This window comes from uncultured Parasphingorhabdus sp., from assembly GCF_963975735.1.
Classification (GTDB): Bacteria; Pseudomonadota; Alphaproteobacteria; order Sphingomonadales; family Sphingomonadaceae; genus Parasphingorhabdus.
The window spans coordinates 56456-113296 of the sequence record NZ_CAXBIA010000006.1; the positions used below are offsets into that span (position 1 = coordinate 56456).

Here is a 56841-nt window from a genome sequence, read left to right on the forward strand (position 1 = left end):
AACTGTTGAAATCGAAGGTTTCAATGCTCCGCAAAAGGGATGTCCGGCAAGCAGATTCTTCTAGTAACTTATTGTATAATATAAATAATTATAAAAAGCGAGGAACGCTACGATGATTGGTAAACTCATGTCCGAAGCTGCCCACTCCATAATTGGCATGTTTTCTGCAAGGTCTGCAGGTATGGAAAGCAACCCTTCAAATACTGATTTCGGATCACTTTTGCTGTCACCAGAGGAACAGCCTCAATCTGGTGCTGACAAAACGGAAATTGACATCTCCGATATCGAGAGTGTCGATGTTGGGGATCTCGATGCCGTTCCTGCCCAACATTGGGAGGCGACGAATGTACTGCCATTTGCCAATCAGAGCATGGGTGGCACGATCTTTGATCAGAATCGGACGTCCTCAAAAAGCGGACAAGATCCAACCATTAGTGATCCAGTCGATTCCGATACTGCAGAAGAAAAATTGCCGCTCACATTCAATAGAGATGCGCTGCAGAACATTCGATCAACCGCCTTTTCTGTTGATGGGGAGCCCCGGCATACCCCAGCGAAACCCGCGGCAGACATGCTGGCGTCGCAGGTAAAACTCATTCCGGGTGGTGGCTCGCCGATTGATAGCGCGCAAAGCGCAGGAGACGCAGATCTTACCGATAGTCAACCGTTCAACAATCCGACAAGCCAGTTGGAGCTGAACAAGCAGGCAGCAGCATCAGTTCATTTTGTTACGAAGGCTGGAGAACAAAAGGATGCGCGCTCAGAACTAGGCAAGTTGGAATTCCGGTCAACGGCAAGCGATAATGTGCAAGTCACCACCAGTTTGCAGAAACCGGCTGTCACCGACGGCGAGTTTTTTGATCCGGCCAAACCGGATGTGTCGTCGGCAGTGAAGAGCTTTGAAACATCGATGGAGCAACTGCCGCTCGCCAATTCTTCCGCTCAACTGGCGGCTCGCGAAACCACTCAGAAGTCCGCTTCGTTCGATATATCCTCACCCCGGGTTGCCGAAAGACTTGGTGCGGAAATCGCAGAAATGTCAGCAAACGGCGGAACGAAAAAGTTTGAGATTAATCCTCGTAATCTTGGCCGGATGGAAATTATCTTCACCACCCGCGGATCGAGGGAGATCATTGAAATTCAGACCGAGCATCAAGCTGCCAAGGATATTATTGCTCAGCATAGTCCTGTGCTCCAGGACATTTTGAAGTCCCAGGGGCGTGACGATCTGACACTCCGCATCGACGTGAAGGATAATATATTCTCGTCATCAAAGCCGGATGGCGGAAATCTTTCGCAACAGGAAAACGGCGATGGTCGTGAACAATCCGCGAGGCCGTCACAGAGTCGCCAGATCGCACAATCGTTTGAAAGCGCTCCCGAAAATGACTCCGTGTCAGACAATAGCCGATACGCCTGAAAACCATTCCCGGATTCATAAATTCAATTAACCCAGAGGTCGAAATGTCAAAGACGAAACCAGACGATGAAAATCCCAAAAGCAAGAAAAAGGGCAAGCTTAAAACGGTTCTTTTTGCCACGGGCTTGATTGCTTTGCTCGGCGGTGGAGGAGCTGCCGGAGGTTTCTATGCGGCAGGAATGATCGGTGGAGATCACGAGGAACCTGAAGATCCGAACAAGCCGAAGATTATCATGAAGGACGGAACCGCCGTCAGCGAAAAAGAAGCCAGCGCCACGGCACCGAAAGAAGCGTCCAGTGCGTTCAAGGTGACCTATCACCAGATCGAACAGCCATTCACCTCCAACCTGTCGAATTCAGACAGCTTCGCCCAGTTGTCGTTGGCGGTTTCGACATATTATGACGAACGGGTTTTCGAAAATGTCATCAACCATGAAATTGCCATTCGATCCGCTGTTCTGATGGAATTGGGGCAGCAAGATGCGATTGAATTGGAGGCACCGGAAGGCAAGCTCAAGCTGAAGAGAAAATTGCGCGACATTATCAATGAAACGCTGAAAGAGAAAACAGGATTTGGCGGAATTGAGGACGTCTATTTCACCAACATGGTTGTTCAATAAGCGCTTTTGAAAGTAGCAAGATCATGACGAATTCCAAACCATCAACAACCAGCCCGGAATCATCGGGAGAAGAGAATGTCGCTGCCCCGGTAAGTCACAGTCTGATTAAAAAAGGTGGTCCGGACGGTATTTTGTTGTCCGCCTATAAAAAGGTTGAGAAAAAACTGGACGGCGTTTTGAAACTGCACCTTTCAAATGTCATCGATTGTGCAATGAAAGTGGAAGTTGACGACAGTGCCAAGCTGTTGTTCAAAGATTGGCTTGCCGCTCTGGCCGCAGAATCTGTTTACCTGGAATTTCAACTGGGTGCCTCGGAGAAGCCGATATTGGTTCGCGTTTCCCGGACATTTTTAAGTGCATCGGTCGACTGTTTCTTTGGCGGACAATTTGATGGTGAAGCGCATAGTAGCGGTGATCTGAAACAATCTGAAATTACGATGATCAACCGGTTGGCTGGCGCGATCGCGGCCGGATTGTCGGACGCCTGGTCAATGCTCTTTGACTCGCCGGTTCGCTATAGTCGCTATTTCCAAGACAAAGATGACATTGAGCTGGATCTGGATGACGAGAATGTTCTGGTTTCCGCTACATCCGTCCATCTCTCGGGACACAAGATCGCGGCGATGGATGTCATTCAGACACTCGACGGATTGATTGCAATCGAACCACAATTAAACCGTCCCCATCACCGGGAGACGAACGAGGTCGACCCGGTCTGGAAGGCCAATCTGAAAGATTCTGTCGAACAGATTTATATGCCCGTCCGTTCGGTTCTTGCCCGTCCGACCATGCAGTTGTCCGAGCTTTCCCGACTTGCTGTCGGAGATATTCTACCCGTTGCGCCAACCGACAATGTTCCGCTTATTGTCGGAGATCGTGTGTTTGCCCATGGCAGCATCGGTGAACAAAATGGCGGTGTAGCCTTTAAAATCAAACAATTTTTGTAGGACGAGAAGATGAATGATATGACTCATGATAGCGAAATGCTGGATACTGCAGCGCGTGTTGATATCGAGGGGGCTCCTGCCCAGGACCATTATCGTTTCTTGTCCGATATCAAAGTCAGGCTCTCTGTCGAGGTCGGCAATGTATCGATGACCATATCCGAAATAATGGATTTGCAAGAAGGCTCTGTGGTCGAGCTCGACCGGCAGGTTGACCAATTGATCGACATCAATGTCAACGGAACGCTAGTGGCCCGGGGAGAGGTTGTTCCGGTCAAGAATAAATTCGGTGTGCGTATTGCCGAGATCGTATCCAACGGCATGACGCGTGCGCGTGTGGAAAGGCGCAACTGATGACCTTCTACATCGTCAAACTGTTTATCATGGTGCCAATGATCGGCTTGCTGATCTACGGCTCGCTCTGGCTCTATCGCAAATATCAACCTCAAATGATGATGCGGCAGAATTCAAATCTTTTGAACGTCGTGGAGACGGTTCCAATGGGTGTGCAGAGCAAACTCGCCGTGGTCGATTTTGGTGGCCGTCAGATTCTGCTGGCTGTGACCCGTAACGGTATCCAGAAGATCGATGTTCACCATGCGGACTAGTTTGAAAATATTCCTTGGTGTCGTGCTGTTTTTCGCATCTGCCTATGCCGCTGATCCGGCATTTGCTCAGGATGCTGCTCCGGGAGCATCGGCTGCACTCGAACGTGCACTGGATGACGTCTCTGGCGACGGCCAGCCACTGAGCACAACATTGCAGATCCTGATTGTGATGGGTCTGATGACGGTGTTGCCGTCGCTGATATTGATGATGACGAGCTTCACCCGGATCATAATTGTCTTGTCGATCTTGCGCCATGCACTTGGTTTGCAGCAGACGCCTCCCAACCAGGTATTGCTCGGCCTTGCTCTATTCCTGTCGATGTTCGTCATGGCACCGCAAATCGAGCAGATAAACGAGCAGGCGATCGCACCTTATTCTGCGGATGAAATCGATTTGACAGACGCGATCGAGAAATCCGGAACGATTATGCATGGTTTCATGGCCAAGCAGACCCGGCAAAGTGATCTCAAATTGTTCATGGAACTGTCCAACAAGGACGGCTTCGCCTCGGCTGAAGAAATCCCATTTTCGATAATGTTGCCGGCTTTCATCACCAGTGAATTGAAAACGGCCTTCCAGATCGGATTTCTGATTTTCCTGCCATTTCTGATCATTGATCTCGTGGTAGCTGCGGTCTTGATGGCGCTGGGCATGATGATGCTGTCACCGGTGATTATCTCAATGCCATTTAAATTGCTATTGTTCGTGATGATCGATGGCTGGGCGTTGACCATGGGATCTCTTGCCGGCTCGTTTGCGGTCTAGCTCATGACCGATAGTCCAGATTTCTTTATTGGCATTGCACAACAAGCGCTTTGGATCACTGCGCTGGCCGCTGCTCCGTTGCTTATTCCCGCGCTTTTGGTCGGGCTATTGCTGGGCATGGTGCAGGCTGCAACATCGATCAATGAACAGACCTTGAGCTTCGTTCCCAAGCTGGTTGTCGTGGCCGCGGTTGTCGCTATTTTCGGCGGTTCCATTTTGCTGCTGATTGCAGACTTTACCCGCGAAATCTATGCTCGAATTCCGGACCTCCTGCTATGATCGCTCCAGGTTTTGCAGAGTTTGAAGGCCAGATGTGGATGTGGCTGATGGCGATGATCCGGCCGAGCGCGGCGATGGTTGTCGCTCCGATTTTCGGTGCTGCGAACATTCCCATTCAGGTCCGCATCGTGCTTGCGTTCATGATCGGAATGGTCGCGACCAACAGTATGAGCTTTGAACTGCCTACCGAAACTGCAATCTCCTTGGGTAACAGCTTGTTTGTCATGGGTGAAGTTATCACTGGTCTGGCGATCGGGTTCGCGCTCCAGCTTGGCTACTCCAGCGTGCTGATTGCCGGAGAAACGATCAGCAACGCGATGGGCCTTGGCTTTGCCAGCATGTCAGACCCGCAAACCGGCCAATCGACCCCGGTAATCGGTCAGTTTCTAACGATTTTCGCGACCTTGCTTCTGCTCGCTATTGATGGACATCTGCTGTTGGTTGCGACCATTGTCAAAAGCTATGCTGCGCTGCCTCCCGGCTTTGCGATGATGGGTCCTGATATGCTTTACAGCATGGTGCAATTTGGCGGGACCTTGTTTTCAATGGGATTGCTCATCGCGCTACCAGTGGGCGGCGCCCTCATTCTGGTCCAATTAATGATGGGGTTTCTCGCCCGGACCGCTCCTGCGCTTAACCTGTTTGCGGTCGGCATACCGGTAACGATCACCGTCGGCCTTGTAGCTCTGGCAGTGACCGCGCCGATCATCGCCGACGCTGTTATTCAGGCACTGGGCATGGGTCTTGACCAGGCAGCGCTCGTCGCTGGAGGTGCATAGTGGCAGAAGAATCCCAGAGCGGCGGAGAAAAAACCGAAGCACCAACCCCAAAGAAACTACAAGACAGTTCCAAAAAAGGCGACGTCCTGCAATCGCGCGATTTGGGTGGTGCAATGATCATCTTTGTCGGCACGGTTGCGTTCCTGATGTTTGGCGGCCTGCTTTATGGGGCGCTGGCCGATATGGTTGCTAGTGCGCTTATCATTCACCCTGAAGATATTGAGGCGTTCGATGTTGGCGGTCGGAGCGGCGCTTTGGTTTCCAGCATAGTACCGGAATTCATGAGCCTGTTTGCATTGTTGCTGGTCGCTGCCGTTGCCACGCCGGCGATGCTGGGTTCATTGGGCTTTCGATGGTCTGCGATGAAACCCAAACCGTCAAAGCTTGATCCGATAAAGGGCCTGAAGCGTATTTTTGGTGCGAATGGCGTGATGGAACTCGGTAAATCGCTGATGAAAATTATTTTGATCGGAGCCGTGGGCGGATCAATATTATATCTGCATTTTGACCAGATGGCACAGCTCGCCGCGCAAGATCTGAACAATGCAATCGACAGTTTTGCATCCTTATTCCTGAAGCTCCTCATCGGTATCTGCGTCAGCATGGTGTTGATCGCGATGATTGATGTTCCCATCCAGCTATTCCAGCGCAGCAAACGTCTGAAAATGACGAAACAGGAAATCAAGGATGAATATAAGGAAAGCGAGGGGTCTCCCGACGTTCGTGCACTTCAGCGTCAGCGGCGTAGCGAAATGCTCAACGATTCAACCCGCAAGGCTGTTTCCGACGCGACGGTCATCTTGGTCAACCCAACTCATTTCGCTGTAGCCCTGCGATATGACCGGGACCGGGACATGGCACCAGTTGTGCTTGGCAAGGGATGTGATGCAGTCGCGCTCGCTATGAGAGAAATGGCCAGTGAAATCGGCAAGCCAGTGATGGAATATCCGGATCTCACGAGATCGATATATTATACGTCTAACGTCGGCGATGTAATTGATGATCGTCTCTATGCCGCTGTCGCGATGGTCCTTAGTTTCCTGATCCAGCTTGATGCCAAATTGGTCAGTCCAATCCACAAACCAAAAATCTCACTACCGGATGACGTCAGATATAGCGTTGACGGCGCGCGGATGGCGTAATTTCAACTTGCACCCACCCATTAATTTGCGTTCCGAAGCGCCGTAAAATACCCAAAGGAAGATTATCATGGTCACAGACATTATAAACAGCCTGGGGGTGGGTTCAGGAATCAACACGTCGCAACTTGTAACCGACCTGTTGGCAGCTTCCCAGAATGCGAAACTATCTCAACTCAATTCGCGCTCCCAACTGAATTCTTCGCGAATTTCGGCGATGGCTGCAACCAAGTCCGCTTTGACGACTTTCGCTGCCGCCGTGAAAGAAACATTGAACGGACAGGGTTTTGTTGGCGACCTGATATCGGGGCGAACCGACCTGGCAACAGCATCTGTATTGGATGGTAGTCGGCCTGAAGGACTGCCTGCTTCGGTTGAAGTGGTGCAAGTCGCCGTCGCCCAGCGCGAGATATCGGATGTTTTCGCCAGCGCATCCACCGCAGTTGGCGAGAGAACGCTCACCATCAACAATAGCGGCGGGAGTTTTGACGTCGTCATCGACAGCACCAACAATAGCCTCGCCGGAATGCGAGATGCGATAAATGCCAGCAACAGTGGCGTAACTGCAATGATATTGACAGATAACACTGGCGCCAGACTGGTTATGGAAGCGCAAGAAGGCGTTGATGCCGCGTTCACTTTAACTCAAAGCGGCCCGTCTGCTGCTATGAACCTGACCAATATTGCAACCGCTTTGGACAGTATCATCAAGGTCGACGGTATCGAACTCACCAACAGCAGCAATACGGTTTCCGGCGCCATACCGGGTGTGCAAATTTCGCTATTGGCCGCTCAGGCTGGAACACAATTCACGATTAACGGCGATTCCGAACCATTAGACGTCGCCAGTTTGGTGACAGAGTTTGTGACCGCCTATAATGAACTGCGCAGTTCTTTGAACGCTGCAACCAAACCCGGGTTGGCTGGCGGCACTGGCGGGCCTTTGGCGGGTGACCGTGGCGCCCGCGAAGTTATTCGCAAGCTCAGTCAGTTGACATCAACGCGGCTTACCGACGTCGGCGATTTCAAGACTCTCGCGGACATTGGCGTGCGTACGGAAAATGACGGCACCTTGACGATCGACAAGACGCGGCTTGACGCAGCGATCGCATTGGACAGCGGAGCAATTAAGCTAATGCTCGAGCCAGCTGTGGTTACCGGTACTAATATTGGTCTGTCCGGTGCGCTTGATGCTGTTTCGACCTCTCTACAAGATGATGGTGGTGCTCTGACCGTGGCGACGCAGCGCCTTGAAACCATTCGCGATTCAATCGCTGCCTCGCGTGAAAAAATTGCTGCTGACGGTGAAAAATTGCGCGAACAATTGGAGAAGAACTTTGCAGGGCTCGAACGCCAGCTAGCACTATTGCGTTCGACGCAATCCTATCTTGAACAGCAATTCGCTTCATATACCGACAATTGATCCGAGAAAGTAATAGAACATGACAGTTCAGTCACGAATTCAACGAGCCTCAAGCTACCAATCCATCGCAAAAGAAAGCCGTGTTTTGGCTGCCGACCCATACGAACTGGTCGCGGTGCTTTTCGAAGAGCTGCGCGAAACGCTCGACCAGATGATCGGAAGTGCACGGCGCGGCGACGACGCCCGAATGTATCAGCATAGAGGGAAAGCTTTGGCCATTATCAATGGACTGGATGAATCGCTGAACTTTGACGTGGCGGGAGATCTGGCGCAGACTTTGCACATCATCTATTCGGAAGCTGCAAAGCGCATTCAGATGGACGGCAGGGAAACATGTGTCGAGCGGGTGGAGTCTGCGCGCGAGATGATCCATGAAATTGAAAAAGCCTGGACCGCGATCGCACCATTTCACTAGTTATGGTTTTGCGCGTTTAAACGGCAATGCGGTAATCCATGCGGTCTTCTACATGCCAGTCGATATTATGCTTGCGCATCTTGTCGATCATCGTGGTCCGTTTGATATTGATCAAGCGTGCAGCGCGGGAGACAACACCGTGCGACTTATCGAGCGCGTTCATGATTATACGGCGCTCTTCAAATTGAAGATGTTCGTTCAGATCGAGAACATTGCTTCCCCGACCCACGAAATCTGGAGCATATGGTGCAGCGGAAGACGGGCCAGTACGTGCAGCCTGCGGTAATTCGGTCGGCATGGATACTGGTGCAGCAGCACGCTGGGTCACTGGCGCGATATCGGATTGCACCAGCATGGCAACGTCGCTGGCTAAAATTTGTTTGCCGGAAAAGAAAACCGAAGCGCGTTCGACAACATTGCGCAATTCACGAACATTGCCTGGCCAATCGTAGCTCTGCATGGCGGCGAAGGCCTCTGCCGTAAAAATGGGGAGGGGGTTCCGTCCATCCTGGTTGTTCAGGAAGTGGGCAACCAACGCTGGAATGTCTTCCGCTCTTTCATTGAGCGCCGGCACTTCGATCGGTACGACACAAAGGCGGTAATAGAGATCTTCGCGGAAAACTTTGCTTTTGATACACTCGCCAAGATGTTTGTGCGTGGCCGCGATAACTCTCACATCCACGCCGATATTGCGATTGCCGCCTACCCGGTTGACGATACGGGTTTCCAATACTCGCAACAGCTTGACCTGCATATTGATCGGCATATCGCCAATCTCGTCGAGAAATATTGTGCCGCCATCGGCTTGCTCGAACAAACCGACATGCTGGTTCACGGCACCGGTGAAGCTACCTTTCTCATGACCGAACAGTTCGGACTCAATCAATTGATCCGGCAATGCACCACAATTGACAGCGATGTTGGCTGCGTTTTTGCGATCGGAAATAGCATGGATGGCCTCGGCAACGACTTCCTTACCGCTGCCGGAAGGGCCAGTAATCATAATCGAACTGTTACAACGACCAGCAAATTTTATGATTGTGCGCAATTGTTGCATTTTCGGACTATCGCCGATCAGCTTCTCAGCAAGCAACGTCTCTAAATTTACATCGGTCATTAAGCTACCCAGATCACAAATACACACGCAACCCCGAATTGCCGGGGAAGGGTGGTTCGAAGATCCCGCAATCTTCGAACCGTCACCTGGTAACGTCTGAAATGGACAAAGATGGTTAAAGATGAGTTAATGAAGTGACGTCATTTCTGCGAAAGCTGTAATCGTTGGAACGTCTCGGACCAGAAAATCACCAGCGGGCTGGAGCAACAGGTTCGGATATCGCGGAAACAATACAGGCTAATGCTGGAGTTAAGATGTGGCGAATTTCTCGTTGGCTACGGGAGACAAATGATTGCTGACCGCGTCCATCTTCATCCGGCCTAACGCCATAGGATCCGGAGTGTCATGGTTTCGTGTCAATTTGTCTGGCAGATTGCGGCTCGATAATTGTCGCTATTGTAATTATCTGTGAACTGGGTTGGTGCGCGGGTTTCAGAGCGGAGAGCTGGTGAGAAGTCTTTTTATTTTTTCCATGCAGTCAGGGGAGGCCGAAACAAAGATCATTCGATTGTCGGCAGGGTTTGGAGTTTTCTGAATTAGGCCTTGCTGGACCATGACGTTAATATATCTCATCGCAGTTGTCATCGGTATGCCGGAACTGTGCGCGATGGCTGACACTGTCACCCGTTCGTCTTTTAGGCCGCAGATGTAGATATCGAGGCACATGTTCCAACATGAGTCCGAGAATAAACCATTTCCGGCATCCATGGTCTGGGATTTTAGTCGTCCCCAATGGAGATAGTCTTTGGCGCGACTAATTAGATCAAGATCGCTCAGCTCGTCATTGACGACAATCTTGTCTTCGTTGTTTCGCCCTGGCGAATCCGCCAATCTTTTATCCAGTATTTCAAATCGTTCGTTTGCCCGCTGAAGGGTCGATCGAAGTTCCGCTAGCTCAGCTTCAACACTATCCATTACCTTCACACTGCAATTTTAGAGTCCCCCCAAGTTCTGCTACCTCTTGCAAAAATGCCCAGTCTCGTTCCCGAGCGCCTTCAATAATGGCCCGTATTTGTTCGATTGTAACTGAAATAACTCGGGCAGTGACAGATTGATACCCTTTATCCGCATAGAGGACAATCGGATATCCTGGCTGCAATGAGAAAGGGAGTTTTCCTGCGCGGATTGATATCAGTAGGTTAATATTGAAACCTATAATATGGGCGACCAAGATGGACCACTTCCTTCCATCGGATAGCAAAAAATTACGGCAAACAGATTTGAAAAACGTCAAAAGATCAGTCCAATAGGCGCTCCTCACTCGTGATCGCCTGAAACTGACCTTGCTCATTCGTTGATGAGAGAGATTTGGGACTTTAAGCGATTTAGAGGAGAGGGAATTACATCATTCCTACTGTGCGCTCGAGCCAGTTTTCACATAAAAATTTTGTGTTATCAGCGGCGTAGCACCAGATATGGCCAGAGTTTGGAATTTCAAAAATTTCGCAGAACGGATACAATATGTCCGAGAACTGCAGGATGTAGCGGGGTGGTGAACTCGCAACCAAAATCATGATATCGCACCCACCTTATATGGGCTCCGAGCGTTTGCAATCCGGGCAAAGTCACGAAAACCAACTTTTCTGAATCAAGATTTGTGCAACTCAGCATTTTGAAACCGGTGACGGACAGATCCGACAAAGTAGCGCGAAACAACTGGGTATTGGATTGCCGGACAAATATTTCTGCGGTTACCACCTCGCGGTCACTTGAGCGCCTGCTATCTGACGAAAGAATATCGCTCCGATCAGGTCTCACATCAACACGCGGTGTCATCATTCCATCCTCAGTTAGGTTACCACATGGATATGAACGGCAAAAATATCGACAGACTAAGTGCGTCGACCAGATGCGACGGTCCACAGCGACGGACTCTTGGTGAAATGAGACCTCATATCGAGATAAAAAACATCGAGACCTGTCCGAGCGTCCATTTGCACGAACATCAGGCCGGTCTGATGACACAAGTATCGCCTTACCGAGACACCGTCATTTTCTTCGGTTACCGATTAACTGCCTTAGCTTTTTGACGCGATAACCGTCTCTCATTTTGATGTTGGTCAAATTGGACGATAGAATGAAGATGGATCGAGTCTTCCAATTCGAGGTGGAAGCTGCCCGGCAATTTGCCCTGGAACGATATGATATTCTGGATACCGCTGAGGAATATCGCTTCGACCATATTACCACGGTGGCGAAATTGGCTCTTGATGTTCCGATGGTCGCGATTTCATTACTTGATGGAAATAGGCAATGGTTCAAGTCGAAAATAGGTTTTGAAGCGCTGGAGGTGCCGCGAGATAGTACATTTTGCAATCACGCTATCGATCAAAATTGTTCTTTGATAATTGAGGATGCCACTCTCGATCCACAATTCAAGGACAATCCTTCTGTTACAGGTATCCCCTTTCTGAGAAGCTATATCGGCGTACCACTGACCACGCCGGACGGACATAATATTGGCACGCTTTCTGCGTTGGATATCGTTCCGAGACAGTTCGGGCACTCGAAAGTAGAATTGATGGAGCAGCTCGCCGAACTGGTAATGCATGAGCTTGAATTACGTCAACAAACCGCCAAAGACCGGTTGACTGGCACATTTACGCGGAGTGGCTTTTCTGTAGCGGTGCAGAAGGTGATTTCCCTTTATGGTCGGCAGAAGGTCAAAAGCACGCTCGTTCTCTTTGACGTAAACTTATACAAAATGGTCGCACATCACTCCGGCCGCCTGTCCGGAAACGCGCTGTTGCAGAGAATTGCCCAGTATCTGACCGCACGTCTCCCGCCGCCAAACTGTGTCGGACGTATGGGCGGGACGCAATTTGCTGTTCTGCTCACAGCTACCACTCAAGCGGAAGCAAAGGTTGTGGCGGAAGATTTGATGAAAAGAATGGAATTCAAGAATGCCGAGCTTTTTCTCGATGTAGGCTTCTCCGAAATATCACCGGAGATCGGAATTTGTGATGACTGGCTCAAACAGGCGAATGCTGATTTGAATATTGCAAAAGAATCTGACCGCCGCGGATTTCGTCTGAAATCCGGCAAGCGCTCTGTCGGGCCGGATTGATAATGGAATAATGAACCAGTTCCAATCGCCTCCAATAAAATCGCGGTTCTCATCGGGTGGCGTCTATTTGTCCTTCGGTCAGGCATATCACGTGCGGCGATACTTGACACCAAGGTACATTAGATAGTTTAGTTGCGGTTGTGGACAATGCATGCCTAATTGCATTGACGATGAAATTTCAAGCGAAGGAAGCGATCATGGCAACTGCGATCCAAACAGCCGATTCTGCAATGGGGGTCGGTCCCGGGTTCTCCATCCCCGATCCTCACGAGATACCAACGCTCCAAGGCAAGGTCTCTGAAGTGGAGTGGCAGCTGCGCTGCGATCTGGCGGCGACCTATCGGCTTTGTGCCATGCACGCGTGGACTGATCTTGTGTTCACGCATATTTCCGCTCGGTTGCCGGACGAAGATGGTGAGGAGCGTTTCCTGATCAACCCTTATGGTGTGCTGTTTGACGAGATGACGGCGTCCGCGCTGGTCAAGATCGATCTGAATGGCAATATTCAGCAGGATACACCATATTTCATCAACCCCGCAGGTTTCACAATCCATAGCGCGGTCCACAGCGCTCGTGAGGACGCTGGATGCGTCATCCACGTCCACACGCCTTATGGCATCGCGGTATCTGTTCAAAAGGCAGGGTTAAGGCGCTACACCCAGTTTTCGATGCAGGTTCATGACGACGTCGCCTACCATGGTTATGAGGGCATCGCACTCGATCTGGATGAGCGGGAGCGGCTGATCAACGATCTGGGTGAGAAAAGCCTTATGATATTGCGCAACCACGGTACGTTAACCGTCGGTCAAAATTGTGCTATTGCCTTTATGCGCATGTATCTCCTCGAGAATGCCTGCAAGACCCAGATATTGGCGCAGTCCGTTGGTGGTGAAGAGCATCTCCATGAAGAGAGCGCAGAGATGGGGCATCGGGTCTATCAACAGGGTGCCGCCGTGTTTCAGAAAGGGTTGGGCGACAATCTCGTTTGGCCGGGCCTGATGCGGAAATTGAAGCGTACCAATCCGGGATATGATCACTAGAGATCAAATGGCTGGCGGGACAGGATTTCGACTTTCTTGTCGGTGAAGGCAGCGGAACCCAGTTCCTGTCTCCTGTCCTTTAGAACTCTGTCCCTCTCGTGAAGAATCTCGACGATGGGATCGTGGAAATGCTGGACTGCGGCTGTTAGCCAGTCGCTGACCAGCGGGTCGCCCGGTGCGCCGGTCATATCGAAATTGCGCAGACGCGAAGCGATGGCCTCAGCCGGCATCATATATTCATAGGTAACCCAATAGTTGGTGGTGAACCAGCTGATTGGCATACCGTCCAGGCCGAAGCTCAGCGCGCCAAAATGGACGACGCCCTGGGTGTTCTTGCCATTGGGCAATTTTGCGGGGGGCTGATAATAAGGTTCGACATCTTCAAACATGTCGAGTGGCAGGAACATGTGAAAATGGCCATGTTCGCCTTCTTCGCGCTCTTCCGGCTTGTGCGCATGGTAGAACCAGCGCGACTTGTTGCCCGGCGCGATGCAATCCCCTTTGGGATAATGCTGATATTGAACGAAAGGGGCGTCTGCCGGTACCACTCTGGGTACTAGCGAGACGCCCTCTTTAGCTATTTGGCCCGTAAGCTCAAACAGCCTTTCCAGTGCATTTTTCAATGCGAAATAAGCTAAGCTTACTCGGTGACTGCTTCAGCAGCTTCGTCAGTTGCTTCAGCAGCTGCATCAGCGGCTTCGCCAGTTGCTTCTTCAGCTGCACAAACAGCTTCGCCAGCAGCACATGTTGCTTCTTCAGCAGCACATGTTGCTTCTTCAGCAGCACATTCAGCTACCGCAGCAGCGTCGTCAGCTTGTTCTGCACATGCAGAAAGAGCTGGAACAGCAAGTGCAAGGCCGCCGGCTACAGCCAGCATTTTACGAAAGTTGGTTTCGGTAGTCATTTAATATATCCCCTTTGGATGAACTAGACTTTTCCCTTTATCTGGAAAGATATGGGCATGGCAAGCCTATTTCGTAAATATTGCATTAATCTGAGCGATATCGGGTCGGCGATCCGGTTTTGGGACACTGGTTCGGACCGCGACAATATAGCTGACTCCTATTGCTCGACACCGCGGATTTTCCCCCATTGCCGGGTCACGGTATAGCCGAGGTATCCGGTGCCGAAGAGCGCATAAAGCGGCTCTGGTATTCCTGCGAGATAGGCGTTCATGCCGGCGGCGATATCGCGGGCAGCCTCTGGACGGAAGGCGGCGATCAGCCCCATCGGGACCGACCAGAGCAGCAGGAAATACATGACATAGAGAAAACTGGGCCGCGCGCGACTCGTCCAGGGATCGACCGATTGCGCCTCTGCCAATATGGCGGACATCTGGATGCGGGCTTCTTCCAGTTCCTGGCTGCTTTCCAGTTTGAGCAGTTCCAGTTTGGCTCTGTCACGTGCTTCCTTGTCGGGAATGATCTTGTCTATGATATTTGAAACAGGTCCGATCAGGGTCGAGAGAATGGACATTTTGGAAGTTTCCTTTCTGTGTGTCAGATTGCGAAATTCTGCATAGCTTGTTCTAGAAACGGCTTCTTCGACGGAGAGGAAGTTAAGAAAGAGTCTGAAGACGCTTGGTGGACTTGACAAACTTTACACGGTTATAGAAAAAATAAATTTTGGCGGAATTCAGCCGATCCGGTTAGCCAGCCAGCCATAAAGGAAGGCCTGGTTAGCCGGACGTGTTTCCGCAAGTTTGATATAGTGGGCGCCCTGGAGCGCCTCGATCGCCTTGAGCAGTACGGTCTTGCCTTGTGGGCCTCGTTTGCGCAAAAACGCTTCAAGAGCAGCCAGCGTCTTTCTGCCAATTTCACAGTCGACAGAGATATCCCCATAGTCGCGTCCGTTGCGGTTGAGCGCATTGAGTGCGCGCTGCAGAAAGCCCGTGGCCGTCCTTGTTCCCATATTGATCCCGGTATCAAATAGTTCGGCCGCGATATCCGTTGCATGTCGGGCGATCTGGTCAAAACCCGGCCGCAGCCAATATTTGTCTTTGTAAATTGCAGCGGCATTCTCGCGCGGGAAATGCCGCATATCGCCAGCATAGCCATGAGCCCGAGCGACGGTTTCGGTGACGCCCCATCGGGTCGGGCCACCCCGGTCCGCGGGATGATTTGAGTAATCGCCTTCAAGCTTTATGACGTCGTCAATCAACATATCGATATCGTTGGAATTGGGCATAGGAGGAATCGCCTTTCTTTGTGGAAGGGCGTGAATATAACCTATTTGGTTAGTTGTAGGAAAGGGCGTGGCGACCGACGAGCGAACCTCCACAAATATGCGTTCTGCCGACATCCATCGAGATCTCAACATTCTCGACTTTTATTCGCGAAATTATCATTCCCACTACGCAACATTGCGTATCGCGCGTACGAGTGCATTCGCCCAAACACATTGCATGACCTGGAAAACAATCCGCCTTGAACTGGCCCGAACCGCTGACCATCCCAATGGCTCGTCAGCCCATGCATATGTCTTTCGCGTTCCGTTGAACGATGATGGCTTCATTGAACCGGAGGCGCTGAAGCAGGCCGAAAAACGGCCTGTTGTACGGCGGTTCTGGCCAGGGGAAGCCGATCAGAGCGGGGTGGTCATTGCATCGCCCAAGGGATGGGTCTTTTCCTACAAAGTCGGCGATGACGATGATGAAAGCATTTTCAGGCTCAAGGATCATCCGCTCAAGGTCGGCGAATATCTGACGATCACGGAAACCGATGGCAGCGAACTGCCGTTTCGCGTCATCAGCTGTCACGAATGAAGACCGATTGAGATATTAGGGGGAAGATTTATGTCCAAGAGAATGAACATTGCAGGCTTCCTGTCGGTCGCAGCACTGGCGCTGACACTGGCGAGCAGTCCCGCCGCAGCGCAATGCGCGATTGGCTCTGATCCGTTGTCTGACCCGTTCGCGCCCTATGAAGAGCCGGGCGCAATCGTTCACAAGGAAAGCGGTTTCGTATTTCCTGCGACAGTCGCGGGATTTCGCCGTCAGTGTGAAATGACGACCGATTTTTCCGGCAATAATTTCGAGATCGGCTATCTGCGCGATTTCGAAGATCATGAAATAGAAATCAAGATCGCGATTATCCATCTCGAGCAATTGAATGCCGAGGATCATTACAAGATCGTAAAACCCGACATGCTGTCACAATATTCAAGCGCTGCCGTTGTTTCGGAGGGAGAGTATTTTGTGTCGGGACGTCCCGATATCGCCGCCTATCAGGGCATTTTTGACGGCGACAGCGATGGAGTGCCCTGGCATTTCAGCGTGACCGCGCTGGACTATGGTTATTGGGATGCGCGGTTGACGGCTGCCTACCCGCAGGAAGTCGATACCGCAGCACAAGAGGCGATCATGGAATTGATCACGGCCTTCCAGTGGCAGACACCGACCGTTGGAAATACAGAAAAAACGACACCGTGAACGGAGCGGCGAATCTCTATCCGTATTATTCCTTATATAGGCCATGAATTTGCCTAGCTAGTCTTCACCCAATGTCCGGGCCTGAGCGGGACATGCAATTTCGGGAGACTATATATGAAATCCGTGCTGCTATATATTGCCGATGATGAAGGCTTTGAGGCCCGTTTTCAGGCGGCACTCGACTTGACCCGTTCGCTGGGTGGGCATCTTCATTGCCTGCGCGCCAATCCCTACAACTCGCAAATGGCTTTTGATGGCGTCACCGGCATATCGGTGATGTACGATATCAGCCAGATGTCGCGTGAACTGGACGAAAAGCTGCGGGCGGAGATCGAAAGGCGTCTCGCCGATGAAGACGTGTCCTGGGATTATCAGGAAGTAAACGCCGATCCCGCGCGCGGGCTCTCCAAAAATTCCGCCTTGGTCGATATCATTGTTCTGAGCTCTGCCAGTCAGGATAAAGATAACGCCTTGCCGCTCGGAATTTTGGGCGACGTCCTGTTTAATGCGACCGCTCCGGTCATTGTTCAACCTGACGATGTGAAAAAGTTCGACGCCTGTGGTACTGCTCTGGTTGCCTGGAACGGTAGTCTGGAAGCGGGCAATGCGTTACGCGCTGCGGTGCCCTTGCTGAAAATGGCCAGCGACGTCCATATCCTGACGGTCGAGGAGGACAAGGATCACGACCTTCCGCAGCTCGCCGCATCCGAATATCTTGCCTATCATGGTATCAAGTCCGAAATTCACAGCCCCCCGGCGGGTAAAATTTCGGTGGATGTCACGCTGCTCGCAGAAGCGAAAAATGTGAAGGCCGAATATATTGTCATGGGCGCTTATGGTCACAGCCGGGCGAGAGAGTTTCTATTTGGCGGCGTAACGCGCAACCTCTTCAAAAACTGCCACATCCCGCTTGTTGTTTCCCACTGAGTGGCCACGAGTTTCAGCATAGACAGATCAGATTTTCTTATGGCAATGCGCTCATTTTGTGTAGGATATGCATATTCGCTAGTGGCGATGGGTCGGCCAAGGGATAGACATAGCAAGTGCGCGAAACGATGGCCTTTGACACAAAGCAGCTTCCTTATCTGGAATCTATCCTGTCCGGGCTGCCGAACTGCGTCATGATTGTGGATCGTGACCTGCAGCCGATCAACTGCAGTATCGCAGGGCTGAATATTCTGGGTGTGTCCAGTTTCGCGGAGCTACCCCAAGGTGCGCCGGGGTCTTGCGTAGCCGAGGGCCATCGAACTTTTTTCAACGACGCCATGTTGAGCGCCTTTGATGCGCGCCCGAGCAGGAATATCGAACCGTTCGAAGTGAAGCTGGAGTTTCCGGACGGACGTTCGATGCTTGCACTATGTAATCTGGCTTCGTTGGCTAATCCGAAGGGTGATATCGATGCTGTGATGATATCCTTTCAGGATTTGACCGCACTCCGAACGACCGAAAGCAAACTGGACAGCGCCAATTCCATATTGAAATCGATCCTGACGACGATACCCGACGCCATGATCGTGATTGATGAATATGGTCTGGTCAGCTCTTTCAGCGCCACGGCAGAAAAGATGTTCGGCTATGATCAGGAAGAGATAATTGGTAAAAATGTCAAAGTCTTGATGCCCGAACCTTATAGAGCGGCGCATGACGGCTATATCGAGCGCTATATCGAAACCAATGAAAAGCGGATTATCGGTATCGGGCGAACCGTCGTCGGCTGCCGCAAGGATGGCACGACCTTTCCGCTGCAACTGGAAGTCGGGGAAGCAAAAATTGGTGAAGAGCGCTATTTTACCGGCTTCATCATCGACCTGACCGAGAAAAAGCAGACTGAAGCGGAACTGCAGTCGCTCCAGGCGGATCTGGCTCATGCCTCGCGCCTGAGCGCCGTCGGAACTTTGGCCTCCGCGCTCGCCCATGAGATCAACCAGCCGCTAACCGCGATCGCCAATTATCTGTCTGCAGCGCGCGACATGATGGATGGTGATTTGGCGGAGAACCGGGAGTTTTTCCGCGAAGCGCTGCAGGAAAGCGTGTCCGAGAGCTTGCGGGCAGGGACCATTGTCCGCCGGCTGAGGGAATTTGTATCGCGGGGGGAGATCAACCGGCGGGTTTTGTCCATTGCCCAGGTGGTGGAAGACGCGACCGTTCTCGGCATGATCGGAGCGCAGGAAAAAGGCGTGCAATTCTCGATCGATATCGCGCCCGATACCAATCATGTTTTTGTCGATCGCGTGCAAATACAGCAAGTGATGGTTAATCTGATGCGCAATGCCATCGAAGCGATGGCCGATAGCGTTACCAAAAAACTGCATATTGGCGTTACGTCGATTGATGATGACCGGGTGGAAATAGCTGTAACGGACAGCGGATCCGGCATTGATCAGGAGTTGGGACACAGGCTATTCGACCCTTTTGCCAGCACCAAGGGAGACGGCATGGGCCTGGGCCTTTCGATCTGCCGGACGATTATCGAGGCGCATGGCGGGTCAATCGGGGTCGAACCCAATCCCGAAGGCGGGACGATATTCAGGATAACGCTGGAAAAAGCAGGACAGGAGCAAGATGATGAGCAATGAAAGGCTGGTCTATGTCGTCGACGACGATGATTCCGTCCGGCGATCCGCTGCATTCATGTTGCGGCACGCGGGATTCAAGGTTGAACCGGTCGAGTCCGGGGTGGCCTTTCTGAAGCTGGCGAAAGGCGCGGAACGGGGCTGTGTGCTGCTGGATGTACGCATGCCGGAAATGGACGGCCTGCAGGTGCAGCAGCAGATGATCAAGGATGGGATAGATATGCCCGTGGTCATTCTGACCGGCCATGGCGATGTCGAAATCGCGGTCCAGGCGATGCGGGCCGGGGCGATCAATTTCCTCGAAAAACCCTATGAGAAAGAAGCGCTGATCGCGGCGATGGAAGAAGCGTTCTCGCGACTGGAAAATAGCGAACTCAAGGAAATGGCGGCATCCGAAGCGAAAGTCCGGCTCGCCTGCCTGACCGGACGGGAGCAGGATGTGCTGGAGGGTCTGATGACCGGCTATCCGAACAAGACTATCGCCTATGATCTCGGTATCTCGCCACGCACTGTGGAAATCTATCGCGCCAATATGATGGAGAAACTGCGCGTTCGCAGTCTGGCCGAGGCTTTGCGTATCGGTTTTGCGGCGGAAAGTGGTAATGATCAGAGCGGCGAGGCGAAATAGCGGGCTGTCTAAGCTCAGCTTTTCGGACTTTTCTTGCGTGACAGGCAGGCGTGGCACGGTTTCGCGCAATCATTCTCGCCATCATCCTGTTCGACAGGAATAGAAACGCTTCGTACCTCGCCATCGGCGGTACAAAGCTCGATATTCATCATCTCGGATTTTGCCGACAGCGGCATAGCGGCAAGCGGAAGCGCGATTGCCGCGATTGCCCATTGACTGAGTCGGGACCTTCTTATGACGCCGATCATGATGGTTCGTCTTCCTCCTCGTCGATCAACACCCGCTGGGCGGCGCCGTCGAGATCTTCGAACTGGTCGTGGCGCATCGCCCAGAAAAAGAAGGTCAGTCCACATATTCCCATAAACAGCGCTACCGGGATCAGGATCGCCAGGCCGCTCATTTTGCCGCTCCGTTCAGCCGCAGCGCATTGCCAACGACGATCAGCGACGACAAAGACATCGCAATAGCGGCGATCAGCGGCGTGACCATGCCGGTGAGCGCCAGCGGGACGGCGAAGATATTATAGCCGATGGCGAGAGCGAAATTCTGGTGGACGATCTGCATCGTGCGCCGCGCGACCCTGACCGAAAGCGCTATGGGCATCAGAGAATCGCTGGTGAATACCGCGTCGGCAGCTTGCTGGCCAACATCGCTGGCGGTGCCGGGAGCGATCGAGACATGAGCAGCGGCAAGGGCAGGGCCGTCGTTCAGGCCATCGCCCACCATCAGCACCTTGTAGCCACTATCGGTCAGGCGGGTGATGGCTTCGACCTTGTCCTGCGGTGAAGCGCCTGCTTGAGCGCTCAGGCCAAGAGCATCCGCAACAAGGGAAACGGAGCGATTATTGTCACCGGAGATTATCGAGGAAGGCAAGCCCTGCGTCTGCAAACTGGCTATGGCCGCCAATGCGTCGGGCCGGATTTCATCGCGCAACTGGATCACGACACTTTTGCCGCCGACGGTCAGCTGGCTGGATAGGTGATCCTCCGACTTTTCCGGCTTGCCAAGCATCGCCCCGATATCGCCCCAACGCGCCGCCATGCCTTCGCCGGGCAATTCCTGAATGTCTTCAAGCTCCGCCGGTTCGATATTCTGCGCGAGCAACCCGGTGCGAATGCCCTTGCTGACCGGATGGCGACTGGCTTGTGCGAGGGCGAGAGTGATTTGCTTCTGACCGAGGTCGAGATCATCGAGATTGACTGGTACCGGACGGCCCAAGGTCAGGGTGCCGGTCTTGTCAAAAAGCGCATAGTCGACCTCTGCCAGCCGCTCCAGAGCGCTGCCGTCCTTGACCATCACGCCCTTGCGGAGCAGCGCGCCGGAGGCGACGACCTGCGCAGCGGGCACCGCGAGGCCAAGAGCGCAGGGGCAGGTGATGATCAGCACCGCGACCGCGATCAGCAAGGACTGGTGCCAGCCCGCGCCGACGATCATCCAGAAGGCAAAGGCCAGGAGAGCGAGACTATGGACGGCCGGCGCATAATAGCGGGCGGCCCGGTCGGCGATGCGCACGTAGAAGGAACGACGCTGACCCGCTTCGTCCATCAACCGCGCGATGTCCGAAACACTCGTGTCTTCGCCGGTTGCCGTGACCCGCACCACGACGGGCGATGTCAGGTTAAGCGTCCCTGCGAGGACCATATCGTCTTTCGATCTGGGCTGCGGCACGCTTTCGCCGGTCATCAGAGAGCAGTCGAAACTGCTGGAGCCCGAGACGATAATCCCGTCGGCAGCGAGGCTTTCCCCGGCTGCAACCATCATCTGCATCTCGGGAAGTAAATCCTTGGAAGCGACCCAGCGGGTGTTTCCGTCATCTTCCAGCACCATTGCGCCCGGGGCGGTCTGTTTGAGCAATGCGCCAATGCCCTCACGAGCGCGGTCGCGCATCATGCCATCGAGCACACGACCGGCGAGCAGGAAGAACAGCAACATCACCGCACCGTCAAAATAGGCATGTTCGCCGCCGGTAGCGGTTTCGTAGATGCTCAGGCCGGTAGCCAGCAATATGCCGATCGAGATCGGTACGTCCATGTTGGTCCGGCCGTAACGCAAGGCCATGGCGGCGGACGCAAAAAATGGACGTCCCGCGTAAGAGATTACGGGGATGGCAATCAGCGCTGACAACCAGTGGAACAGATCGCGGGTGACCCCGGCCGCGCCCGACCAGACGCTGACCGACAGCAGCATGATATTCATCATCCCGAAACCGGCGACCGCGAGCGCGCGGATCAGCTTGTCGGTGCTGCCTTTCTCTTCGGACAGCGGATTATCGGCAAGTATCTGGGCTTCAAAACCGAGCGTCTCGATTTCGCGCCTGAGCTGGTCGTCGGGCAATTCCGGCAGATGCGATATCGCAACTTGCTTGGTCGAGAAATTCACCCGCGAGGAAACGATGCCCGGCACCGCGTTCAGGCCGTTCTCGATTTTCGAAATGCAACCAGCGCAGCGGATCGCAGGGACGGCAAACCGCGACACGATCAGACGGGACTGGCCGTCGTTTATGGGCGCAATCGCATTCACCAGATATCCCGAACCACGCGCATATCCTTGCCGTCCTGGGTGATGATGATCTTCAGTTTCCAGCGGCCTGCGGGCAATTTTTCGACGCTGTGGAATTCGCCTGAGCTGGCTTGGGTAAAGCTGATCTCGAAAGGGTCTGCCTGTCCGATGGGATGTTCCGCGATGCCGGTCATGGTCGCTTGTTGCAATGGAGTGCTGGCAGCCGTCGTGATTGTGATGGTGGCCTTGTCCGCCTTGCGGAGGGCAGGCGACACGGTCCAGCCATGGGCCTGCTGGGTGCGGGCCTCAGCCAGCCAGTCATTATATTTCTGGCTTGCGACATAGCTGTTGTCGACCACGGTGCCGCTGAATGTTGACAGGGCGAACCGCGCCATGACCATGTTGACGCAGACAACCACCGCGAAAAAGGCGACGATTATCGCTGCTGCATGATAGCCGGTGAATTTTTTCACCTCGGTTGGTCGTCCCGTCATTCGCCTGTCTCCGGCCGTTCGAAAAATACCTCGTCAATATCCTTAGCCTCGGGATCGTCGGCGGCGGTTACCGTAAGGGCGAATTCCTCTCGCGTGGGGCCTGTGCCCGGAGCGGCGACGTAGATCCGCAGTCTGGCTATGCTATCGGCGGCCACCTCGGTGGTCAGGGCCTGCCCCGCCGTTTCCCGCGAACCGGCGTTGGACCACATGGCCCCGCCCTCGATCGCCGTCATGCCGATAATCATCTGGCGCGGACGGTTTTCCATATTGCGCAGATTGATCGTATAGCTGTTGCGCACATGACCGTCGGCAAGCTGGACATAGACCGGGTTGCGGTCATGATTGGCGCTGATGTCGATACGGGTACGATTGCCGACCGCGAACAGCATTGCCAGGCCGATTGCACCCCAGATCGAGGAATATAGAATCGTGCGTGGCCGCAACAAGGTTTTCAGGATCGGATTGTGCGGCTTGCCCGCTTTTTCCAGCTCGGCATCTTCCAGTGTCGCATAGTCGATCAGGCCGCGCGGGCGTCCGACCTGATCCATCACCTTGTCACAGGCGTCGATGCACAGCGCGCAGGTGATGCAGCCGATTTGTGGTCCTTCACGGATATCAATACCGGTCGGGCAGACAGCGACGCATTGATTGCAGTCGATGCAGTCGCCAAAGCTGCCGGGCTGAGCCTCGGCCTTTTTCACGCTGCCGCGGGGCTCGCCGCGCCAGTCCTTGTAGGTGACGGTCAGCGACTTTTCGTCCATCATCGCGGTCTGGATACGCGGCCACGGGCACATGTAGATGCACACCTGCTCGCGCATGAAACCGCCGAAGATGAAGGTCGTCAGGGTGAGAACACCAACCGTGGCATAAGCGACAAAGGCGGCCTGACCGGTCCAGAAATCCACAACCAGGGTCGGGGCGTCGGCGAAATACATGATCCAAGCGCCGCCGGTCCAGAAACCGATAAACAGCCATACGGACCATTTCAGCATCCGCTTGCCGATTTTCTTCGGACCCCATGGTGCTTCCTGCAAACGGAACTGGGCGTTGCGGTCGCCGTCGATGGCGCGTTCGACGTGCTGGAACAGGTCGGTCCAGACGGTTTGCGGACAGGAATAGCCGCACCACGCGCGGCCGACGGCCGATGTGACCAGGAATAGCCCGATACCCGCCATCACCAGCATGCCGGCGACGTAGTAAAATTCATGCGGCCAGATTTCGATGCCGAACATGTAGAAGCGCCGGTTGGCCAGATCGACCAGTACCGCCTGATTGGGCGCATAAGGCCCGCGGTCCCAGCGAATCCACGGAGTGATATAATAGATGCCGAGCGTGATCGCCATGATCACCCATTTCAGCCGCCGGAACGTGCCGTTTACCGCCTTGGGAAAGACATTCTTGCGCGCTTCGTAGAGTTTTAGCTCGGGATCGTTGATTTCTTTAGGATTGCTCATCATTCCCGCTCTCAGCCTTGGCTTCTACCGCGGGTGCCGCGACCAGAGGCTTTTCGCCACCGCCGAGAGAATGGACATAGGCCGCCAGCATACGGATCGTAGCCGGATCGAGCCTCTGTCCCCAGCGCGGCATGACGCCGTAACGGGCATTGGTGATGGTGTCGGTCAGTGAAGCGCGGTCGAGGCCATAGAGACTGATCGCATCGGCGAGGTTGGGCGCACCCTGGACGCGGTCACCGGTACCATCCGCTCCGTGACAGACCGCGCAATTGGCTTCAAATAGAGCCGCACCGCGCTTCGACGCCGAACTTTGTTGTTCACGGCCCGACAATAGCCGGACATATGAGACTAGATCCTGAATCTGGTTCGACTGCAATATGCCATCCCTGCCGAAGGCCGGCATTTGCGAGAAGCGGGTCTCGTCGTGATCCGGATTACGGATTCCATGGATCAGCGTATATTCAATCGTTTCCAGATCACCGCCCCACAGCCAGTCATCGTCGTTGAGATTGGGATAGCCGATCGATCCCGCTGCGCCCGAGCCGTGGCATTGTACGCAATGAACCTTGAACGCCGAACGACCGCCTTCAATCGCCTGTTGCAGCAATTGCGGGTTGTTGCTCATCTCATTGATATCCTGGGATACCAGAGCTGCGCGGATCGGTTCGAGCTCTTTCTCCCGCTCTGCGACGGCACTCTCATATTCTCCGCGGCTGCTCCATCCGAGCAGCCCTTCGCTGGCAGAATTGAGCATCGGGATCGCCGGATAAAGAATGACATAGCCGATCGCCCAGACGATTGTGGCGTAAAGGGTCCAGAGCCACCAGCGCGGCATCGGGGTATCAAGTTCCTCGATGCCATCCCATTCATGGCCAACGGTTTCGGTGCCGGTTGGTTCGTCGACGCGTCTTTTGTCAGACATCTGTTTTGTCCTCGTCAAAAATCATATGGGCGGCTTCTTTATGATTGCGTCCGGCGCCCGGACGGAATGTCCAGCCGATCAGCGTCAGGAACACCGCCGTCATGAACAACAGGCCCCAGCTGTCGGCAAAATGGCGGAGCGCATCATAGTTCATCGTGGCTGCTCCAGCGCTTCGCCTGCCTCGAAATCAACCAATGTACCGATCATTTGCAAATAGGCGATCAGCGCGTCCATTTCGCTGAGACGGTCAGGATTGCCATCAAAATCGCGGATCTGCACCTTGGGGTAGCGCTTTTCCAGGTCGGCCGAACTGGCGAACGGGTCAACCTGGGTCAGTAAATCCTCATTGGCCTTGGCAATCGATTCCTTGGAATAGGGAACACCGACCCGCGAAAGAGCGCGCAGATGGTCGCCCATGTCGCCGGCTTTCAGTTCCTTTTCGGCAAGAAAGGCATAAGGCGGCATATTTGATTCCGGAACGACGGCGCGGGGATCGGTCAGATGCTGGACGTGCCATTCATCCGAATAACGGCCTCCGACGCGGGCCAGATCCGGCCCGGTGCGCTTGGAGCCCCACTGGAAAGGGTGATCGTACATCGATTCCGCGGCCAGCGAATAATGACCGTAGCGCTCAACTTCGTCGCGGAACGGCCGGATCATCTGGCTGTGGCAGGAATAGCATCCTTCGCGGACATAAATATTGCGGCCAGCCAGTTCGAGCGGAGTATAGGGGCGGACGCCCTCGACTTCCTCGACCGTATTGTCGATCCAGAAGAGCGGCGCGATTTCGACGATCCCCCCGATCATCACCGTGACCAGTGCGAGTACAGCGAGCAAGGTGACGTTGCGCTCGATCTTCTTGTGCTTTTGCGTGAGTGTGGTCATTTTCCTGTCTCCCTCACTCTGCCGGAACCGCGACCAGCGGCTTGTCGGCCTCCGGATCATGGGGTGTCTCGGTCATTGATTTTTCGTCGCGGACTTTGCCGGCTACCGTCATCCAGACATTGTAAACCATGACGGCTGCACCAGCGAGATAGAGCAGGCCACCGGCCGATCTGATGACATACATCGGGAACATCGCCGAGACGACTTCGCTGAAGGCGTAGACGAGATAGCCGTCGTCACCATATTCGCGCCACATCAGGCCCTGCATGATCCCGGCGACCCACATCGAAGCGATGTAGAGAACGATGCCGAGCGTCGCGAGCCAGAAATGCCAGTTGACCATGCGCAGGCTGTACAGGCGTTGGCGGCCCCAAAGGCGCGGCACCATATAGTAGAGCGCGGCAAAGGTGATCATGCCGTTCCAGCCGAGTGCGCCGCTATGGACGTGACCGACGGTCCAGTCGGTATAATGCGACAGGCTGTTGACCGACTTGATCGACATCATCGGACCTTCAAAGGTGCTCATGCCGTAAAAGGCGAGCGCCAGGACCATCATCCGGATGATCGGATCGGTGCGGATCTTGTCCCATGCGCCGTTCAGCGTCATCAGACCGTTGATCATCCCGCCCCAGCTTGGCATCCACAGTACGATCGAGAAAACCATGCCGAGCGTCTGCGCCCAGTCGGGGAGCGCGGTATAATGGAGATGGTGCGGACCGGCCCAGATATAGAGGAAGATCAGCGACCAGAAGTGGATGATCGACAGACGATAGCTGTACACCGGCCGCTCTGCCTGTTTCGGCACGAAATAATACATCATGCCGAGGAAGCCCGCAGTCAGGAAAAATCCGACAGCGTTATGGCCGTACCACCATTGCGTCAGCGCATCCTGGACGCCGGCAAAGGCACTATAGCTTTTTGCGCCGAGCAGACTGACCGGCATGGCCAGGCCATTGACCAGATGCAGCAGCGCCACGGTCAGGATGAAGCTGAGGAAAAACCAGTTGGCAACGTAAATATGGGGTTCGGACCGTTTGACGATGGTGCCGATGAACACGGCTGCATAGCTCACCCAGACGATGGTCAGCCAGATATCGATATACCATTCCGGTTCGGCATATTCCTTGGACTGGGTTACGCCCATAAGATAGCCGGTGGCGGCCAGCACGATGAACAGCTGGTAACCCCAGAAAACAAAGCGGGCGAGACGGGGGAAGGCCAGCCTCGCCCTGCAAGTGCGCTGGACGATATAGAAACTCGTCGCGATTAGCGCATTGCCTCCGAAAGCAAAAATGACGGCAGAAGTGTGGAGCGGGCGGAGCCGCCCGAATGTGGTATATTCCAGACCGAGATTGAGGGCCGGAAAAGCGAGTTGCAGGGCGATATACAATCCGACGAAGAATCCTGCCATGCCCCAGAAAAGCGTGGCGATCACACCCCAGCGGATCGGATCGTCGTCATATTTTCCGGGATCAGCCGGAGCATTCAATATTCCGCGACCGATCGCCGCATAATCAGCCTTGCTGATCGTCACCCATAGCGCGATCAGGCACGCGATCATGATAATCGCCATATGCACGGCGAAACCACCGTCCACCGCCATTACCATTGCAATGAATGCCAGAAACACGAGCGCCAGCCATCCGCCAGCCTTTACCAGTAAATTGTCCATAACGTCCTTCCACGTTGTGTGGAACTGGCGCTACCAGTGTGCTGTTCGGGGCAATATAGGTAGAGTTACGTAGTGCTGTCAGGTGACAGCCGAAGGGACTTTAGCCGAATGCGATTGTCGCCCATACCGGCAGATGATCGGATGCCTTGCGCGCAGCCGGGCTATCGTGGACTCCCGCGGCTGAAGACTGGATATCATCGGAGTGCATGATCCGGTCGAGCGTGGCGATCGGGCTGCGGGAATGAAAGCTCCGGCCGCATTCCACCATCTCGAAAGCCTTGCCAAAATCCTTCAGGCAGCCGCTGGCGGCGCTCCATTCATTGAGATCGCCCATCAGCACGACCGGGACCTCGCGTTGCTTTTCCTGGGCGAGCTTGATGATTGCCGCGGCCTGCCTTCTGCGCCACAGGCCCGACAGATCGAGGTGCATGCCGAAAATCGCCAGCTCTTTGCCCTCCCACTCGCAATGGGCCATGATCGCGCCGCGCGGTTCGAGACAGGGTATATGCATGATATCATGAGCCACCACCGTCGCGGATTTACGGACCAGTATCGCGTTACCGTGCCAGCCCATTGAATCGATCTGCACATCCAGCGGTATAGCGCGATAGTCGCTGTGCATCTCGAGCAGTTTCTGCGGAATAGCCGCAGCCCTCGCGCCAAAGCGGCGGTCAGCCTCCTGCAGTGCGATAATATCTGCATCGATCTCGTTGAGCACATCGATGATCCGACCCGGGTTGCGGCGCCTGTCGGTGCCGACCCCCTTGTGAATATTGTAACTAGCGACCTTCAGCATGGATAATGGTTCACCGGATCAGAACGGGTTGATCGTGAAATCCTGCTGTTGCAGCAGGGCGTGGGCCGTCATCGCGGAGAGCGACATTTGTACGCCCGGCAGCAGGTCAGCGTTGCTGATGCCGTTGGCCGCCGCGCTCTGGCCGCACAGGTAAAATTTCACCCCATATTCCTGCAATTGCGCGATGGCTGCTGCGTTGGCATTTTCAGCACCGTCCCTGCGCGCCGCGAAAAATTCCTGATTTGTCAGATCCAACGATGCGCCGCCATGAACGACTATAGCAAGCTGGATATTCTTCTCCGGAACTCCGGCGGCGACATGCATGTTGATGAAACGCGCAGCGCTTTCGATCGTGCGATTGATCTTGTCCGGTTCAGCCCCCTTGGCCACATCAAAGCTGATCTTGAACATTGCGTCTTTCGTCAGTGGCTCGCTTTGCTGGACCGGAGCCGTCGGGCCGAAATCTGTGAAAACCGGGCCGGGCTTGAAATTTTCCATCTGGGCCGATGCGGGTTGGGCGAGGGCCAGTAGCGGCAACAGGGCGACGAGAAGGGGTTTTTGCATTTTCATTCCAGTTCTTTTTGATTTTTGAGGCAAAGGCGATGCTTGTTCAGTAGCCAATCGCCTGACCGTCTTTGCGCATTTCGGTGGCGCCGGTGTAGACGCCCGTCTCCGCGTCGCGGGTGATCGCCTGATAACCGCCGAACATTGCGCCATTGTCAACGACCTCTACAACATGTCCCATCGCTTTCAGCCTTTCGATCGTTTCCGCCGATATGCCCGGTTCGACATTGAGTATACCCAGCAGATCGGCACCGGTTCCAGCCAGATCATCGGTCGGCTGGCGACCGCCGTCATGGTTGAGACGCGCGGCGTCGCCGGCTTCCTGCAGATTCATGCCATAATCGACCATGTTGATCATCACCTGGACATGGCCCTGCGGCTGCATGCCGCCGCCCATCAGGCCGAACGACATGAACGGTTTGCCGTCCTTCTTCATGAAGGCGGGGATGATCGTCTGGAACGGACGCTTGCCGGGCGCATAGGCATTGGGATGCTTGGCATCGAGCGAGTACAACTCTCCGCGATCCTGAAACATGAAGCCGAGGCCATCGGCGACCAGCCCGCTGCCCATGCCGCGATAATTGGACTGGATCAGCGACACCATCATGCCATCCTTGTCGGCGACGGTGAGATAGGTCGTGTCGCCTTCGCCTTCGAGCTTCGGCTCGCCCGGACCGAAGCCGGGTGTGGCTTTAGCCGGATCGATCAAAGCGAAACGTTCTTTGCCATAATCGTCGGACAGCAGCCATTGCAGCGGGGCAGGGGATGCCTCCGGATCGGCGTAAAAGCGCGCGACATCTTCAAAGGCCAGCCGTTTGGCTTCGGTAATATAATGCAAAACCTCGGCGCTGCCGCGCGGCCATTGGGTCAGATCGACATTTTTGAGGATATTGGCCATTTGCAGCGCCGCGAAGCCTTGCGAGTTAGGTGGCAGCTCGCACAGCTCATAGCCCTTGCGATAGTCGACGCAGCCCGGTTCTACCCAAAGACTGCTGTGGGCGGCGAAATCTTCATAGCGCAGATTGCCGCCAATCCGTTTGAAATAGCCGTCGATCGTCTTGGCAATCTCGCCTTTGTAAAAGGCATCGCGGCCGCCAGTGGCGATTTTTCCGAGCGTGTTGGCGAGATCAGGATTTTTGAACATCTCGCCCGCCTTGGGCGCGCCGTTTTTGAAATAGGTATTCCGCGCATTGTCGAAATCACCGATCATATCCAGGCTTTGCTCGAACCGCTTGAGATTGCTGTCGAGATAATAGCCGATCACCGGCGCGACCGGATGGCCGTCCTTGGCATAAGCGATCGTCGGCGCGAGGATATCGGCCATGCTCAGCTTGCCGAACTTTCCGTGCATTTCGAACCAGGCGTCGACCGTTCCGGGCACCGTGACCGGCATCGGGCCGAAAGGCGGGATGGTCTTGCTGCCCTTCAGCTGCTTGATGAACTGCTTGTAGCTGGTCCCCATCGGGCTTTTGCCCGAACCGTTGAGGCCGTATAATTTCTGCGTCTCGGGATCCCAGATGATCCCGAACATATCGCCGCCGATACCGTTGCCGGTCGGCTCCATCAGCCCCAGCGCCGCGTTTGCCGCAATCGCCGCGTCGACGGCAGAACCTCCCTTTTTCAATATGTCGATGGCGATCTGGCTGGCCAGCGGATGGGCGGTCGCCGCCATGCCATGCTGGGCATAGACCGGGCTGCGCGACCAGGCCTCGCCAACCGGTCGTCCGCCTGCGCCGATATCCAGCGCCGGTTTCTCCGGAGAAGCTGTTTCCTGAGCGGCGGCGGGGCTGACCGTGAAAGCGGCGAGAGCGATGGCGGAAAGGAGCAGGTTGCGCATGTTATCATCCGTCTTGAAGGGCGTGTGCCTCGCGTGGTGCGAGAAGTTTCCACTTTAACCAGTCTGCCTCATGCATCAAGTAGGAACGATAGCGAGTGTCTTGATTAGAAAGGCCGCTTTTGGGCCTTGGCGTTCAAGTTGGACCCATCTCTTCATACGGCCTCAATGGTTGAAAGGGGGACAATTGAAATATGTGCCAAAATGGGAATGATAGTGAAATCTGGGGAATTCTATTGATTATGGCCGTGGTAGCGGTTAACTTTTTGTTAAGAGCTGCGTAATTTGGAGTCGCTTCGATTGATGTGTTCTTTCCCGAAAGGGAGCTACAGGGAGTTTATAATTATGAAAATTTCAGTCTTTGCAGTCGTCGCGACTGGCGCGCTTTTCTCAAGTTCAGCTGCATTTGGTGCAACCACCATTTTCAATGACAGGACATCGTTCGACAGTGCCACTGGCGTTAATACTATCATCGATTTTGAAGGTTGTCCGGGTGGTACTGGTTTATCAAACAACCAGTCGGTGTCGAGCGGCAGCGGTCCATGTTCAGGCGTTGCCGCCGGTATAACCTTTACGCCAGAAAATGGCGGGAATTTTTATATCGCCGCTGCCGGCCAGTCCAGTAATCCAACAATAGCGTTAGGCACAGATTTTCCTCTCGGTGGTGTCATGAGTATTTCTCTCGACAACCCCACTGACGTTTTCGGAGCCGACTTTTTCCAGAATTTTGGTGGCGGTTCTCAAAGTGGAGCCAATGCACCATTCATATTTTACCTGTTCAATGGCGCAACGCTTCTCGACACAATCAACTTTGACGTCGCGTCCGGCGGGGGTTCATTTTTCGGTGTGACTTCAACCAATTCTTTCGATCGAGTAGAACTAGGCCAGACAAATGGCTTTGCAGTCATTGATAATGTTGCATTTGGTTCACTTACCGGAGCAGTTCCAGAGCCAGCGACATGGGCGTTCATGATCTTTGGCTTTGGAGCCATAGGCGGGGCATTGCGCCGTCAACGCAAGGCAAATGTGAAAGTCAGCTACGCTTAATTGCCACACAACAAATGTGTTTCAAAGCCCTGTCGGAGCAATCTGGCGGGGCTTTTTGTTTGTGCGCTAATATGTCCGCGCTGGAAGGGGATCGCGACCGCCGAGATGGATTGCGGCGTTTGTTGGCCAAAATGTCCTGAATTTTATGGTGTAATCTTATTCCAAGCGGATCAATCCCGTTTCGCGCATCAGCGTTTCCAGCTTGATCCCGCTAAAACCATAGGCCATTTTATAGGCTTCATATTGCTCGAGATATTTTGGAGAGGTCTTGTTCTTCCTGATCGCTGTGATCAGCGTGTTTTTTTGCGTCTGCCTCGCGTGGTGCGCGGCCGGTGAACTATCCACTCTAACCAGTCTGCTTCCCGCTTCAAGTGGGAACGGTGGCCAGTGCCTCGATTTTAATTGCCGCTTTCTGTTCGTGGCAGTTGCCTGTCCCGATTAAGCTCAATCCTCAATAGGGGCGCACAACCTGGGATTGGAAAAAAATCGAAGCTGCCAGTCAGTTCACGCCCCCCACTTCCGGATATCCACACTGGTCGTATTGAGCGCTCGCATGTGGACGTAAAAGCGGGCCTTACAATGAACGCAACATCGGCTATGCATGCTGGATAACAGGGCGCTTTCTTCGGTGCGGAAAAGGGGATTACAATGACCACACGCCTTTCGAAAAGTGCTTCCGATATAATGCGTTTGCTGACCGCCTGTGCCTTGGCGGCTTTGACGGTGGGGTGCAGCAGCCCTCAAAACGACGGGATCAACTCTGTCAGGGCGTCCGAACACGCGCCAGATATTTCATGGCCGCAAGAAGAATGGGAATATTCGACGCTCGAGGCGGAAGGATTTGATCCCGAACCCGTCAATCGTTTCATCGAGGACCTGGTAGCTGAAAAATACGGCCGCGTTGATCATTTTCTGCTCATTCGACACGGTCGCATCGTCGCCGAAAAGAACATCAAGCGGGACTATGCAGCGCTGGCCGCGACGCTGGCCAAGGATGACCGGTTAACGCCGAACTTCAGCAATCCAATATATAATTACGACAATGCTGCTTTGCATCCTTATTATCAGGGAACGGATCTGCATACAGTGCAGTCCGTCACGAAAAGCATCAATTCCGCTGCCCTGGGTATCGCGATTGACGAGGGGCTTATCGAGGGAATCGACGTGCCGATACTGCCCTTTTTTGACGCATATGAAGTCGATAGATCGGACCCGCGCAAGGGGCGTATAACGATCAGCGATCTCCTGACCATGCGAACCGGCATCGCGTGGGATGACGCGGGTGGTTTCGGGTCTGAAACCGACAGTACTTACTTGCTTGAAAACTCCGAGACGTGGATTCAGTTCATCCTTGACCAGCCGATGTATGCGGAGCCTGGCACAGTCTTCAAATATAATGACGGCGCGAGCGTGCTTCTCGGTAAAATCCTGCACGAAGCGACCGGCAAGCGCGTCGATGCGTGGGCGCGAGAAAAGCTGTTCAGCCCAATCGGTATTGATGAGTTCTACTGGAAAATCACGCCCGATGGCGAAGCGGATACAGAAGGCGGGCTATACCTTTCAGCCCATGATCTGGCGCGGATCGGGTATCTGTTCCTGCGAGACGGGCTATGGGACGGCAAGCGCGTTATTTCAAAAAACTGGGTGCGCCGGTCTGTGGCTTCTATTGTTCCGCCTGGCGCAACCGGGGACAATTCCTCCCCTTATGGCTACGGCTATCAATGGTGGGTGCCTGAGGACGGGAATGGGTCCGCACTCGGTTTCGGGGGGTTTGGACTGGGGGGACAGCGGATCATGGTGTTCCCGGACGATGATGTCGTTGTCGTGTTCCAGGGTTGGGACCCTGTCGGCGAGTATTGGAAAGCCAGCAATGCCCTCCAGAAGACCGTATTGCCCGCGTCACTGGCAAAGCCGGAATAGAGGGGCATCCTTACGACGGCTTCCAGCCCATCAGCGGTCTTTCCAACTCAGGTTTGTCTGCGCCAACAGCGGATGATCCTCGATCACTCTTGATGAGGCTGCGCGCTTTAGATGCAAGTGGCCAAGCCTGTAATTGACTGTTACGAGGCAGGGAAATTCTGTGGAGTGCTGGAATTTGAAACGTCGCTCGAGCCCATCGTGCATGCGCCAAATTCCGAAGCCGCATTTTAGCAGCGTTCAAGAGTTGATGAATCCATTGAGGCGAGAAAATTATTGTTAGAACGTTTGAAAGTTGCGTCTCAGTACATGCTGCCAAAGCGGGGGCTTACCACCTTTGCTGGCCGCGTTGCCGAGGCGGAGCAAGGCAAGCTGACGACCCGGCTGATACGCTGGTTCGTTGGCAAATATGCAGTCGATATGAGCGAGGCAAAAAATCCGGACATCTTGAGTTATAACAGCTTCAACGCTTTCTTCACCCGTCCACTCAGGGCCGGCGCGCGACCGATCACCAAAGCGGATTTTGCCTGCCCGGTGGATGGCGCGATCAGTCAGCTTGGTGCTATTGATGACCATCACATCCTTCAGGCCAAGGGCCATTCTTTTACGACGACCGAGTTGCTTGGCGGCGATACAGCATTAGCGGCAAAGTTCCGCAACGGCAGCTTCGCCAATGTCTACCTGTCACCCAAGGATTATCACCGCATACACATGCCTTGTGACGGCCGGCTTACGAGCATGACCTACGTGCCGGGCTCGCTGTTTTCGGTTAATCCAACCACTGCGCGCGCTGTGTCTAATCTTTTCGCGCGAAACGAGCGGGTCGTATGTGTGTTTGAATCAGCGGAGCATGGCACATTCGCGATGGTCCTGGTCGGCGCTACAATCGTCGGCAGCATGGCAACTGTCTGGCACGGCGTAGTCAGACCAAAGCCTGCCAACAAGATTATGCAGTGGACTTATGCGGATCAGGATATCGCGCTCGAAAAGGGCGAGGAGATGGGGCGTTTCCTGCTCGGCTCTACGGTAATCATGCTGTTCAGGCCGCAGACCGTGGCTTTCTCAGCCGACTGGGCGCCGGAAAAGGTGGTGCGTCTCGGGGAAACAATGGGCAATCGGCTCGGTTCTTGAAGTTTCATCGACTGGCATCGCAAGTCCAGCAACTTGGCGGTCTCGACCGGAGAGATGCATTGTGCCGGTTGTTAGCCAAAGCGGCGCGAAAACTAGGGCGCGGTTTTACTCCGAGCGGATCAACCCCGCCTCGCGCATCAGCGTCTCCAGCTTGATCCCGCTAAAGCCATAGGCCTTCTTATAGGCTTCATATTGCTCGAGATATTTGGGAGAGGGCTTGTTCTTCTTGATCGCTGTGATCAGCGTGTTTTTCTGCGTGTGCTCGGTCGAGACGAAATCGATGACATCGACCTGATAACCCTGCGAACGGAGAAGCATTACGCGGCTGTTGTCGGTGATCAGATCCGCCTGCTTTTGCAGAAACAGGCCGTGCGAGATGAATTTCCGGTTCTCGGTCTCGCTCTTCTGCAGATCGACCAAGACTTCATGCTGGCAGCAGGGGGCGCAGACGATCAGTTTGGATTTCGATCTTATGCCATAGAATAAGGCATCGTCGGTTGCGGTGTCGCAGGCGTGCAGGGCGATGATCGCATCATAATAGCCCTGAACGAAATCCTCGGCCTTCATATTGTGGAACGCCAGATTTTCAAAACCGGAGGTTTGTGCCGCTTGATTGCAGAGGTCGACCATCTCCGAGCGTGTATCGACGCCGTCAATCTTGGGATTGAGTCCGGCCCGGGCGAGCTGGTCATACATCGCAAAGGTCAGATAGCCTTTGCCCGATCCGATATCCAGAACCTTGACCCGCTTCTGTTTGACCGCCTGGGTCCGCTCGATCCGCTCGATGAAAATCTCGACAAAGCGGCAGATCTGGCGATATTTCGCATATTTATTGGGTTTGATCTCTCCGGCGTCGTTGGCGACGCCCAGAGCCTTGAGAAACAAGCTGTCGCTTTTAATCCGGTAGTTCTTGTCACGATTGTGTGGCTTTTCGTCTGTCATGGGCTACGCCATAAATATATCTGTCAGGATTGATAGTTTTTTGGTTGTCACCGGGTTCCGGCACCGACGTTCGCCGGTAGAGGGCAGTGGGTATGGGTCGAGCAAGCGAGGCCAGCGAATTGCCCATGCCCGTTGCTGGACGTCGGCATGTTTCAGCAGTTCAAGTCGATAGCGCTCAAGATGACCGCAATGTGCCGTTTCCAGGTGAAATATTCACGCGCGCGAAGCTGGCCCGCTCGACCCATTTTCTGGCTCGACTGTTTATCGGCTAATAGTCGCTCCAGTGCTTGGACGATGGCATCGGTGTCGGCCCCGTCGACGATCAGCCCCGAAATACCCTCAACAACCAGTTCTTTTGCACCGCCTTGCTCACCGACTATGACAGCGGCCCCGGCCGCCATCGCGTCGCCGATCGCGATGCCGAATCCTTCGAAATCGCGGCCGTCATCGGCTGCCACCTGCGGGTGAAGGAAGATGTCGGCGTCGGCATAAAGCTGTGCCGCGCGTTCTGCAGATACGAATCCGGCGACTTCGACGAAGTCCTCCAAAGCGCAGCTTTCCACAACGGCTTTAATTGCTTCAAGGTCCGGACCGCGTCCGGCAATAAGATAGCGGAAGTCGTACCCCTTGTCGCGCAAGGTGGCGCAGGCTCTTACGCAGGCAATGATATTCTTGCGCGGTTCGAGCCTGCAGAGCGAGGCCAGCAGAGGCGTGTGGTTTTCTTTGCGCGGGCTCCGGGCAGAGCGGTTCCAGGCACTCAGGCCATTCCATGCAACCAAGGGAACGGTAGCGAGCGGTGCCAGACGGCCCACAAGCTGGTTGGCACTGTAATGGCTGACGGCAAAACAGCGTTGCGCCCGTCGTGCAACAAGCCGCATCAAAGTCAGCATGGCGCCGCGCGCATACATGAATTCGCGGCCATGGAATGTGGTAACATAAGGGAGTCGCAGGACCATCGGCAGCACCGATGTGCGCCAGGTTGTGCCATGCGTGAACAGCGGCGCGCCCTTGAGCCGCAGTTCCTGCCGCATCGCGCGCCAGAACCGGACCGGAACGCTAGCGCCTCCGCCCGGCCCGATGTCGATCACGCGCACAGCACCCGCGCTAAAGTCCCGCGGCCCGGCGCTGGTTTGCGTGAACACCGTGACCGCCGCTCCGCTCGCCGCGTAAGCGTCGGCGACACCCTCAGCATAGGTCTGCATGCCACCCTCGTCCGGGTGGTAACCTTTGGCCATGACCCAGACCCGCTGACCATCGAGACTTGCGAAATCATCCATTGAGTAGGTCCAATATTGCATGCGCAGAACGGTTAGCCGCGGTTTCGTCGGTTATCGAAAAAGTATCGGCCAGCATGGCGCGCTGGGACGCGAGATAATCGCCATGCGTGGCAATGGCTTCATCGACCGCCTCGACAATATTGGCGCGTCGTCCGGCGACAGGCCCGGCGTGCCAGTGGAGATAGCTGGGATCGTCGCGCCAATCGACACCATGCGCGTCGAGATGCAGGCACGGGCGCGGGCGGCGCAGGAATTCATACACCTGGCTGCTGACGTCTCCGATATAGATGTCCGCTGCGTTGGTATAGCTCATATCGGTCGAGGCTGCGCTGCCCTGATCAACCAGCAAGTTCGTGCGCGCCGTTAGCGCTGGTGCAAGAGCACGGACACGGCGAAATGCCGGAGGTGCTATCGTTACGACATTGCGGCGGGCGAACAGCATTACATGGGGCGCGAAAATGACGTTGTAGCGGTCCGATGCGGTAAGCTCGTTCAACACCCGTTCCCCCATGGCGAACCAGCTCGAAAGGCGAGGGGATGGATGCGGATTGTAAAGGACGGTCGGTTTGTCGGAATCCGGAAAAGGTAGGTCCGCACGGACATCGGCATAGAGATCGAATTTGGCATAGCCGGTAATTGCAATCCGTTCCCGCGAGACGCCCGCCTCTGCCTGAAGACGGCGGGCAATCTTCTCGCCCGCGACCAGCGACAGGTCGAACAACGCACTTTCCTTGTTAAATCCGATGCTGCGGTCCCCGGCTCCGTGCCGCGTGTGGATGATTTTAACTTGGTCCAGACCGTAACGGGTCTTGAGAATCAGCGACGTCTTCTCCGTCACCACAATTGCATCGAACTGACGGAAAAATTCCAGATTATCACGATAAATGAGCAGTTTGCGGGCGGGCACGATCTTGTCAAACGCCATCCTTGTGAATCGGGAGAAAGTGGATTGCAAATCAAGCCTAACGATCTCCATTTGTAACAAGGACGAGCCAGCGATCCGTTCGATCTGTCCGGCGATTGCGTCGCTGGTCACGGCAAGCGTTACAGCAACTCCCTCTCGTTCAGCCAGAACCAAGGCAATGGGCAGGCTATGCGCGATTTGATGCGTTTGATCATGGTTGAACAGGAAGCAAATCCGTTTTGCCTGTGTCATCGTCTAATACCGCTGCTCAGGCGCAGTTGCGCTCGATCTGCCGATGCTCCAGGGGGCGTGGCGATGAAAAATGACGTGGTGACCGGCCATCAAGAAGGCTCCGGCCTGAAACGGATGGGCGCGAACATTGTCTGGCTTTTTGGGGGAGAAGGCTTCGACGCTATATGTTCGATCGCCTATCTTGTAATTCTCGCTCGCTCCTTGGGAATTCGGGATTTCGGGCATTTCTCGCTCATCTTTGCAACCGGGTAGGCTTTCGTTGCGCTTGCCGGCTTCGAAAGTTGGCAAACGATGGTGCGCTATGGCACTCGATATGTGCATGCACAAGACTGGGTTAAATTTGGTAGACTGAGCATGCTCTGCGGGCTTTTGGACTGGATCGGGGCAACGCTCGGCTACGGCCAGAGTCAATATGCCGACAAGGTCCGTTCTTGCAATATTTTCAAACCGGTCATGCCGCATTACTATTTGTCCATATTTGTTATTCGACATCGGCGGATAGACAGGAATTGTGGCTGGAGCATGGAGAGGATCGTCCGAACGGAAATTCGCTTAGAGACACGACGCCGCTTGACATGATTTCAAAAACACCTATGTTGCATCGCAGCAAGGGCGGCAATATCGATTGACCGTCTGGCGGAAGTTCTGCGTGAGAGATGGCAAGATCATCTCGAACCTATCGCCTTCATTGCTTCTTTCTTTCCGGCAGCCTGATCACGCGGGTCGTCTTAACAGACGGCGAACACGCGTATAGCTTCCATGCTGTGCGCTGGAAACTTGCTGCTATTACAAGGTATAAAAAATTGACTAAATTTTCTGATTTCGCATTGGCGGAACCTATTCAAAAACGCGTGGCCGAAGGCGGCTACACCACTCCTTCCCCGATCCAGCAGCAGGCGATCCCCCCGGCGCTTGAAGGCAAGGACATTCTCGGCATCGCACAAACCGGTACCGGCAAGACTGCCGCTTTCTCGTTGCCATCCATTCATCATTTGCTGAACGACAAACGACGCGCCGGTCGCTTCGAATGCCGGATGCTCGTACTTGCACCAACCCGCGAACTGGCACGGCAGATTGCCGACAGCATGACCGGCTATTCAAAAGGTCTTGGCCTTTTCGTAACCTCCGCCTTTGGCGGCGTGCCGATCAACCGGCAGAAGCGCATCCTGGAACGCGGTGTCGACGTATTGGTCGCAACCCCCGGTCGTTTACTTGATCTTATCGATCAGCGCTATCTGACCCTGTCAAAAGTTGAAATTCTGGTGCTCGATGAAGCCGACCAGATGCTTGATCTCGGGTTCATTGTTCCGTTGAAGAAAATCGTTCCGATGTTGCCAAAACAGCGTCAGAGCCTGTTCTTCTCGGCAACCATGCCGAAGACCATCTCGCAGCTGGCCGACCAGTTCCTGACCAATCCGGTCCAGGTTTCGGTTGCACCGCAGTCGACGACGGCCGAGCGGGTTGACCAGAAGGTCACCTATATCAATCAGGACGACAAGCAGCGCCTGCTGAAGGATTTCATCAACAATGAAAATCCCGATCATATGCTGGTGTTTACCCAGACAAAACATGGTGCAGACAAGGTTGTGAAAAACCTGATGGCCGTCGGTATCCACTCCGCGGCCATCCACGGCAACAAGAGCCAGCCTCAGCGTGAACGCGCTTTGGGTGATTTCAAGAAGGGCAAGATCAACATTCTTGTCGCCACCGATATTGCGGCGCGCGGTATCGATGTCGATGGCATTACCCATGTCATCAACTTCGACATGCCGAACGTATCCGAGCAATATGTCCATCGTATCGGCCGGACAGCACGGGCAGGCGCGAGCGGTATTTCCTACTCGCTGGTCGCTCCGGACGAGCGTCAGTTCCTGCGCGATGTCGTGAAACTGACCGGCGTGAAGCCAGATGTTATTCCTTTGCCGGAAGGTTATGACGAACCGCCGCGTGAAGAAGTTGCTTCGCGCATCTACGGTCAGAAACCCAAGAAATATGGCGCAACGCCAACCCGTAACGGACCGCCCAAGAACAAGCATAGCGCTCGTAAAGGTCGTCCAGGCGGCGGCGGTTCCGGACGCGGCGGCCCGGGTTCAAGCGCAGGCGCTGGAGCCAAGAGCGACGGCCCGAAGCATTGGAACAATGGTGCGAAATCGTTCAAACGCCGTCAGGCGCGTAACGGCGAAGCCTAAGCTTTCAGGAAATTAGCGCCTTGCTTTCGGCAAGCGCGCTGATTTCCTCATCATCCATATTCAACCAATCCCGAAGCGCGGCGACATTATGTTCGCCGCGTTTTGCGGTTTTGGCATCGGCGTCAATGCCGCTTTTCGATTTCGAGAAGCGATAGGGTGACTGGATGGTCCGGCGGGCATTGCCTTCATCATCGGTCACATCGACCACGACGCCATTGGCTTTGACGCTGGGCTGTTCGTAGATGTCCGGGCCAAAGGGAAAGACTTCACCCCAGGCGAGGTTGAGCCGGTCAAGGGCACAGGTTAGCGCATCGAAACTGTCATAGGAAAGGATGTGCTTCTCCATCGCTTCATTGCGCAGCCGTACTTTCGTTGGAATGTCCGCACCTTCCGGCGTCGGATCCTGCAGGCCGTCTTTCGTTGAAAACATGATCCACAGCCATTTCATATCACCGGTGATCAATATCTGGCGCTGTTCCGGCGCGTCCCAGACCAGAGTTTCGGGCGCTTTCGGCCAGATATCATCGAGCGCGAAATGGGCATAGTCATCGGCCGAATGCAGCACATTGACCATGGCGAGATCGACATATTGGCCTTCACCGGTCTGGTCGAGCGTGCGCAAGGCTGACAATATCGCGATAATTCCGTGCAGAGAGCTGTAGCTATCGGCCATCGCAAATTGCATATCGGTCGGTTTCCCGCCGCTCATTTCCGCTTGCCGGGCGATTATGCCACTTTCGGCATGCAGCACCGGTGCATAAGCTGCGCGGGCTCGTTCGGGGCTATTCTGACCATAGCCGGAAATGGAGAGCATCACCAGGCGGGGATTGACCTTTGACAGGTCGTCCCAGCCGATGCCGAATTTGTCCATGACACCCGGCCGGAAATTCTCGACGACAATATCCGCCTCGGCGGCGAGTCTGTGGATCAGATCGCGCGCCCCTTCGGCTTTCAAGTCGACGCAGATATTCTTCTTGCCGATATTGAGCTGCAGATAATTGCCGCTAACCCCGCTTTCCCGCCTGGCGAGCTTGCGCGTCACATCGCCTTCCGGGGGTTCAACCTTCAGTACCTCCGCGCCAAGGTCCGAGAGCATGCGCGTGGCATAAGGGCCAGCCACGACGCGCGAAAAATCCAGGACCTTGAGTCCCGCTAGCGGAAAATCTGCCATATTTGCCTGACGCTAGAGTTTCATCTGTTGCTTCATGGTCTTTTCCGTACCCGCACCATAAGGGGGAAGGAAACCGGCAATTTTGGCAATGTTGATCTTCGGCTGACGATAGACAGCCTTGGCGTGGCTGAATTCCTTGAAGCCGTCCGGACCGGTATAGGCACCCATGCCGGAAGGTCCGACCCCGCCGAACGGCAGGTCATGCTGGGCAATATGAAAGATCACGTCATTGACCGTGACACCGCCGGAAATGGTGCGATCGAGCAGCTTGCGCTTGTCGCTTTCCGTTTCTCCGAAATAATATAGTCCGAGCGGCCGGTCATGATCGTTCACATAGTCGATCACTTCGTCAAGATTGCGATAGGTCTTCACCGGAAGCACCGGGCCGAAAATCTCTTCCTGCATTACCCGCATGTCGTCATTGACATTCTGCAACACGGTGAGCGGCATCTTGTTGCTGTTGGTGTTGGAGAAATCCTCGTCACCGGGATTGACGATCGTCTGCTTTGCGCCCTTTTGCACCGCATCGTCGATCAGTCCCTGCAGACGCTCCTTATGCCGGCCGTTGATCACAGACGTATAGTCGTCATTGGCGATCAGGGTCGGATATTGCTCCGCGACATTCGATACGATACCTTCGACAACGGCATCTTCCTTGTCCTGCGGGACCAGCAGATAGTCCGGCGCCAGACAGATCTGCCCGGCATTCATCATCTTGCCCATGGCGATGCGCTGGGTCGCCTTCTGGATATCCGCATCGGGTCCGATGATGGTCGGTGACTTGCCGCCGAGTTCCAGCGTGACCGGGGTGAGGTTTTGCGCTGCTGCTGCCATCACATGTTTGGCAATTCCGCCACCGCCAGTGAAGATCAGGTGATCCCACGGAATTTCGGAGAAGGACTTGCCGGTTTCCGGGCCGCCGGTGATGATGGTCATTTCCTCGGGCGCGAAATATTCGGCGACCAGTTTCTTTACCAGTTCACCCGTCTCGGGGCAGAATTCGGAAAATTTGATGATCACCCGGTTGCCGGCACCAAAGGCACCGATCGCCGGGTCAAAGGCGAGATTGATCGGGAAATTCCACGGCGCGATAACGCCGACGACGCCCTTTGGCTGATATTCGACCTGTCCGCTGGCCCCCAGCAGGCCGAGCGGGAAATCCATCTTGCGCTTCTCGGGTCGCATCCATTTTTTCAGATTCTTCTTGTGGTCCTTGGCATGACCGACGATCGACATCAGGTCGGTCATCACGGTCTGCACGCTGCTGCGATGACCAAAGTCATTGGAGACGGCTTCGCAAAGCGCATCCTTATTTTCGATGATCATCTTGGCTGTGCGATTGATCCGATCCATCCGGGAGTCAAAGCTCACCGGCAATTCGGCATGAAACGCATCGCGTTGGGCCTGAAAAAGCTTCATGATTTCGTCTTTGCTGACTTCGCCAGCGGCTGCTTCCAATGCTTCCATCTCTGCTCTCCAAAGGGCAGGGCATTGATGCCCCGTCAAATCCATTTCAATTGACTACTTAAACGGTTTTTTGACGGCTTGTCGAGTGCGAACCGGCTATTTACCCAAAGCTGCGATCGCTTCAGCAGTCTCTACCAGCTGTTTTGCCTGTTTGAGATGCAAAAGCTCCGTCATCTTCCCGTCAACGACGATTACGCCTTTGCCGGCGTTGACGGGGTCTTTAAACGCCGCGATGATCGCTTCTGCCTCGGCAATAGCTTCCGCATCCGGGGCAAAGATCCGGTTCGCTGTCTCGATCTGCACAGGATGGATCAGCGACTTGCCATCAAAACCAAGCTTTCTGGCTTCCAGACATTCCCTTTCAAGGCCATCGGGATCGTTGAAGTCATTGTAGACGCTGTCGATAATGTTGATGCCATAAGCCCGTGCGGCGATAACCGCCTGGGTCATGACCGGACCGAATATGGAGCGGTCATGCTGTGCCCGCATTTCCTTTGCCAGATCATTGAAGCCCATGACAAAACATGTCAGTCGGGTGTTCGGGCCAAGCGCGGCAATGTCTCCCAGATTCAATATCGCCTGCGGCATCTCTATCATGGCCCATAAACGGGTGGTGAGGTCTGTGCCGATCTCGTCAATCGAACGACTGATCTGGATGATGTCATCCGCGCTCAATATTTTGGGCACCAGGATGGCATCGGCCTGGCTGAGGCAGGCTTGTTTGAGATCCCTGGCGAACCAGGGCGTGTCCATCGCATTGATTCGCACGACGAGTTCGCGGTCACCATATTCACCGGACTGCAGCGCAGCGCAGGCCTGCTCTCGGGCTGCTTCCTTGGCATCCGGAGCCACTGCATCCTCCAGATCGAAAATAATCGTGTCGGCGGCCAGAGACTTTGCCTTCTCCAGCGCCCGTTCGTTAGAGGCCGGCATGTACAGGCAGGATCGGCGAGGGCGGAATTTTAGCTGTGTCATGTTAGCGCTATATCCAATGCGGAACGCAGTGCAAACTGATCTGGGAAGGATAACGGAATTTTCCTTCGGTGCAATTTGGCAGACGAAGATTCTTCATCTTTGTTTGAGAGGCGGTTCGGTGATGTCTGTATGCATCCAAATAGTAATCTACTTTGATAAGTTCCTGTTAACTATAAAAAGGTAGAGATCACTTATCGTCGCCAGCACTTGACGCTTTTCCGGGAGTTCAGAAAGTTGAATGAAAGTCAGAAATTACGCGGAATTCCTGTCGGAAAAGTGCTGTCATCGCATGCCGCCTTCATATGCATTGCGGCCATTTTTATATTGCCTCTCTTTCATGTAACGTTCCTGACGTCCTGGGATGGTAGTTTCTCCGAGTGGCAAAGCACGGCACGACTGTTTTTTCTGCCGGCGATTTATGTAGAAATCGTCATATGTATCGTTGCGGTGGTTCGAGGTTTGAGTTTCGCAAAATTTGTCGGCAATCTACCGCTTTCTGCTCAGATACTGCTGAGTTCATGGTTGCTATTCTTATGCATTTCAACTTTTTTTGCGGACGCCAATCCCGAGGTAGCGATTCTGGGAGCTGGTGTCTGGTTCGTCCATCTTCTCTTTTCCATAGCGATCCTTTACCTGATCCGTGAGGCTGGGTTCGAAGCGCTTCGTCTTGAGAAACTGGCAATCATATTGTCTACAGCGGCCGCTGTTGCTGGATTGACCGTATATGTATTCGCCAATGCCAAAGGACTTGATGGTGATATGGAGTGGGTTTCTTATTTGCCGGGCTTCGCCAACATAAGGCATACGGGATATATTTTTGCGCCTGCCATCGCGATTAGTCTAGCCAGTATAGCTGCTAAACCGTCAGAATTCGTGAAAACGCATATTCTGCTTATAATTGTGAATTCGGCGCTGTTGCTTTGGCTAGGCTCCCGGGGTCCCGTATTTGGAATATTGGTCGCATTTGTGGTGTGTTTTGTCTGCTTTTCCGAAATGCGATCATTCCGGTTCTTGTCAAAAGCTGCTTTGGCGGCAATTTCCGGTGCCCTGATTTCCATTCTTGCACCGTTGCCACGCCACGATGCGTTTGGCGCTTTACAGAGATTTTGGAATACAAGTTCAGATCCGGGTGAATTTTCATCGGGACGAATTAGTTTTTGGATCGAAGCGTGGCAATTGATTGTTCAGCGGCCCTTGGTTGGATACGGCCCCTTCCAGTTTCAAATTGTTAGTACGAATGCTGCCGGCATCTTCAAACATCCTCACAATAGCATTCTTCAGTTCTTGTTCGACTGGGGAGTGATTGGTGGTCTGTCTTTTTTGGCCTTGATGGGGCTCGCGGTTTACGCAGCATTTTTCATTGCGAAAAGTCCATCATATGTGAGGCTGATATCGGTGATGGGTTTTACGACGATATCTGCATATTCATTGATAGATGGATTGTTCTTCTACGCATACCCGATTGCAATCTCAATAGTCTTTCTTGTCATACCGATTGCAACCGGCTTTCCCTGGAAAGAGAAGCCGGGCCAATAAGGCGCGGATGACCGGAAAAACATTGACCCCTGCTTCCGGCTGGACCAATCGGATTTCCATGCAATGGATTGAACTTAAACAATGGCTGGAATTGTCGACCGGACTGGATCGTGACTCCCTGCATATATATGCAGGTGTTGGGGTTCAATTAATCGCCGCATTATTCTGCCGACGATCGCTTGGGAGCTCCATCCCCTGGCTGCTTGTCGGAGTGGTTGCTTTGATCAATGAATATTCCGATTATAGCAATTTCCCGGAAGCCTCGCATGTTAGGCAAGAATTCTATGACGAGGCGATCAGGGACATTTGGAATACGCTTTTGTTACCATCAGCACTCTTGCTGATTGCAAGATTTTGGCCGCGTTGGCTGACCGGAAAGACTGGCATTAATCAGAATTCCGATAAATCGAACGAGTGTATGCCTTTGACCTAACTCTTGTCCTCAAGCTTCTGCGCGATTTTTTTTACATCCTGAGATTGCCCTCGGGGTAAAATCACGACCTTGTTTCCATGAGTGACGATGATCAAGTTTTCGACGCCAAGAACGGCGACGTCTAGGTCGTGACTGTGGATCAGGTTGTTGTTCGAACCAATTGTTTCGGCCCTGCCGAAGATGACATTCGAATCTGGATCCTTGTCGGATATATCGAATAGAGAATCCCAACTACCCACATCCGACCATCCGGGATTGACGGGGGTAACCGCAATCTTTGCTGTTTTTTCCATGATCGCATAGTCAATGGAATCCGAAGGTGCTGAAGAAAATGCATCGGCGTCAGGATAGCAAATCCCGTTTTCTGTCCGTTCTCCGCTCATTGCCGCTCTGCAAGCCTTGAGCATTTCGGGGGACTGTTCTTCCATGGCGGCCAGATAGGCGTCTGCCCGAAACAGGAATATTCCCGCGTTCCAGAAATAGCCACCATCCACGAGCATTTTTTCGGCTTTTTCCTGATTGGGTTTCTCGACAAATTTTTTCGCGGCCAGGCTTCTGGTACTTCCGACAATCTTGTCGCCCTGCTGAATATATCCATAACCCGTGGCTGGTCCGGTGGGTTCGATGCCAAATGTTAACAACCAGCGGGCTTGGGCGACCGAAATTGAATCCTGCACCGCCTTTTGAAAGGCCGGGACATTTTTGATGATATGATCGCTTGGCATTACCAGCAGTAAATCAGTGGGATTCTCGGCGGCGAGTGCGGCAAGCGCAATCGCGGGCGCGGTGTTGCGGGCACAGGGCTCCAATATGATCGTGCTGGGCGGCGCGCCTATCTCCTGCATCTGCTCCTGTATGATATCAGCATGGCCGGAAGCGCCTACAATGATTGGATTACGATAGACAGCGTTATCCGCGCAACGCTGAAACGTTAGCTGAAACATACTGAGTGGACCAAGAAGATTAAGGAACTGCTTGGGTTTTTCTTGAGTCGAAAGGGGCCATAGCCGGGTTCCGGAGCCACCGGACAATATGACGGGTGTAATGAGTGTTGTTTGCGGCATGATCAGGATCTCACGGCACTATACAGGCGACAAGGGATTTTTCATTATTGGAGAAGTCTATATCAGACAATTGCGGGCATATACCACATTCGCCGGCCTTGATCAGTTTTCCGCGAACATTGGTAGATCCTTCCAGAGGGATGACCTGCCATTCCTTGCTCGCAGTTTGTGACAATATCTGATCGTCAGTACCGATGATCTGGAATAATTCGAATGCCGCGCCAACCGGAAGACGGGTCGATTTGTCCGCCGGAATTTCCAGACTATATTTCGGGTCATAAGATGATAGTTTGACTGCCGCCATCGCTTCCTCGAGGTGAAGTTCGCGCGGGCGCCCGTAGTCGTAAATGCGATAGGTGACATCGATGTTTTGCTGAATTTCCACCAGTGAAATGCCGGGGCCAATCGCATGGATCGTTCCCGGCGGCACGTAGTAGAAGTCACCTTTTTGGGTCGGCTTCCATTCAATGAGCTGCTCTATCTCTCCCAATATTGCGGCAGTTCTTAGCTTGGTAGCGCTTACGGGCTTTTTTAAACCCAGGCCCAATACGGCGTCTGGTTTTGCGTCCAATATATACCAGCATTCTGCTTTACCGTGCGGCAAGCCAAGCCTCCGTGCCTGCCGGTCGTTGGGGTGCACCTGAATGGAGAGCTTTTCACTAGTGAAAAGATATTTAGTCATGAGTTGAGGGGTGATAGTTTTCGGAGCTTCAAACCAGATTTCTCCAATTTTCCGTCCACTTACGGCACCAAAAATATCAGGCAATATTTCCTGACCCCAAGGTTTCTCAACGAATTTCCGTTTTAGCTTCATGACCTGATATCAAGGCTCACTGGTTTCGCCCGACGCTTGTATATGCCAAACCGATCTGCGCAACTTCTGCGGGATTATATATATTCCGCAAATCGACCAGCACGTTACCTTTCATGACTTGTGCGAGTTTTTCAAGATCCAGCGCGCGAAATGCATCCCATTCAGTCACGATGACGACCGCATCCGCATCTTTTGCAGCATCATAGCTGCTATTCGTCATCTCGACTTCCGGCATGATCTCTTTCGCCAGTTTCATGCCTTCGGGATCATATGCAGTCACGTCGGCTCCACCATCGACCAATGTTTGTGCGATGGCGATCGATGGAGCGTCTCGCATGTCGTCGGTATTGGGCTTGAATGTAAGGCCGAGCAGAGCCACTTTTTTCCCCCGCGCATCACCGCCGAGCGCATGAATGACCTTGCGACCCATGGCGCGTTTGCGCTGGTCATTCACTTGCACCACGGCTTCGACGATGCGAACCGGACTATCATTGTCCTGCGCCGTTTTCATCAAAGCCAGCGTGTCTTTGGGAAAACAGCTGCCGCCATATCCCGGGCCAGCGTGCAGGAATTTCGATCCTATCCGGTTGTCGAGGCCGATCCCCCGGGAAACTTCCTGGACGTCGGCGCCAACTTTCTCGCACAAATCGGCGATTTCATTGATGAACGTGATTTTTGTCGCCAGAAAGGCATTCGCGGCATATTTGATCAGTTCCGCAGTGCGCCGTCCGGTAAACAATATTGGTGATTGATTGAGGAACAGCGGGCGGTAAATCTCGGTCATCACGTCTTTTGCCCAATCATCTTCTGTACCGATAACGATACGGTCGGGCTGTTTGAAATCACGGATGGCGGCGCCTTCACGCAGGAACTCGGGATTGGAAACCACTGCGAACTGCTCCCGTGGTTGCTTCTTCTCGAGTATATGCTCAACTTCGTCACCGGTTCCCACAGGAACGGTTGATTTGGTTATGATCACGGTCCGTTTGGTAATGGCATCCGCGATTTCTTCGCTGGCCGCATAGACATAGCTGAGGTCAGCATGACCATCGCCTCTGCGGGAAGGGGTCCCCACGGCGATAAAGATTGCGTCACAGTCTTTCACCGAAGCCGTCAGATCGGTTGAAAAAGACAGACGTTCGGCATCAACATTGCGTTTAACCAAATCGGCGAGACCGGGTTCGAAAATCGGCATGACATTTTTGTCGAGGTTCGATATTTTGTTTTTGTCTTTGTCGACGCACACTACATCATGGCCGAAATCAGCGAAACAGGCGCCGGAAACCAGGCCAACATAGCCCGAACCAATCATTGCAATTTTCATTAAATTTCCTCGAATATTTGCAGTCTAATCATGAAAAATCTGGCGGCTTGTGGCCCGTAGGTTAATCTAGGTCAAGTTCATCGCTGCTCGTTCATGCTAGTTCGCCTTTTGCAAAGGATGATGTGAATGTATCTTTAAATAGCGATCGAAAGGCATGATGATTCAAATCCAACATCAGAAAATCATGACAATTAGCGGGTAGATAAGTATTTTTAAAGTGCTTGGCCTATTCGACTCTGATCGATAAATAGCCATTTGGCGTCACATGTCTGTAAACGGAATGTCAGCTTTGAGAAGTAAATGATCGAAAATATCACAACTGTTATCACATTGTTATTAGAGAGAATTGCCCAGCTTGCACGCTGGAAGAAAAAGACGATTGTGTTCCTGCTCGACATTTTATTGTGCGTGCAGTCGATCTGGATTGCCTATTCTCTTCGCATTGGCGTGTGGGTGCTGTGGGATATTGCCGTACAGAAAATCCTGCTGATTTGTCTTTTGACGATGGTCCCCGTCTTTGTTCTGAGCGGAGTTTATCGCGCAATTTTCCGCTACGCTGGCACTGGTATGATGAAGACCCTTGTCCGCGCTTTCGCGATATATTCTGTCCTGGTTGCATTTATATTCATCATGGTCGGCTTGGACGGCGTGCCGCGAACAATCGGGGTTATTCAACCCGTGGTGTTTTTCATCATGGTCGGCTTTGTCAGAATCGCGGCAAGATATCTGATGATCGATATTCTTGGCCGCAATCGCTTTGCGGGCGAGGTTAAAAATGTTCTGATCTATGGTGCCGGTAGCGCCGGACAACAACTCGCCACCTCCATGCGATCTGAACCTGGCATGCGGTTATGTGGTTATGTCGATGATGATCGCCGCCTCGATGGCCAAAGACTTGATGGATATAGGGTCTTCTGGAGCGAGCATCTGCCGGAACTGATCAAGAAGCGCGAGATTACGGATATCTTGTTGGCGCTGCCCTCGATCAACCGGAAAAAACGCCGCCAGATTGTCGATCAAATTCGCGCCTTTAAAGTCCACGTCCAGACATTGCCGGACATGAAAGCGATCATTGCGGGTAAGGTTTCCTTCAGCGATATCCGTGAACTCGAGATCGAAGACTTGCTTGGTCGCGAGCCCGTGAGGCCGAATGAGTTGCTGTTCGGGCGGACGATTGTCGGCAAGACAGTTTTGGTGACGGGAGCAGGGGGGTCTATCGGCGGGGAGCTTTGCCGGCAGATCGCGAAGTCGGGAGCCCATCGCCTGATATTATTGGATCTGTCAGAATATTCGCTCTACCAGATCGAAAAAGAACTGCGGGAATTGCTGGTAACGCAAAGCAAAACAAAACTGGAGCTGATACCGGCTCTGGGCTCGGTTGTTGATACAGTCAGGCTACGGGAAATATTCAGCCTGTGGCAGCCGGATACGGTGTTCCATGCGGCAGCATATAAGCATGTGCCGCTCGTCGAGGCCAATCCTGTAGAAGGCATTCGCAATAATATATTGGGCACGCAAACCCTGGCGGCGGCCGCGGAAGACGCAGGGGTCAGCGATTTTATCCTCATCAGCACCGACAAAGCGGTGCGGCCGACCAATGTGATGGGCGCGTCGAAGCGCGCGGCTGAACAGGTAATTCAGAATTTCGCCGAGAAAAATGGCTCGACCAGGTTTTCCATGGTCCGGTTTGGCAATGTCCTGGGTTCCAGCGGTTCTGTGGTACCTCTGTTTCGCAATCAAATCGAACAGGGTGGCCCGATCACTCTGACGGATCGCAACGTCACCCGATATTTCATGACTATTCCGGAGGCGGCTCAGCTGGTTATTCAAGCGGCAGGCATGGCCAAGGGTGGCGAAGTTTTCGTGCTTGATATGGGCAAATCCGTAAGGATTCTCGATCTCGCCGAAACGATGGTCCGGTTATCGGGGTTGACGGTTCGGGACGATAGTAACCCTGAAGGCGATATCGAAATTGTCGAAGTTGGCCTACGGGCGGGCGAAAAACTCTATGAAGAACTGATCATCGGAAATGATCCGCAACCGACGCAGCATGCACGCATTATGAAGGCGCATGAAACCTATATTGCGGCAGATTCTTTAAATGAGCTAATTGTGAGCCTGATAGACTGCCGGGATCCGAGAACTGCCGTAACATTGCTCAAGTCGCTGGTACCGGAGTTTGTTCACGAGCGAGACAATGTAGACATTGAAAAAGCTTCTTGAATTCAGGCTGGGTGCTGAAGGCAGGACCGGTCTGTTCCTGCTGATATCTCAGATGTCGAATGTTCCAAACGGTACAACGCGGTTCCGGGCATCATGGCCGATATCTGACCGGCCCAGGAAGGCGATACCATTCTGCCGGGACCATCGCTCGGCAATCGCTTCCGCGTCTTCGCCAAAGGGGCGGTCATTCTCGGGAATATCGCTGACGCGACCCAATCTGATGCCGGTCAGGCCGTGATCCGTCAAATTGCTGCATAGATGAAACATCGCGCGGTCAAAGGCATATAAATATTCGGATATTTCCTCGATGATCAGAATATGATCTCGCAGATCGGGCATCAGCCTTGTTCCGGTCATCATCGCAAGCGTCATAAGATTGAACGCAGCGTGCTTGTGGCCGGGGTTCAGGTCTGGCTCGAGGGCATCCGGCTTTTTATGAACGATCCAGTCCAAAGCTCTCCTTATGGCGTCCTCGCCGCCGGTTCTGGCGATATCGGAAGGCATGGGGCCATGGGCGACCGCTCCAATGCCTGCTCGATAGAGTGCGGCCAGCATATTGCCCGCATCGCTATATCCGAGATATGTCTTGCGGTTCGCGTTGCTGTCCAGTCGAGTAATCGCGGATTCCGCAATCCGTGCGGCACCATAGCCGCCGCGGGCAAACCAGATGGCGTCGATAGTCGGATCGTTAGCCAGGGCGACGAAACTGTCGAGCCTTTGTTCGTCGCTGCCTGCAAAATGTCCGTGCTCGAAAAAGCACTGCTCGTCGAATATCAATTCCGCTTCCGGATGGCTCTTTGCGGCAAGCGCGAGGACACGTTCGGCCCCTGTCTGTGAAAACGGAGTCGACGGCGCACAAATACCGATGCGTAGGGTTGAAGAGATTGATTTTGTTCCTTGCGCCATTGCCAAATAGATCGAGAAGCAATAGCGCGAAAAAATGAGTGAAGACAAATCCTATTATTTTTGTGGAATCGGCGGTTCCGGAATGTTGCCTCTGGCGATGATTGTCAAAGCGGCGGGTGCGCAGGTCGCAGGGTCCGACCGGGCGCTGGACCAGGGGCGACTGGCTGATAAATTCCGATGGCTGCAGGATGGCGGAATCAAGCTGTTCCAGCAGGATGGCAGCGGCTTGGTTGATGGACGCCAGATATTGATAGCCTCTGCCGCGATCGAAGACAGTGTACCGGATGTCGCACAAGCCATCGCACTCGGTTGCAAACGAATGACGAGGGCCGAGCTACTGGCAGAGCATTTCAATGCGGTGCCGCAGAGCATCGCGGTCGGCGGCACCAGCGGCAAGTCCACTGTCACCGGAATGATCGGCTGGATATTGACCGAGGCGGGCCGTGATCCGACGATCATGAACGGCGCGGTGATGAAGAATTTTGTCAATGACGACGCCCCTTTTGCCAGTTCCCGCGTCGGCAATGGCGATTTGATGGTCAGCGAAGTCGACGAAAGCGATGGTTCGATCGCTCTGTTCGACCCTGACATAGCGGTGCTCAACAATGTCAGTCTGGATCACAAGAGCCTTGAAGAGCTGAGAATATTGTTCGGCGATTTCATAGCGAAGTCCCGGCATGCGATCTGGAACCATGATGACGAAGAATCGCGCATGCTGGTTGCCTCTTGCCGTTTGGCAAAATCATCCAGCTTCGGATTTTCCGAAGGTTCCGACTTTCGGGCTGTGCAAGTCCAGGAGCAATCGCTTGGCAGCAGCTTCACCTTGCGGACTGACGGTGCAGATCACCGGATATCTCTACAAGTACCGGGCAAGCATAACATCGCCAATGCACTGGCAGCCGTTGCGGCTTGTTGTGCGAACGGCGTGCCGATCGACACTGCGATAGCGGCGATTGAAACGTTTAAGGGTCTGGCTCGCCGATTTGATATCGTCGGAACAGAGAACGAGATTAGCGTGATCGACGATTTCGGTCATAATCCCGACAAGATTGCCGCGACTCTTGCCACCCTGAAGGCTTTTCCTGGCCGGGTTATTGCTTTCTTTCAACCGCACGGATTTGGACCGATCCAAAAAATGGGTGCAGAGCTTGCCGGGGTTTTTAGCGAATATCTCAACGGCGATGATCGTGTCATATTGTGCGATCCGGTATATTTCGGCGGCACCGTCGATCGGACGCTTGGCAGTGAATCGATCGTTGATGCGATAGCCGCTGCGGGTGGCACGGCAGAATATTTCGCTACACGAGAGGATTGTGGCGACAGAATAGCCGCGATTGCGCGAGCGGGCGACCGCATTGTCATCATGGGCGCGCGGGATGATACTCTGCACAGTTTTGCACAATCCATTCTGGCTGCCGTCGCGATTAACCGGGCAGAGGTGAACTCGATCATTTAGGTCTTGCCCGGGGCGTTTTGACGAAGTCAAAATGGTCGTGCAATCCCGTTGGTAAAACCAGCCAACCAAGCAGATTCCATAACCGGTCGTGCTTGCACATTGATTGATACAGGAGAAGTGCGCTTCGAAATGTGTTCAAATGTCACCCGTCGGCATGATACAGTGTAAACGAGATAATAACCTGTATGAAGAAAGAGTTAATGCTCGTGACCTAAGGCTACACGTTTAAAAATATAATCCTTTAAATATAGATGGTTACAAGTACGACGCCGTAACATACTGTAACAATAGCCGTATCTAACTGCATAACATCCCGATGTTTCGACAGAAAGGATGGGCAAGTGGGGCAACTCGGCTCTGGTCTGTGGTAACCCAATCAAGCACCACAGTTGTCCCGGCGTTGGTGCGATATTCTGGTCAGTATCGTATCGACTGTTTCCTGGTGGAGTGGATAATGAAAATTATCCGCTCCACCTTCGGACAGACGCCCGAGTGCTTCCCGCTTGCACGTAAGTTGTGGGAAGTTTCATGCAGTCAACCGGATCAATATTGGTAGAACGGAATGTCGTTTTTTTGCGCTCATTGTGCTGCGCGAAATTCGTTCCGCTAGCTATATTATCTGTCCTGGCCTTGACTGGCTTGCCCGCACTGGCATCTGAAGCAAAGCAGACGGATCCGATTGTTAAGGGAAATGGCCGTGCTACCGTTGTAGCGAGCGCAAGAGTCCTCAAGCCGTTCACAATGATTGCTACAGCGCAGGCTGCAGCCAAACCATATGACAACACACTGACTGTCCTGAGACGCACGACACATCGTGACTGCACGAATCTGACAGGTGTCGAGGCTGATCACGGCATTGCTGAATCGTGCGAATTACACTTGATAGAATTACAGTAAGCAGGAAAATATGGAAAATTCTATGCTGAAATCCCTCACGGAATATGAGGAAACAAAGACAGGATCTGGCGTTCAGGAGCTATGTGAGACACGGCGTCCGCATATTCTCCCGTTGGCCATCGCGCTGGCGTATTTTGCTGCGCCAGCACCATCCTTGGCGGAGGCCGGTTCTGGCGAGAATGTCGCCATCGCACTTTCAAGCAGCATTGTTACCAGCCCGGTCGGAATGGGTGATGCCGCGCGGGCGGTTCCGGGAGCCTTGGTCGACTATTCCGTTTCCGTGACGGGTCCGTTGGACAATGCTTCTCCTGCAACATCCTTTGCCATTATCGATATGATCCCCGATCAGCTATCGCTTTTCGTGGGGGATCTGTCTCAGGCCGGCACTGGACCGGCTGCTTTCATCGATAATGATAGCGGTCTGGAATTCGGCTTTGATGGCCTCGCCAGTTTGACGGATTCCATCGAATTTTCCAGCGATGGTGGCGCGACGTTCGATTATACTCCCGTCGCTGATGCTGATGGATTTGATCAGAATGTTACTCATATCAAACTCCGTCCGCGCGGTGCGCTGATGCCGGTCAATGAAAAATATGAGCGTTTCTCCATCCGTTACAGAATGAAAGTCAAGTAAATGAAAAATGCGATTCAAGCTGTCACACCCCCGACGGAGCCCGCCGATTTTGTTTTGACTCCAGCGGAACGGCGGAAACAGGATCGGCATATTGCGATGCTTCGCCTTGCCAAGATTAGAGCAGAATCCGGCGAAGGGTGGGGCTTCATCAAAAATCTCTCTGCCACCGGCATGATGGTTGAAGTGCATTCCAATTTTGATCTGGGGAAGCAAATCTCGGCTATTTTGAACGAAGACCAAGAACTGACCGGCACAGTGCGGTGGCGTAACGAGTCACAGGCCGGCGTCGAGTTTTTTGAGCCCATCAACGTTGCAGAGACATTATCCAAACCAACCGCTGACAAGTCCGGGCGAGTTCCACGTCTGCCGCGTATAGCGATGCAGTATCCGATCAACCTCTATATGGGATCGCAACTGATCCACGCTGATATATGCGATATCTCGCCCGCGGGTATTTGTGTAAGAACAGACTATTCTTTCGAGATGGGTAAAAACTTGCGTCTGTCCGTACCGGATTTACTGGATATCAGTGGTGCCGTGCGCTGGCAATTGGGCGATCGCGTCGGTATCGTATTTTCTCAGCGACTTCCTTTGGATGACATGATGATTTGGTTGTCGACTTTCTATAAGACAGACAAGATCGAAACTCCCGATCTTGTCGCCCTCAACCGCGGTGAAGAAGCAGCGGATACCATTGATTCTCCATCAAATTTTTTGCCTTATCAGGTTATCGGACATGATGATCGGGATAAGGAAATCTTGATTGATAAAGTGGATACAGCAACTGAAGCTCTCGTTCAGTTCAAAGCCACATCGAAATTTTTCTACAAAGTAAGCATTCGCGATGCCAATGATGTCCCATTATCGATCGGCACGATCGTATTGCGCGCGTTTGATGAAGAGCGGGCTGCCGC

At 53.7% G+C, this 56841-nt stretch carries 59 protein-coding genes (2 of these 59 only partly in view); 30 read left to right on the top strand and 29 right to left on the bottom strand.

The window, feature by feature from the left end:
• From AACZ86_RS09030 to AACZ86_RS09085, 12 genes are all read left to right on the top strand, one after another.
• Positions 1-116 carry the 3' portion of a hypothetical protein gene (locus tag AACZ86_RS09030; protein WP_339691594.1) on the top strand. It extends 250 nt beyond the left edge of the window, so the window shows 116 of its 366 coding nt (coding positions 251-366); its start codon lies off the left edge, out of view; its stop codon occupies positions 114-116.
• The gene (locus tag AACZ86_RS09035; RefSeq protein WP_339691596.1) at positions 113-1420 is read left to right on the top strand and encodes a flagellar hook-length control protein FliK; all 1308 of its coding nucleotides are present in this window, start codon (positions 113-115) and stop codon (positions 1418-1420) included. Before AACZ86_RS09030 ends, AACZ86_RS09035 begins: the two co-directional genes overlap by 4 nt.
• Positions 1421-1464: 44 nt before the next feature.
• Positions 1465-2040: a flagellar basal body-associated FliL family protein gene (locus tag AACZ86_RS09040; protein WP_339691598.1), complete on the top strand. Its 576-nt coding sequence runs from the start codon at positions 1465-1467 to the stop codon at positions 2038-2040.
• A gap of 23 nt (positions 2041-2063) precedes the next feature.
• Entirely contained in the window at positions 2064-2987 is a 924-nt protein-coding gene (locus AACZ86_RS09045) for a FliM/FliN family flagellar motor switch protein (RefSeq protein ID WP_339691600.1), read from the top strand.
• Positions 2988-2996: 9 nt separating this feature from the next.
• Positions 2997-3338 (top strand): flagellar motor switch protein FliN, encoded by a 342-nt coding sequence (gene fliN, locus AACZ86_RS09050; protein WP_339691602.1) that lies wholly within the window; start codon positions 2997-2999, stop codon positions 3336-3338.
• Positions 3338-3592: a flagellar biosynthetic protein FliO gene (locus AACZ86_RS09055; RefSeq protein ID WP_339691604.1), complete on the top strand. Its 255-nt coding sequence runs from the start codon at positions 3338-3340 to the stop codon at positions 3590-3592. Before fliN ends, AACZ86_RS09055 begins: the two co-directional genes overlap by 1 nt.
• Positions 3582-4358 (top strand): flagellar type III secretion system pore protein FliP, encoded by a 777-nt coding sequence (fliP, locus tag AACZ86_RS09060; protein ID WP_339691605.1) that lies wholly within the window; start codon positions 3582-3584, stop codon positions 4356-4358. Before AACZ86_RS09055 ends, fliP begins: the two co-directional genes overlap by 11 nt.
• 3 nt (positions 4359-4361) lie before the next feature.
• Positions 4362-4637, top strand: a complete 276-nt coding sequence (locus tag AACZ86_RS09065; protein ID WP_339691608.1) for a flagellar biosynthetic protein FliQ — start codon at positions 4362-4364, stop codon at positions 4635-4637.
• Complete coding sequence (gene fliR / locus AACZ86_RS09070) at positions 4634-5416, top strand: flagellar biosynthetic protein FliR (RefSeq protein ID WP_339691611.1); 783 nt, start codon at positions 4634-4636, stop codon at positions 5414-5416. The genes AACZ86_RS09065 and fliR overlap by 4 nt, the downstream gene beginning before the upstream one ends.
• A complete protein-coding gene (locus AACZ86_RS09075) occupies positions 5416-6558 on the top strand; it encodes a flagellar type III secretion system protein FlhB (protein ID WP_339691612.1) in 1143 nt (380 codons plus the stop codon). The genes fliR and AACZ86_RS09075 overlap by 1 nt, the downstream gene beginning before the upstream one ends.
• A 67-nt stretch (positions 6559-6625) precedes the next feature.
• Entirely contained in the window at positions 6626-7978 is a 1353-nt protein-coding gene (gene fliD / locus AACZ86_RS09080; RefSeq protein WP_339691615.1) for a flagellar filament capping protein FliD, read from the top strand.
• Between the two features lie 19 nt (positions 7979-7997).
• The gene (locus tag AACZ86_RS09085) at positions 7998-8393 is read left to right on the top strand and encodes a flagellar export chaperone FliS (protein ID WP_339691617.1); all 396 of its coding nucleotides are present in this window, start codon (positions 7998-8000) and stop codon (positions 8391-8393) included.
• Positions 8394-8409: 16 nt separating this feature from the next.
• Here the strand turns inward: AACZ86_RS09085 and AACZ86_RS09090 are convergent, their stop codons facing one another.
• Together AACZ86_RS09090 and AACZ86_RS09095 are read right to left on the bottom strand one after the other, a co-directional pair.
• Positions 8410-9510, bottom strand: a complete 1101-nt coding sequence (locus AACZ86_RS09090) for a sigma-54 dependent transcriptional regulator (RefSeq protein ID WP_339691618.1) — start codon at positions 9508-9510, stop codon at positions 8410-8412.
• Positions 9511-9942: 432 nt separating this feature from the next.
• Positions 9943-10425: a helix-turn-helix domain-containing protein gene (locus AACZ86_RS09095; RefSeq protein WP_339691620.1), complete on the bottom strand. Its 483-nt coding sequence runs from the start codon at positions 10423-10425 to the stop codon at positions 9943-9945.
• A 1162-nt stretch (positions 10426-11587) separates the two neighbouring features.
• On the opposite strand from AACZ86_RS09095, the gene AACZ86_RS09100 reads away from it, so the two are divergent.
• Both AACZ86_RS09100 and AACZ86_RS09105 read left to right on the top strand, forming a co-directional pair.
• Positions 11588-12577, top strand: a complete 990-nt coding sequence (locus AACZ86_RS09100; protein WP_339691622.1) for a diguanylate cyclase — start codon at positions 11588-11590, stop codon at positions 12575-12577.
• Positions 12578-12747: 170 nt separating this feature from the next.
• On the top strand, positions 12748-13617 hold the full coding sequence (locus tag AACZ86_RS09105) for a class II aldolase/adducin family protein (protein ID WP_339691625.1): 870 nt from the start codon (positions 12748-12750) through the stop codon (positions 13615-13617).
• On the opposite strand, the gene AACZ86_RS09110 is transcribed toward AACZ86_RS09105, so the two are convergent.
• The 4 genes from AACZ86_RS09110 to AACZ86_RS09125 all read right to left on the bottom strand — a co-directional run bounded on the left by AACZ86_RS09110 (position 13614) and on the right by AACZ86_RS09125 (position 15804).
• Complete coding sequence (locus tag AACZ86_RS09110) at positions 13614-14165, bottom strand: hypothetical protein (protein WP_339691627.1); 552 nt, start codon at positions 14163-14165, stop codon at positions 13614-13616. The two genes, AACZ86_RS09105 and AACZ86_RS09110, sit on opposite strands and share 4 nt — an antisense overlap.
• Positions 14166-14257: 92 nt before the next feature.
• A complete protein-coding gene (locus AACZ86_RS09115) occupies positions 14258-14521 on the bottom strand; it encodes a hypothetical protein (protein ID WP_339691629.1) in 264 nt (87 codons plus the stop codon).
• A 158-nt stretch (positions 14522-14679) separates the two neighbouring features.
• Complete coding sequence (locus AACZ86_RS09120; protein WP_339691632.1) at positions 14680-15093, bottom strand: holin family protein; 414 nt, start codon at positions 15091-15093, stop codon at positions 14680-14682.
• Between the two features lie 159 nt (positions 15094-15252).
• Positions 15253-15804, bottom strand: coding sequence for a glycosyl hydrolase 108 family protein (locus tag AACZ86_RS09125; RefSeq protein WP_339691633.1), 552 nt, complete (start codon positions 15802-15804; stop codon positions 15253-15255).
• Positions 15805-16021: 217 nt separating this feature from the next.
• On the opposite strand from AACZ86_RS09125, the gene AACZ86_RS09130 reads away from it, so the two are divergent.
• The 5 genes from AACZ86_RS09130 to AACZ86_RS09150 all read left to right on the top strand — a co-directional run bounded on the left by AACZ86_RS09130 (position 16022) and on the right by AACZ86_RS09150 (position 20248).
• Positions 16022-16381 carry a hypothetical protein gene (locus AACZ86_RS09130; protein ID WP_339691636.1) on the top strand — a complete coding sequence of 120 codons (360 nt, stop codon included), beginning with the start codon at positions 16022-16024 and terminating at the stop codon, positions 16379-16381.
• 42 nt (positions 16382-16423) lie between these two features.
• On the top strand, positions 16424-17047 hold the full coding sequence (locus tag AACZ86_RS09135; protein WP_339691637.1) for a hypothetical protein: 624 nt from the start codon (positions 16424-16426) through the stop codon (positions 17045-17047).
• Positions 17048-17161: 114 nt separating this feature from the next.
• Entirely contained in the window at positions 17162-17974 is an 813-nt protein-coding gene (locus tag AACZ86_RS09140) for a universal stress protein (RefSeq protein WP_339691639.1), read from the top strand.
• Between the two features lie 128 nt (positions 17975-18102).
• Positions 18103-19623 carry a PAS domain S-box protein gene (locus AACZ86_RS09145; protein ID WP_339691640.1) on the top strand — a complete coding sequence of 507 codons (1521 nt, stop codon included), beginning with the start codon at positions 18103-18105 and terminating at the stop codon, positions 19621-19623.
• Entirely contained in the window at positions 19613-20248 is a 636-nt protein-coding gene (locus tag AACZ86_RS09150) for a response regulator (protein ID WP_339691642.1), read from the top strand. Before AACZ86_RS09145 ends, AACZ86_RS09150 begins: the two co-directional genes overlap by 11 nt.
• A 14-nt stretch (positions 20249-20262) precedes the next feature.
• On the opposite strand, the gene AACZ86_RS09155 is transcribed toward AACZ86_RS09150, so the two are convergent.
• From AACZ86_RS09155 to ggt, 12 genes are all read right to left on the bottom strand, one after another.
• A complete protein-coding gene (locus AACZ86_RS09155) occupies positions 20263-20496 on the bottom strand; it encodes a hypothetical protein (RefSeq protein ID WP_339691644.1) in 234 nt (77 codons plus the stop codon).
• A complete protein-coding gene (gene ccoS / locus AACZ86_RS09160; RefSeq protein WP_339691647.1) occupies positions 20493-20648 on the bottom strand; it encodes a cbb3-type cytochrome oxidase assembly protein CcoS in 156 nt (51 codons plus the stop codon). The genes AACZ86_RS09155 and ccoS overlap by 4 nt, the downstream gene beginning before the upstream one ends.
• Positions 20645-22768 carry a heavy metal translocating P-type ATPase gene (locus tag AACZ86_RS09165; RefSeq protein ID WP_339691650.1) on the bottom strand — a complete coding sequence of 708 codons (2124 nt, stop codon included), beginning with the start codon at positions 22766-22768 and terminating at the stop codon, positions 20645-20647. Before AACZ86_RS09165 ends, ccoS begins: the two co-directional genes overlap by 4 nt.
• Positions 22765-23241 (bottom strand): FixH family protein, encoded by a 477-nt coding sequence (locus tag AACZ86_RS09170; protein ID WP_339691651.1) that lies wholly within the window; start codon positions 23239-23241, stop codon positions 22765-22767. Before AACZ86_RS09170 ends, AACZ86_RS09165 begins: the two co-directional genes overlap by 4 nt.
• Positions 23238-24695, bottom strand: a complete 1458-nt coding sequence (gene ccoG / locus AACZ86_RS09175; protein WP_339691762.1) for a cytochrome c oxidase accessory protein CcoG — start codon at positions 24693-24695, stop codon at positions 23238-23240. The genes AACZ86_RS09170 and ccoG overlap by 4 nt, the downstream gene beginning before the upstream one ends.
• Positions 24682-25617 carry a cytochrome-c oxidase, cbb3-type subunit III gene (ccoP, locus tag AACZ86_RS09180; protein ID WP_339691653.1) on the bottom strand — a complete coding sequence of 312 codons (936 nt, stop codon included), beginning with the start codon at positions 25615-25617 and terminating at the stop codon, positions 24682-24684. Before ccoP ends, ccoG begins: the two co-directional genes overlap by 14 nt.
• Positions 25610-25771 carry a cbb3-type cytochrome c oxidase subunit 3 gene (locus tag AACZ86_RS09185; protein ID WP_339691655.1) on the bottom strand — a complete coding sequence of 54 codons (162 nt, stop codon included), beginning with the start codon at positions 25769-25771 and terminating at the stop codon, positions 25610-25612. Before AACZ86_RS09185 ends, ccoP begins: the two co-directional genes overlap by 8 nt.
• Positions 25768-26502, bottom strand: coding sequence for a cytochrome-c oxidase, cbb3-type subunit II (ccoO, locus tag AACZ86_RS09190; RefSeq protein ID WP_339691657.1), 735 nt, complete (start codon positions 26500-26502; stop codon positions 25768-25770). The genes AACZ86_RS09185 and ccoO overlap by 4 nt, the downstream gene beginning before the upstream one ends.
• 13 nt (positions 26503-26515) lie before the next feature.
• Entirely contained in the window at positions 26516-28174 is a 1659-nt protein-coding gene (gene ccoN, locus AACZ86_RS09195; protein WP_339691658.1) for a cytochrome-c oxidase, cbb3-type subunit I, read from the bottom strand.
• Positions 28175-28274: 100 nt separating this feature from the next.
• Positions 28275-28970: an endonuclease/exonuclease/phosphatase family protein gene (locus AACZ86_RS09200; protein WP_339691659.1), complete on the bottom strand. Its 696-nt coding sequence runs from the start codon at positions 28968-28970 to the stop codon at positions 28275-28277.
• A gap of 18 nt (positions 28971-28988) precedes the next feature.
• Positions 28989-29534 (bottom strand): DsrE family protein, encoded by a 546-nt coding sequence (locus AACZ86_RS09205; RefSeq protein ID WP_339691661.1) that lies wholly within the window; start codon positions 29532-29534, stop codon positions 28989-28991.
• Positions 29535-29580: 46 nt separating this feature from the next.
• Positions 29581-31371, bottom strand: coding sequence for a gamma-glutamyltransferase (gene ggt / locus AACZ86_RS09210; RefSeq protein ID WP_339691664.1), 1791 nt, complete (start codon positions 31369-31371; stop codon positions 29581-29583).
• A gap of 342 nt (positions 31372-31713) precedes the next feature.
• Here ggt and AACZ86_RS09215 point away from each other — a divergent pair, with 342 nt between their 5' ends.
• Positions 31714-32415, top strand: a complete 702-nt coding sequence (locus AACZ86_RS09215) for a PEPxxWA-CTERM sorting domain-containing protein (protein WP_339691666.1) — start codon at positions 31714-31716, stop codon at positions 32413-32415.
• Between the two features lie 156 nt (positions 32416-32571).
• Here AACZ86_RS09215 and AACZ86_RS09220 read toward each other — a convergent pair whose 3' ends face one another.
• Positions 32572-32760: a hypothetical protein gene (locus AACZ86_RS09220; protein ID WP_339691668.1), complete on the bottom strand. Its 189-nt coding sequence runs from the start codon at positions 32758-32760 to the stop codon at positions 32572-32574.
• 363 nt (positions 32761-33123) lie between these two features.
• On the opposite strand from AACZ86_RS09220, the gene AACZ86_RS09225 reads away from it, so the two are divergent.
• Both AACZ86_RS09225 and asd read left to right on the top strand, forming a co-directional pair.
• Positions 33124-34335 (top strand): serine hydrolase, encoded by a 1212-nt coding sequence (locus tag AACZ86_RS09225; RefSeq protein WP_339691671.1) that lies wholly within the window; start codon positions 33124-33126, stop codon positions 34333-34335.
• 306 nt (positions 34336-34641) lie between these two features.
• Positions 34642-35463, top strand: a complete 822-nt coding sequence (asd, locus tag AACZ86_RS09230) for an archaetidylserine decarboxylase (RefSeq protein WP_339691673.1) — start codon at positions 34642-34644, stop codon at positions 35461-35463.
• 105 nt (positions 35464-35568) lie between these two features.
• On the opposite strand, the gene AACZ86_RS09235 is transcribed toward asd, so the two are convergent.
• The 3 genes from AACZ86_RS09235 to AACZ86_RS09245 form a co-directional block, all read right to left on the bottom strand.
• Complete coding sequence (locus AACZ86_RS09235) at positions 35569-36405, bottom strand: SAM-dependent methyltransferase (protein ID WP_339691675.1); 837 nt, start codon at positions 36403-36405, stop codon at positions 35569-35571.
• Between the two features lie 152 nt (positions 36406-36557).
• Complete coding sequence (locus tag AACZ86_RS09240; RefSeq protein WP_339691677.1) at positions 36558-37682, bottom strand: glycosyltransferase family 4 protein; 1125 nt, start codon at positions 37680-37682, stop codon at positions 36558-36560.
• A complete protein-coding gene (locus AACZ86_RS09245; RefSeq protein ID WP_339691679.1) occupies positions 37675-38718 on the bottom strand; it encodes a hypothetical protein in 1044 nt (347 codons plus the stop codon). The genes AACZ86_RS09240 and AACZ86_RS09245 overlap by 8 nt, the downstream gene beginning before the upstream one ends.
• Positions 38719-38775: 57 nt before the next feature.
• Between AACZ86_RS09245 and AACZ86_RS09250 the strand changes: the two genes are divergently transcribed.
• Both AACZ86_RS09250 and AACZ86_RS09255 read left to right on the top strand, forming a co-directional pair.
• Positions 38776-39090, top strand: coding sequence for a hypothetical protein (locus AACZ86_RS09250; protein WP_339691681.1), 315 nt, complete (start codon positions 38776-38778; stop codon positions 39088-39090).
• A 551-nt stretch (positions 39091-39641) separates the two neighbouring features.
• A complete protein-coding gene (locus AACZ86_RS09255; RefSeq protein ID WP_339691684.1) occupies positions 39642-41027 on the top strand; it encodes a DEAD/DEAH box helicase in 1386 nt (461 codons plus the stop codon).
• 4 nt (positions 41028-41031) lie between these two features.
• Here the strand turns inward: AACZ86_RS09255 and AACZ86_RS09260 are convergent, their stop codons facing one another.
• The 3 genes from AACZ86_RS09260 to AACZ86_RS09270 all read right to left on the bottom strand — a co-directional run bounded on the left by AACZ86_RS09260 (position 41032) and on the right by AACZ86_RS09270 (position 44640).
• The gene (locus AACZ86_RS09260) at positions 41032-42198 is read right to left on the bottom strand and encodes a CaiB/BaiF CoA-transferase family protein (protein ID WP_339691686.1); all 1167 of its coding nucleotides are present in this window, start codon (positions 42196-42198) and stop codon (positions 41032-41034) included.
• Between the two features lie 12 nt (positions 42199-42210).
• Positions 42211-43665, bottom strand: coding sequence for a coniferyl aldehyde dehydrogenase (locus AACZ86_RS09265; protein ID WP_339691687.1), 1455 nt, complete (start codon positions 43663-43665; stop codon positions 42211-42213).
• 96 nt (positions 43666-43761) lie between these two features.
• On the bottom strand, positions 43762-44640 hold the full coding sequence (locus AACZ86_RS09270) for a CoA ester lyase (RefSeq protein WP_339691689.1): 879 nt from the start codon (positions 44638-44640) through the stop codon (positions 43762-43764).
• A 234-nt stretch (positions 44641-44874) separates the two neighbouring features.
• Between AACZ86_RS09270 and AACZ86_RS09275 the strand changes: the two genes are divergently transcribed.
• Positions 44875-46176, top strand: coding sequence for an O-antigen ligase family protein (locus tag AACZ86_RS09275; RefSeq protein WP_339691691.1), 1302 nt, complete (start codon positions 44875-44877; stop codon positions 46174-46176).
• Between the two features lie 7 nt (positions 46177-46183).
• Positions 46184-46609 (top strand): hypothetical protein, encoded by a 426-nt coding sequence (locus AACZ86_RS09280; RefSeq protein WP_339691693.1) that lies wholly within the window; start codon positions 46184-46186, stop codon positions 46607-46609.
• Here AACZ86_RS09280 and AACZ86_RS09285 read toward each other — a convergent pair.
• The 3 genes from AACZ86_RS09285 to AACZ86_RS09295 form a co-directional block, all read right to left on the bottom strand.
• Entirely contained in the window at positions 46606-47673 is a 1068-nt protein-coding gene (locus tag AACZ86_RS09285) for a mannose-1-phosphate guanylyltransferase/mannose-6-phosphate isomerase (protein WP_339691695.1), read from the bottom strand. The genes AACZ86_RS09280 and AACZ86_RS09285 overlap by 4 nt on opposite strands.
• Before the next feature lie 10 nt (positions 47674-47683).
• On the bottom strand, positions 47684-48439 hold the full coding sequence (locus tag AACZ86_RS09290; protein WP_339691698.1) for a class I mannose-6-phosphate isomerase: 756 nt from the start codon (positions 48437-48439) through the stop codon (positions 47684-47686).
• A gap of 64 nt (positions 48440-48503) precedes the next feature.
• Positions 48504-49811 carry a UDP-glucose/GDP-mannose dehydrogenase family protein gene (locus AACZ86_RS09295; RefSeq protein ID WP_339691699.1) on the bottom strand — a complete coding sequence of 436 codons (1308 nt, stop codon included), beginning with the start codon at positions 49809-49811 and terminating at the stop codon, positions 48504-48506.
• A gap of 300 nt (positions 49812-50111) precedes the next feature.
• Here AACZ86_RS09295 and AACZ86_RS09300 point away from each other — a divergent pair, with 300 nt between their 5' ends.
• Positions 50112-52034, top strand: a complete 1923-nt coding sequence (locus AACZ86_RS09300) for a nucleoside-diphosphate sugar epimerase/dehydratase (RefSeq protein WP_339691701.1) — start codon at positions 50112-50114, stop codon at positions 52032-52034.
• Between the two features lie 48 nt (positions 52035-52082).
• Here the strand turns inward: AACZ86_RS09300 and AACZ86_RS09305 are convergent, their stop codons facing one another.
• Positions 52083-52940, bottom strand: coding sequence for an LD-carboxypeptidase (locus AACZ86_RS09305; protein ID WP_339691703.1), 858 nt, complete (start codon positions 52938-52940; stop codon positions 52083-52085).
• A 34-nt stretch (positions 52941-52974) separates the two neighbouring features.
• Between AACZ86_RS09305 and AACZ86_RS09310 the strand changes: the two genes are divergently transcribed.
• The 3 genes from AACZ86_RS09310 to AACZ86_RS09320 all read left to right on the top strand — a co-directional run.
• Positions 52975-54396, top strand: a complete 1422-nt coding sequence (locus AACZ86_RS09310) for a Mur ligase family protein (protein WP_339691706.1) — start codon at positions 52975-52977, stop codon at positions 54394-54396.
• Positions 54397-55315: 919 nt separating this feature from the next.
• On the top strand, positions 55316-55927 hold the full coding sequence (locus AACZ86_RS09315) for a hypothetical protein (protein ID WP_339691707.1): 612 nt from the start codon (positions 55316-55318) through the stop codon (positions 55925-55927).
• Positions 55928-56841 carry the 5' portion of a PilZ domain-containing protein gene (locus tag AACZ86_RS09320; protein ID WP_339691709.1) on the top strand. The gene runs 19 nt beyond the window's last position, so only the first 914 of its 933 coding nucleotides appear in the window; its start codon is at positions 55928-55930; its stop codon lies off the right edge, out of view.

Excerpts from the sequence above, each read along its gene's own strand:
- AACZ86_RS09035 (WP_339691596.1), top strand. The coding sequence starts at position 113 with ATGATTGGTAAACTCATGTCCGAAGCTGCCCACTCCATAATTGGCATG.
- AACZ86_RS09040 (WP_339691598.1), top strand. The coding sequence starts at position 1,465 with ATGTCAAAGACGAAACCAGACGATGAAAATCCCAAAAGCAAGAAAAAG.
- AACZ86_RS09045 (WP_339691600.1), top strand. The coding sequence starts at position 2,064 with ATGACGAATTCCAAACCATCAACAACCAGCCCGGAATCATCGGGAGAA.
- fliN (WP_339691602.1), top strand. The coding sequence starts at position 2,997 with ATGAATGATATGACTCATGATAGCGAAATGCTGGATACTGCAGCGCGT.
- AACZ86_RS09055 (WP_339691604.1), top strand. The coding sequence starts at position 3,338 with ATGACCTTCTACATCGTCAAACTGTTTATCATGGTGCCAATGATCGGC.
- fliP (WP_339691605.1), top strand. The coding sequence starts at position 3,582 with ATGCGGACTAGTTTGAAAATATTCCTTGGTGTCGTGCTGTTTTTCGCA.
- AACZ86_RS09065 (WP_339691608.1), top strand. The coding sequence starts at position 4,362 with ATGACCGATAGTCCAGATTTCTTTATTGGCATTGCACAACAAGCGCTT.
- fliR (WP_339691611.1), top strand. The coding sequence starts at position 4,634 with ATGATCGCTCCAGGTTTTGCAGAGTTTGAAGGCCAGATGTGGATGTGG.
- fliD (WP_339691615.1), top strand. The coding sequence starts at position 6,626 with ATGGTCACAGACATTATAAACAGCCTGGGGGTGGGTTCAGGAATCAAC.
- AACZ86_RS09085 (WP_339691617.1), top strand. The coding sequence starts at position 7,998 with ATGACAGTTCAGTCACGAATTCAACGAGCCTCAAGCTACCAATCCATC.
- AACZ86_RS09090 (WP_339691618.1), bottom strand. The coding sequence starts at position 9,510 with ATGACCGATGTAAATTTAGAGACGTTGCTTGCTGAGAAGCTGATCGGC.
- AACZ86_RS09095 (WP_339691620.1), bottom strand. The coding sequence starts at position 10,425 with ATGGATAGTGTTGAAGCTGAGCTAGCGGAACTTCGATCGACCCTTCAG.
- AACZ86_RS09100 (WP_339691622.1), top strand. The coding sequence starts at position 11,588 with ATGAAGATGGATCGAGTCTTCCAATTCGAGGTGGAAGCTGCCCGGCAA.
- AACZ86_RS09105 (WP_339691625.1), top strand. The coding sequence starts at position 12,748 with ATGAAATTTCAAGCGAAGGAAGCGATCATGGCAACTGCGATCCAAACA.
- AACZ86_RS09115 (WP_339691629.1), bottom strand. The coding sequence starts at position 14,521 with ATGACTACCGAAACCAACTTTCGTAAAATGCTGGCTGTAGCCGGCGGC.
- AACZ86_RS09120 (WP_339691632.1), bottom strand. The coding sequence starts at position 15,093 with ATGTCCATTCTCTCGACCCTGATCGGACCTGTTTCAAATATCATAGAC.
- AACZ86_RS09125 (WP_339691633.1), bottom strand. The coding sequence starts at position 15,804 with ATGCCCAATTCCAACGATATCGATATGTTGATTGACGACGTCATAAAG.
- AACZ86_RS09130 (WP_339691636.1), top strand. The coding sequence starts at position 16,022 with ATGACCTGGAAAACAATCCGCCTTGAACTGGCCCGAACCGCTGACCAT.
- AACZ86_RS09135 (WP_339691637.1), top strand. The coding sequence starts at position 16,424 with ATGAACATTGCAGGCTTCCTGTCGGTCGCAGCACTGGCGCTGACACTG.
- AACZ86_RS09140 (WP_339691639.1), top strand. The coding sequence starts at position 17,162 with ATGAAATCCGTGCTGCTATATATTGCCGATGATGAAGGCTTTGAGGCC.
- AACZ86_RS09145 (WP_339691640.1), top strand. The coding sequence starts at position 18,103 with ATGGCCTTTGACACAAAGCAGCTTCCTTATCTGGAATCTATCCTGTCC.
- AACZ86_RS09150 (WP_339691642.1), top strand. The coding sequence starts at position 19,613 with ATGAGCAATGAAAGGCTGGTCTATGTCGTCGACGACGATGATTCCGTC.
- AACZ86_RS09155 (WP_339691644.1), bottom strand. The coding sequence starts at position 20,496 with ATGATCGGCGTCATAAGAAGGTCCCGACTCAGTCAATGGGCAATCGCG.
- ccoS (WP_339691647.1), bottom strand. The coding sequence starts at position 20,648 with ATGAGCGGCCTGGCGATCCTGATCCCGGTAGCGCTGTTTATGGGAATA.
- AACZ86_RS09170 (WP_339691651.1), bottom strand. The coding sequence starts at position 23,241 with ATGACGGGACGACCAACCGAGGTGAAAAAATTCACCGGCTATCATGCA.
- ccoG (WP_339691762.1), bottom strand. The coding sequence starts at position 24,695 with ATGAGCAATCCTAAAGAAATCAACGATCCCGAGCTAAAACTCTACGAA.
- ccoP (WP_339691653.1), bottom strand. The coding sequence starts at position 25,617 with ATGTCTGACAAAAGACGCGTCGACGAACCAACCGGCACCGAAACCGTT.
- AACZ86_RS09185 (WP_339691655.1), bottom strand. The coding sequence starts at position 25,771 with ATGAACTATGATGCGCTCCGCCATTTTGCCGACAGCTGGGGCCTGTTG.
- ccoO (WP_339691657.1), bottom strand. The coding sequence starts at position 26,502 with ATGACCACACTCACGCAAAAGCACAAGAAGATCGAGCGCAACGTCACC.
- ccoN (WP_339691658.1), bottom strand. The coding sequence starts at position 28,174 with ATGGACAATTTACTGGTAAAGGCTGGCGGATGGCTGGCGCTCGTGTTT.
- AACZ86_RS09200 (WP_339691659.1), bottom strand. The coding sequence starts at position 28,970 with ATGCTGAAGGTCGCTAGTTACAATATTCACAAGGGGGTCGGCACCGAC.
- AACZ86_RS09205 (WP_339691661.1), bottom strand. The coding sequence starts at position 29,534 with ATGCAAAAACCCCTTCTCGTCGCCCTGTTGCCGCTACTGGCCCTCGCC.
- ggt (WP_339691664.1), bottom strand. The coding sequence starts at position 31,371 with ATGCGCAACCTGCTCCTTTCCGCCATCGCTCTCGCCGCTTTCACGGTC.
- AACZ86_RS09215 (WP_339691666.1), top strand. The coding sequence starts at position 31,714 with ATGAAAATTTCAGTCTTTGCAGTCGTCGCGACTGGCGCGCTTTTCTCA.
- asd (WP_339691673.1), top strand. The coding sequence starts at position 34,642 with ATGCTGCCAAAGCGGGGGCTTACCACCTTTGCTGGCCGCGTTGCCGAG.
- AACZ86_RS09235 (WP_339691675.1), bottom strand. The coding sequence starts at position 36,405 with ATGACAGACGAAAAGCCACACAATCGTGACAAGAACTACCGGATTAAA.
- AACZ86_RS09240 (WP_339691677.1), bottom strand. The coding sequence starts at position 37,682 with ATGGATGATTTCGCAAGTCTCGATGGTCAGCGGGTCTGGGTCATGGCC.
- AACZ86_RS09250 (WP_339691681.1), top strand. The coding sequence starts at position 38,776 with ATGCGCGATTTGATGCGTTTGATCATGGTTGAACAGGAAGCAAATCCG.
- AACZ86_RS09260 (WP_339691686.1), bottom strand. The coding sequence starts at position 42,198 with ATGGCAGATTTTCCGCTAGCGGGACTCAAGGTCCTGGATTTTTCGCGC.
- AACZ86_RS09265 (WP_339691687.1), bottom strand. The coding sequence starts at position 43,665 with ATGGAAGCATTGGAAGCAGCCGCTGGCGAAGTCAGCAAAGACGAAATC.
- AACZ86_RS09270 (WP_339691689.1), bottom strand. The coding sequence starts at position 44,640 with ATGACACAGCTAAAATTCCGCCCTCGCCGATCCTGCCTGTACATGCCG.
- AACZ86_RS09280 (WP_339691693.1), top strand. The coding sequence starts at position 46,184 with ATGACCGGAAAAACATTGACCCCTGCTTCCGGCTGGACCAATCGGATT.
- AACZ86_RS09285 (WP_339691695.1), bottom strand. The coding sequence starts at position 47,673 with ATGCCGCAAACAACACTCATTACACCCGTCATATTGTCCGGTGGCTCC.
- AACZ86_RS09295 (WP_339691699.1), bottom strand. The coding sequence starts at position 49,811 with ATGAAAATTGCAATGATTGGTTCGGGCTATGTTGGCCTGGTTTCCGGC.
- AACZ86_RS09300 (WP_339691701.1), top strand. The coding sequence starts at position 50,112 with ATGATCGAAAATATCACAACTGTTATCACATTGTTATTAGAGAGAATT.
- AACZ86_RS09305 (WP_339691703.1), bottom strand. The coding sequence starts at position 52,940 with ATGGCGCAAGGAACAAAATCAATCTCTTCAACCCTACGCATCGGTATT.
- AACZ86_RS09310 (WP_339691706.1), top strand. The coding sequence starts at position 52,975 with ATGAGTGAAGACAAATCCTATTATTTTTGTGGAATCGGCGGTTCCGGA.
- AACZ86_RS09315 (WP_339691707.1), top strand. The coding sequence starts at position 55,316 with ATGCTGAAATCCCTCACGGAATATGAGGAAACAAAGACAGGATCTGGC.